A 46,936-nucleotide genomic window follows, 5' to 3' on the forward strand; every position below is an offset into this window, starting at 1 on the left:
CTCTTTGTTTACCAAGGAGTTTTCCGTTTCGACTGCGCCGGAAGTGGGGCGAATTATAGACTTCCAGGATCTGCCGTCAACCCCTTTTTTTCACATTTCTGTCATATAGGTCAAAAAGCCCCCAGAAACGCAAAAGCCGGCCCCAAGGGGCCGGCTTTCTTCCTACCGAGCCTTAAAGACTAGGAAAGGCAAACTGCGACGCTTCATGGCTCGCCCGTTGCGGCCAGCGCTGTGTAATCGCCTTGCGACGTGTGTAGAAGCGCACCCCATCCGGACCGTACGCATGCAAGTCGCCGAACAGCGATCGCTTCCAGCCACCAAAGCTGTGATAAGCCACCGGCACTGGCAGGGGAACGTTAACGCCGACCATGCCCACTTCGATCTCATCGCAGAACAGCCGTGCCGCTTCACCGTCACGCGTGAAGATACAGGTACCGTTACCGTATTCATGATCGTTGATCAGTTGCATCGCCGTTTCCAGGCTATCCACCCGCACCACGCACAACACCGGTCCGAAGATCTCTTCTTTATAGATACGCATCTCAGGCGTCACACGATCAAACAAACTCCCCCCCAGGAAGAAGCCCTCTTCGTGCCCGGCAACACTCAAGCCGCGACCATCGACAACCAGCTCAGCCCCCGCCGCCACTCCGTCTTCTATATAGCCACTGACTTTGTCACGCGCCTGGCCAGTCACCAACGGCCCCATATCCAGCCCGCAAGAAGTGCCCGCGCCAATTTTCAGCGCCTTGACCTGCGGCACCAGCTTGGCAATCAACGCATCCGCCACTTGGTCGCCCACGCACACAGCCACCGAAATCGCCATGCAACGCTCACCACAGGAACCATACGCCGCGCCCATCAAGGCACTCACCGCGTTATCCAGGTCCGCGTCCGGCATCAGTACCGCGTGGTTCTTCGCCCCACCCAGTGCCTGCACGCGTTTGCCACACTTGGTCGCTTCGGAATAAATGTATTCGGCAATCGGCGTCGAGCCCACGAAACTCAGTGCTTTCACTTCCGGTGCTTCGATCAGTGCATCCACCGCACCCTTGTCACCGTGCACCACACTCAGCACGCCTTTAGGCAAACCGGCCTCTTGCAGCAATTGCGCGATCAACAGCGTCGAGCTCGGATCACGCTCCGATGGTTTCAGGATGAAACAGTTACCGCAGACTATCGCCAACGGGTACATCCACAACGGCACCATCGCCGGGAAGTTGAACGGCGTAATACCGGCAACCACGCCCAGCGGCTGGAAGTCCGACCAGGCATCAATGTTCGGTCCTACGTTACGACTGTATTCGCCCTTCAGAATCTCCGGCGCCGAGCACGCGTACTCCACGTTTTCGATCCCGCGCTTCAACTCACCGGCCGCGTCTTCCAGCGTCTTGCCATGCTCTTCGCTGATTAACTGCGAGATGCGTGCTTCGTTCTGCTCCAGCAACTGCTTGAAACGAAACATCACCTGGGCGCGCTTGGCTGGCGGGGTATTACGCCACGCCGGGAACGCAGCCTTGGCCGAGTCGATCGCTTGTTGAATGGTTTCACGGCTGGCCAACGGCACCTGGTGGATCACCTGGCCGGTCGACGGGTTATACACGTCGGCACTGCGGCCACTGTCGTTGACCATCTCACCGTTGATCAAATGCTGGATAAGGCTCATGCAGGGCTCCTGAAAAATTGTTCTATATAGAAGGAGAAATCAGTCGATCTTGTTCAGCACTCCGCCGACCGCATCGAACAAGCGATCCAGGTCCTGCGGCTTGCTGTTGAAGGTTGGTCCGAACTGCAGGGTGTCACCGCCAAAACGCACGTAGAAACCGGCTTTCCACAAGGCCATGCCGGCCTCGAATGGACGCACGATGGCATCACCGTCACGCGGGGCAATCTGGATCGCACCGGCCAAGCCATAGTTGCGAATATCGATTACGTTCTTGCTGCCCTTCAAACCGTGCAGCGCATTCTCAAAGTGCGGTGCGACTTCGGCTACGCTCTGCACCAGGTTTTCCTTCTGCAGCAGGTCCAATGCCGCCAGGCCAGCTGCGCACGCCACCGGATGCGCCGAGTAGGTGTAGCCGTGGGGGAATTCCACCGCATACTCCGGCGTCGCCTGGTTCATGAAGGTCTGATAGATCTCGCTGCTGGCAATCACCGCGCCCATCGGGATCGCGCCGTTGGTTACTTGCTTGGCGATGCACATCAGGTCTGGGGTCACGCCGAAGCTGTCGGCCCCGAACATCGAACCGGTACGGCCAAACCCGGTGATCACTTCGTCGAACACCAACAGGATATTGTGCTGGTCACAGATCTCACGCAGACGCTTGAGGTAACCCTGTGGCGGCACCAGCACGCCCGCAGAGCCGGCCATTGGCTCGACAAATACAGCCGCGATATTCGATGCATCGTGCAACTCGATCAGCTTGAGCAATTCATCAGCCAGCGCGATACCGCCCTGCTCCGGCATCCCACGGGAGAATGCATTGCTCGCCAGCAGGGTGTGCGGCAGATGATCAACATCCATCATCGCCTGACCAAACATTTTACGGTTGCCGTTGACGCCGCCCAGGCTGGTGCCGGCGATGTTCACACCGTGATAACCACGGGCGCGACCGATCATCTTGGTCTTGGTGGCCTGACCTTTCAGGCGCCAGTACGCACGCACCATCTTCACCGCCGTGTCGGCGCACTCGGAGCCGGAGTCGGTGAAGAACACATGGTTAAGGTTGCCAGGGGTCAGGGCCGTAATCTTTTCCGCCAGTTGGAAGGACAACGGGTGACCGTATTGGAAGCCCGGCGAGTAGTCCAAAGTCCCCAGTTGTTTGGACACCGCTTCCTGGATTTCCTTACGCGTGTGCCCGGCGCCACAGGTCCACAGGCCCGACAGCGAGTCATACACCTTGCGGCCTTTGTCATCCGTCAACCAGCTGCCTTCGGCGGCCACGATCAGCCGCGGGTCACGCTGGAAGTTACGGTTGGCGGTGTAAGGCATCCAGTGCGCGTCCAGCTTCAGTTGGCTGGCCAGGGACGATGGGGCGTTTTCGGGCATGTTCATCAGCAAAACCTCGCAAGGCAGAAGGCAGCGTCGGGATTGAAACGCGTGGTTGCAGCTAAATTGCCATGGCGATAAAGTCGGTGAAATCCAACTCTTCTAACCTTCAGTCAGGCCGTCACTAAACTATGAGCAGCCGTCGACCCGATCCCCTGGCCCAAGTCAGCGACTTCGATATCCGCCTGCTGCGCATTTTTCGCAGTGTGGTGGAGTGCGGTGGTTTTTCAGCGGCAGAAACCGTGCTGGGCATAGGCCGTTCGGCCATCAGCCAGCAAATGAGCGATCTTGAGCAACGCCTCGGGCTAAGGCTGTGCCAACGCGGCCGCGCCGGTTTCTCCCTGACCGAAGAAGGCCGCGAGGTCTACCAATCGGCCCTGCAACTCTTGAGTGCCCTGGAAAGCTTTCGCACCGAGGTCAACGGCCTGCACCAGCATCTGCGCGGCGAGCTGATCATCGGTCTCACCGACAACCTCGTCACCCTGCCCCACATGCGCATCACCCACGCGCTCGCACAATTGAAGGAACGCGGCCCGGATGTGCAAATCCAGATCCGCATGATCGCCCCCAACGAAGTCGAACAAGGCGTGCTCGACGGTCGCCTGCATGTCGGCGTGGTGCCCCAGGCAAGCGCCCTGTCGGGATTGGAATATCAACCGCTGTACAGCGAGCGTTCGCTGCTCTACTGCGCGGTCGGCCACCCGTTGTTCTATGCCGACGACAAGCAGTTGGACGACGCTCGCATCGATGACCAGGACGCCATCGCACCGACGTTCCGCCTGCCCGCCGAGATCCAGGCCCATTACCAGGCACTCAACTGCACCGCCAGCGCCTCCGACCGCGAAGGCATGGCGTTCCTGATCCTTACCGGACGCTATATTGGCTACCTGCCCGATCACTACGCCGGCCTGTGGGTACAACAAGGACGACTGCGCCCGCTGAAACCGGCTACACGTTTTTACGATTTGAGCCTCGCATCGGTCACGCGTAAGGGCCGTCGCCCCCATTTGGTGCTGGAAAGCTTCCTGGAAAGTCTGGCAGCAACGCGCTAACGCGGGCCTCGAGCAAAAAGCTGAGCACTTGGACAGTTTTTTGCAAGCCCACCAGGACCTAGAACTGTCCGACTCGAGTTTGCCCGCCATGCCACCAGAACCCTCCAGCTCCAGCGACCTCATCTACGGCCTCAACGACCGCCCGAAACCCGCTCCGGCCCTGCTCGCCGCACTGCAACATGTGCTGGCCGCCTTTGTCGGCATCATCACCCCGCCACTGATCATCGGCTCCACTCTGGGTCTGACCGCCCATTTGCCCTACTTGATCAGCATGGCGTTGATGCTCTCCGGTGTCGGCACGTTCATTCAGGCACGTAGGCCATTTGGTATCGGCGCGGGGATGATTTGCCTGCAGGGCACCAGCTTTGCGTTTCTTGGCGCGGTGTTGTCGGCGGGCTTTCTGGTGAAGCAACGCGGCGGCAGCCCGGAAGACATCATGGCGATGATCTTTGGCGTGTGCTTTTTCGGCGCCGTGGTGCAGATCGTGCTGAGCCGCTTTATCGGCCAACTGCGCCGAGTCATCACGCCGTTGGTGACTGGAATTGTCATCACGTTGATCGGCATCAGTTTGATCAAGGTCGGCATCACCGACCTTGGCGGCGGTTTCAACGCCCCGGACTTCGGCGCGCCTATCAACTTGGCGCTGGGTGTGTTCGTGGTACTGACCATCATCCTGCTCAACCGCTCCAACACACCTTGGGTGCGCCTGTCGGCAATCATCATCGGCCTGGCCCTCGGTAGCCTGGCCGCGTGGTTCAGCGGCAAACTCATGCCTCAAGCCCTGCCCGACCTGCCGCTGGTCAGCCTGCCTATTCCGTTTCGCTTTGGTTTCAACTTCGACTGGAGCGCTTTCCTGCCGATCGCGCTGATTTATCTGATCAGCAGCATCGAAACGGTCGGTGACCTCACCGCCAACTGCATGATCGCCCGCCAGCCCATCAGCGGCCCTTCTTATATAAGCCGCCTCAAGGGTGGCGTCCTCGGCGATGGTGTCAGTTGCATGATCGCCGCCACCTTCAGCGCCTTCCCCAACACCACGTTCGCGCAGAACAACGGCGTGATTCAACTCACCGGCGTCGCCAGCCGATACGTCGGCTTATATATCGGCGTGGTGCTGTTTTGCCTCGGGTTGTTTCCATTGATTGGCGCAGTCCTGCAGCAAATCCCCAAGCCGGTCTTGGGCGGCGCGACCCTGGTGATGTTCGGCAGCGTGGCCGCCGCCGGTGTGCGCATCCTTGCTCAGGCACCGCTGGACCGACGCAGCATGCTGATCATCGCCACCTCGTTTGGTGTGGGCCTGGGTATCGCCGCCCAACCGAACCTGCTGCACTTGATGCCGACGCTGGTGCAGAACCTGTTCGACTCCGCTATCACCAGCGGCGGCCTGACTGCCATTGTGCTGTGCCTGCTATTACCGGAAGCCAAACCCACCCGCGTCGCCGCAAACCACACACCGGAAAGCGACACGCTGGAACCGCTTTGACAGTTTTATTGCATCAGGACTTGTCTGAGGCTTGAGGGTGGGTTATCTGTGCACACGTCGTCTCTATCGATCAGCACGGAAACCTCCATGAGCCTCGAAGTTCCTGCCCACAGCAACCAAGCCGGTAAACCCGCCAGCCGCATTCGGCAAAAGAACGAACAAGCGATTCTCCAGGCTGCTGAAGATGAGTTCGCGCGCCATGGCTACAAAGGCACCAGCATGAATACGATTGCTGCCAGTGCCGGGCTGCCAAAGGCCAACTTGCACTACTACTTCACCAACAAACTGGGCCTGTACATCGCGGTGCTCAGCAACATCCTCGAACTGTGGGACAGCACCTTCAACGCGCTGACCGCCGAGGACGACCCGGCCGTAGCCCTCACCCGCTACATTCGCACCAAGATGGAGTTCTCGCGGCGCCAACCCCAGGCCTCGCGGATCTTCGCCATGGAGATCATCAGCGGCGGCGAATGCCTCACCGAATATTTCAGCCAGGACTATCGTGCGTGGTTCAGTGGCCGCGCGGCGGTGTTCCAGGCCTGGATCGACGCCGGCAAGATGGACCCCATCGACCCCGTGCACCTGATCTTCCTGCTGTGGGGCAGCACCCAGCACTACGCCGACTTCGCCACCCAGATCTGCCGCGTCACCGGTCGCACCAAGCTGACCAAGCAGGACATGGACGACGCCGGCACCAACCTGATCCACATCATTCTCAAGGGCTGTGGCATCAAGCCCGTCCAATAAACGAAGCGACTTATGCCTTTCACGCTCACCGGCCTTTGCGAATTTCGCGAAGAAATACGCAAAAGCCGCTTCATCACGCTCGCCGCACCGATCACCAGCCCGCAGGACGCCCAGGCTTTTTTCGAGCAGCACAGCGACCTGAACGCCACGCACAATTGCTGGGCCTGGAAACTCGCCGATCAATACCGCAGCAACGACGATGGCGAACCCGGCGGCACAGCCGGGCGGCCGATCCTGGCGGCCATCGAGGCACAGGGTTTTGATCAGGTCGCGGTGCTGGTGATTCGCTGGTACGGCGGCATCCAACTGGGCACCGGCGGGCTAGCGCGTGCGTACGGCGGTGGCGCGAATAAATGCCTGCAAAATGCCGAACGCATCGAATTGATCAGCCGTGTGCCCTTAAGTTGCGCTTGCGGGTTCGCCGAGCTCAACCTGGTGAAACTGCGCGTGGCTGAACTGGGCGGGCTGGTGGTGGAAGAAACCTTCACCGCCAACGGCGTCGAGCTGCAACTCGCATTGGGCGAAGCGCAGATCGACACCCTGCAAACCCAGCTTGCCGACCTGAGCCGTGGGCGCATCTTGCTGCAACGCTGAATCAATCTGCCGGTACCGACCGCACCGGCAGCAGTTGCGCGATGCCCCACAGCACTTCAAACAGCACAATCCCCCAAAGTATCGACGTGGCACCGTGCGCCAGCGCGTAGAGCTGCCAAGTGCTAAACAATGCGCGACCTGCTGCATCGTACACACCGAATTTGCGCTGGGGATCACGAATTCGCAGCACCGCCCATACGCACACAATCGACCCCAGCAAATTGGCCATCAGCACATGCGCCGGGGCAAACGGCGGAAATTCCCCAGGCAGGTTCAAGCCCTGCAACAGGCTGTGCAAAAACAAAAAACTCCACGGCGTGACAAACGCTGCGGTAACGATCAAGTCATACCAGGCGCTGGCACGCACCAGGGTTCGGTATTGGGCAGTGGTCCACATCTCAACTAGCTCCTTTAATTCAAGAAGCCAGCAAGGTAAAGCCTGGAGTATGCTCCAAGGTCAAGCCCCTTCGAGTGCGCCCGATGCGTATTGGCGAATTAGCCCAGGCCAGCCAGGTCAGCCGCGACACCCTGCGTTTCTACGAGCAGCGCGGGTTGATCGCCGCACAACGCAGTGCCAACGGTTACCGCGACTACCCTGCGGACATGGTGCAACTGGTGCTCTACATCAGGACCGCGCAACGCCTGGGCTTCAGCCTGGGCGAGATCGGCAGCAGCGTCGCCACCCTGTGGCACGCGCCCGACCCCGACAGCGCCGTCACACAACTGCTGCAAGACAAGCTCAACCTGATCGAAACCCGCATCGCCAAACTCGGCCAATTGCGTCACGAGTTGCAGCAAAGGCTCGGGCAACGTTGTCCATTGAACCCGTGAACCTCCATTCCACAGGAAGCCCTTCATGTCTACGCCAAAAACCGCATTGATCATCGGCGCCTCGCGCGGGCTGGGCCTTGGCCTGGTCAAGCAACTGCTCCAGGACGGCTGGGACGTGACCGCCACCGTGCGTGATCCGAGCAACGCCGATGCCCTGAAAGTCGTCGGCCCGGTGCAGATCGAGAAACTCGACATGGACGATCAGCAAGCCGTGATCGCCCTGAGCAGGCGTCTCAAGGAACGCACGTTCGACCTGCTGTTCGTCAACGCCGGCGTCAAGGGACCCGCCAATCAAGAACCCGGCCACGCCACCCTGGCCGAAGTCGGCCAACTGTTCTTCACCAATGCCGTGGCGCCGATCAACCTGGCCCAGCGCTTTGTCGGGCAGATCCGCAAGGACAGCGGCGTACTGGCCTTCATGAGTTCGGTACTGGGCAGCGTGACCATCCCCGACGGGGCGGACCTGGCGCTGTATAAGGCCAGCAAGGCGGCGCTCAACTCCATGACCAACAGTTTTGTCACCCAACTGGGTGCCCCTAAACTCACGGTGTTGTCACTGCATCCAGGCTGGGTGAAGACCGATATGGGCGGCGAAAATGCGCACATCGATGTCGACACCAGCGTGCGCGGCCTGGTGGACCAAGTGAATGCCTACACCGGTAAAGGCGGCCATCACTTCATCGATTACAAAGGCGACACTATCGCCTGGTAAATACCCATCCACTGTGGGAGTGGGCTTGCCCGCGATAATCTCAAGAGCACCGCGCTCCTACAGATAGACCCGAACATAGACTACAAGTAAACTCCCCCCTCGCCTTCACCGGCGACCCTGGATCAGCAGACAGGGCAACACTGAGCTGGCAAACCTGAACCCATCATTCAGAGGAGCCGGCCAATGCCTGCGACCCGTATCTGGTTAAAAAACCCCCTCGCGATTTTCACTGCCAATGGTCTCGATGGCCGTGGCGGCCTGGTGCTGCAAGACGGTGTGATCACCGAAGTACTGGGCTGGGGAAGAGAGCCTGCCGTGCCTTGCGGGCATGTCTTCGATGCGCGCGAACATGTGATCCTTCCCGGCCTGATCAACACCCACCACCACTTCTATCAAACCCTGACCCGCGCCTGGGCGCCGGTGGTCAATCAGCCATTGTTCCCTTGGTTGAAAACCCTCTACCCGGTCTGGGCGCGGCTGACCCCGGAAAAACTCGCCCTGGCGTCGAAGGTGGCACTCGCGGAGTTGCTGCTTTCTGGCTGCACCACGGCGGCAGACCACCATTACCTGTTCCCTGACGGCCTGGAAAACGCGATCGACGTGCAAGTTGAAAGCGTGCGCGAATTGGGCATGCGCGCCATGCTCACCCGCGGCTCCATGAGCCTCGGCGAAGCCGATGGCGGCCTGCCTCCGCAGCAGACCGTGCAACAGGGCCAAGTCATCCTTGAAGACAGCCAACGCCTGATCCGCGACTATCACCAGCGCGGCGACGGCGCACAGATCCAGATTGCCCTGGCCCCCTGCTCGCCGTTTTCCGTCACCCCGGAAATCATGCAAGCCAGCGCCGAACTGGCCAACAGCCTCGACGTACGCCTGCACACCCACCTGGCGGAAACCCTCGACGAAGAAGACTTCTGCCTGCAACGCTTCGGCCTGCGCACCGTGGATTATCTGGACAGCGTCGGCTGGCTCGGCCCGCGCACCTGGCTGGCGCATGGCATTCACTTCAACCCGGATGAGATTGCGCGCCTGGGCGCCGCCGGCACCGGCATCTGCCACTGCCCAAGCTCGAACATGCGTCTGGCGTCCGGCATCTGCCCGACGCTGGACCTGCTGGCAGCAGGCGCGCCTATCGGCCTGGGCGTGGATGGCTCCGCCTCCAACGATGCGTCAAACATGATCCTTGAAGCACGCCAAGCCCTGTACATCCAGCGCTTGCGTTACGGCGCGGAAAAGATCACCCCGCAAGGCGTGCTGGGCTGGGCGACCAAAGGTTCAGCGCAGTTGCTCGGGCGTACAGACATTGGCGAATTGGCGGTAGGAAAGCAGGCCGACCTGGCGTTGTTCAAGCTGGATGAGCTGCGTTTCTCCGGCAGCCACGACCCAATCTCGGCACTGCTGCTGTGCGGTGCGGATCGGGCGGATCGAGTGATGATCGGCGGCAAGTGGCGTGTGATTGACGGCCAAGTGGAAGGCCTGGACCTGAAAGGCTTGATCGCCGATCACACCCAGGCGGCACGGCAGTTGATCGCCGGAACCTAATCCAAACAAAGCTCCCACATTAGTTTTGGGGTGTACCGAAGCCCCTTACAACCCCAACAACGACAACATAATGAAGGTCGCAAACAACACAAAATGCGTCATCCCTTCGATGGCATTGGTTTCGCCATCGTTGAGGTTGATCGCGCTCACAATGAGCGTGATCAACACCATCACGGTCTGCACCGGCGTCATCGCCATCTGGAACGGCTGGCCGGTGTAGAGCGCCATGGCTTCCATCACCGGCACCGTCAGGATCACCGTCGACAACGAAGCACCCAACGCAATATTCACCACCGACTGCATGCGGTTCGCCAAAGCGGCGCGCAACGCCGTCAAAATTTCCGGCGCTGCCGAAATGGCCGCGACCACAATCGCCGTGATCACCGGCGGCGCGCCCGTGCCTTCCAGGCCAAGGTCCAGGGTCTTAGACATCACTTCGGCCAATGCACCGATCACCACCACCCCAAACACCAGCGTGCCGATGGAAAATGCCAGGTTAACCGACGGCGCTTCCTGTTCTTCCGGCTGCTTCTTGCGGCGTTTTTCCGGGTAGCTGTAGCTGAAGAAATAACTGTGCGGCCCCACCTGCATGCGCAGGAACAGGGTGTACAACACCACCATCGCGCCAATGGTGAAGGCCGAGTAAATTTTCCAGTCGGCTTCGGGGATGAATTCCGGCACCACCATCGACACGCCCATGGCGGTGAGGATCATCACGCTGTAAGTACGCGCCGAATCGTCGTTGTAGGACTGTTCACCGTGCTTGATACCGCCCATCAGCGCAGCCAGGCCGAGAATCCCGTTGATGTCGAGCATCACCGCCGAGTAAATGGTGTCGCGCACCAGGGTGGGCGAAGGCTCGTTGCTCATCATGATCGCCAGGATCACCACCTCCACGAGCACGGCGGCCAGGGTGAGGATCATGGTGCCGTAGGGGTCGCCGACTTTTTCCGCGAGTTGCTCGGCGTGATGGGCAACGCGCATCGACGCCATCACAATAAAGCCAATGAGTGCCGCGCCAGCCAGCAGCGCCACCATTTGTCCGCTGTGCAGCATCCAGTGCTCCAGCGGGTAGGCGGCGATGGCGGCAATCAGCGCCAGCAGCATGAATTTTTCTTGCTTGAGTGAGGTGAGCATTTCGGGCCTTTTAGTACCGCAAATCTGTCATTGATGGGGTACAGACTGCGCGATGTCGCTAACGTTTCGTTACATCTTAATTGAGAGGGTTCTTGCATGAATAAAGCCAAAACTCTCCTGCTGGTCAGGTTTTACCGATTATTTCAGCCATGGCCTGTAGAATGCCGCCATTGCACCTGATGAGAATTTAGAAAATGTACGATTGGCTCAACGCCCTGCCCAAGGCTGAATTGCACCTGCATCTGGAGGGCTCGCTGGAGCCTGAGTTGCTGTTCGCCCTGGCCGAGCGCAACAAGATTGCTCTGCCGTGGAACGACGTCGACACCCTGCGCAAGGCCTACGCGTTCAACAACCTGCAAGAGTTTCTTGACCTGTACTACAAGGGCGCCGATGTGCTGCGCACCTCCCAGGATTTCTACGACCTGACCTGGGCCTACCTGCTGCGCTGCAAAGCGCAGAACGTGATCCACACCGAACCCTTCTTCGACCCGCAGACCCACACCGACCGTGGCGTGCCGTTCGAAGTGGTGCTCAACGGCATCGCCGCTGCCCTTAAAGATGGCGAGCAACAACTGGGCATCACCAGCGGTTTGATCCTCAGCTTCCTGCGCCACTTGAGCGAAGCCGAAGCCGAGAAAACCCTGGACCAGGCCTTGCCGTTCCGTGACGCGTTTGTGGCCGTGGGCCTGGACAGTTCGGAAATGGGTCACCCGCCGAGCAAGTTCCAGCGCGTGTTCGACCGCGCCCGTCACGAAGGCTTCCTCACCGTGGCCCACGCCGGTGAAGAAGGCCCGCCCGAATACATCTGGGAAGCCCTCGACCTGTTGAAGATCGAGCGTATCGACCATGGCGTGCGCGCTATCGAAGACGAGCGCTTGATGCAGCGCATCATCGACGAGCAGATCCCGCTGACCGTGTGCCCATTGTCCAACACCAAACTGTGTGTGTTCGACGACATGGCCCAACACAACATCCTCGACATGCTCGAGCGTGGCGTGAAGGTGACGGTGAATTCGGATGACCCGGCGTACTTCGGCGGCTATGTCACCGAGAACTTCCACGCGCTGTACACCTCGCTGGGCATGACCCAGGACCAGGCCAAGCGCCTGGCGCAGAACAGCCTGGATGCCAGACTGGTCAAGCCATAACTGACTGAACGCAGTCCAACATGTGGGAGCTGGCTTGCCTGCGATAGAGGTGTATCAGTGAGCAATTTATTGCCTGGCACACCGCTATCGCGGCGGTTCGACGGTTCGACAAGCCCGGCTCCCACATTGAACTCATCGTTCTCACATCACCACCTCACCCAGCCAGGGTGAATCGGGCGATTTCCCGCTGCCCGATAGCGTGCACCTGCAAGGCCTGCGACTCGTTGATCACACTGATCCAGTTCGACTGCAAAAACAGTTGCAACAACCCTGCCCCCAACGCACCGCCCAGGTGCGGTTGCTGCTGGCTCCAGTCAAAACAGCTACACACCAGCGGCGATGCCAATGCCTGAATGAAAATACCCAGGCCGGCCAAGTGCTGCGCGCCTTTGACCGTAATGTCGGTACGCAACTCATAGCGCTCGATCCACCCCGCCTCCAACAGATGTTGATACAACTGCGCCCCCAGCTCCCCGCCGAGGTGGCCGTGGCACAACCGGGCATGGCGTAACAGCGGCGGTGCAACCAGGGCCGCCGCTGTTACGCCCGGCGCGCTGCGTGCAACACACGCCATGGTGGTTCTGGCCAAGGCATCGATGGCAGCGCTGACATCAGGTGCCGCAACACGAAACAAACGCTTGCCACGCCGGGCCTCAACCCGCAGCAAACCACCTGCGGTCATTCGCGCCAAGTGCGCATTGGCGGATGTCGGAGACAACCCGGCGAGCGTTGCCAACTCAACCGGCGATTTGGCCGAGCCATCCATCAAGGCCCACAGCATGGCGGTGCGTTTGGGCTCGGCGAGCAAGCTGGCGATCTGACTGATGCAAGGTGCCACTTCCATCTTTTCACTCCCTGTCGATTTATTTTTCTACTGAGGTTGGCGCCAAAGTATAGGGCCGTAAATCGCCGGTTCCACGGCGTCTGACAGCGTAGATAGGGACGGTATCTGAGTGAAATTTCCTGCTTTGATGGAGGCCGTTACGTCGCGCTCAATGGCTCCGGTAATTGGGCAGTCAACATCGCACAACGGGACACGAGCATTTCCCGCAACAGGTTGATGGGTTTGCTCAGTTGCGCGCGATGAGCACACAGCAGATTGAGTGGCGTACGCTCACCGCGCAGCTCAGGCAGGATCAAGCGCAGGCGCCCGGCCAGCACGTCAGTACTCACATCCAGCCAGGACTTGTAGGCAATGCCTACACCCGCCACCGCCCAGCGGCGGACTACGTCGGCATCGTCACTGAAACGGTCGCCGGAGACGGTCAGGCTGACGTCGCGTTTACCGTCGTGAAAAGTCCAGTGGTCGTGGACCCGGCTACCGAGCATGTACAGCAGGCAATTGTGCTGGGCCAGTTGCTCCAACTGCCGAGGCTCGCCAAACCGCGCGAGATAGCTGGGGGAAGCGCATAACACGCGAACGTTTTCCGGCGCGACGGGGAGCGCGACAAGGCTGGAATCCTCGGGTTCACCGTAGCGTAGGGCGATGTCCACCGGCTGGCGGAACAAGTCGGCAATTCGATCACCCAACAACAGGCGCACGCTCAGTTGCGGGTGCTCATGCTGGAATTCATCTAACCACGGCAGCAATTGGTTACGCCCGAAATCGGAAGGCGCCGACAGCTGGAGCACGCCACTGACATGGTCCTGGCCGCTGGCCAATAAGCGCCGCCCTTCATCCAGCGAGCTCAACGCGGCGCGAGCATATTCCAGGAAACCGTCGCCTTCAGCCGTCAAGCGCAGGCTGCGGGTAGAGCGCGCCAGCAAGCGCGTGCCCAGTTGCTGTTCGATGCGCTTGAGCGCGGCACTGGCTACCGCAGGCGACAGGTCCATCACCCGTGCGGCAGCGGACAGGCTACCCAGGTCCGCCGCACGCACAAACAACTGCAAATCATCAAAACGCAGCATGCATTCCCGCTCATTATCAAAATTTGGTTGAAACAGACCTTTGTTTTAGCGGCTTTTATCTCCTGGGGAAATAGCCAATCATCCGTGCATCCCGTTCATTACGTATCTGGAGTTGAATATGTCCACTGCCTTTAACGTCATCGCCACGCTGATCGCCAAACCCGGCCAGCAGGCCACCTTGGAAACCTTGCTGCGCGGCCTGCTGGAACCCACCCGCCTTGAGGCCGGTTGTGAGCAGTACGACCTGCACCAGGACCTGCAACACCCCGAAACCTTCTACATGCTCGAACGCTGGAGCGACGAGGCAGCACTGGCCGACCACGACCAGAGCGCGCACATCCAGAGCTTTCGCGCCAAGGCCGCTGATGTGATCGAACACTTCGACCTCAAGCGCCTGAAGTTTCTTGCCTGATCACCCGCCCTTTTCCTGGAGCCATCATGAAAGCCATTGCCTACTACGCCTCGCTGCCGATCAACGACCCGAACGCCCTGCAAGACATTGAGTTGCCAGCGCCCGTCGCCGGCCCGCGTGACCTGCTGGTGGAAGTCAAAGCCATCTCGGTCAACCCGGTGGACACCAAAGTGCGCCAGAACGTCGCCCCGGAAAACGGCGCCGCCAAGGTGCTGGGCTGGGACGTGGCTGGCGTGGTCAAGGCTGTCGGCAGCGAAGTGACGCTGTTCAAGGCCGGTGACAAGGTGTTCTACGCCGGCTCTCTGGTACGCCCGGGGGGCAACAGCGAATTGCACACCGTGGACGAACGCATCGTCGGGCACATGCCGAAAAGCCTGGGTTTTGCCGACGCTGCCGCCCTGCCACTGACCGCCATCACCGCCTGGGAACTGCTGTTCGAACGCCTGCAAGTGCGTGAAGGCAAACAGGATGAAGACCAGAGCCTGCTGATCGTCGGCGCCGCGGGTGGCGTAGGATCGATCCTGACCCAGTTGGCCAGCCAGCTCACCGCCTTGAAAGTGATCGGCACCGCTTCGCGCCCGGAAACCCAGGAATGGACCAAGGCCCTCGGCGCCGACCTGGTGATCGATCACAGCCAACCGCTGAGCGAAGCGCTGAAAGCAGCTGGCCACGCGCAAGTGACCCACGTCGCCAGCCTGACCCAGACCGACCATCACCTGGACCAACTGGTCGAAGCCCTGCAACCCCAGGGCAAGCTCGCGCTGATCGACGATCCCAAGGCACTGGACGTCAGTAAGCTCAAGCGCAAGAGCCTGTCACTGCATTGGGAGTTCATGTACACGCGCTCGATGTTCGAAACCCCGGACATGATCGAACAGCACAACCTGCTCAATCGCGTGGCCGAACTGATCGACGCAGGTACCCTGAAAACCACAGTGGGTGAGCACTTCGGTGTGATTAATGCGGCGAACCTGCGGCGTGCCCATGCGCTGCTGGAAAGCGGCAAGGCCAAGGGCAAGATCGTGCTGGAAGGGTTCTGAAAAACGTCTGTCAGTGTTGTCCATTATTCCTGTGAGTAATGGACGACACCGCTAGTCTGAGAGTTGATCTTTGTCATATGTGTGAGCGTATTCGGGTTTATATTGGCGGCCTTTGCCACGATTCTTTTACGTGAGGAAGTCAGCAATGAAGATCCTGATAAAAGCGTTAGCAAAATCCGCAGGCAATAAATGGCAGGTTCGTCTCGACGGCGACGCGTTCACCTTCCGCACCGAGGCCGAAGCCCGTGCCTTTGCCGACACCCTGCAAGCCCGTATCCAAGCCCCCCACCGCTTTCCGAACAGCCAGCAACGCTCCGCCGCTGGCTGATCCGCGCTTCAGCCCTGCGCCTGCTCGGCCCTCGCCCGTTGCAGGCGCTGGGTCGACATCGCAATCGTTACCGCCAATACACCGCACAGGCTGATGACGATGGCCATCGGCATCGCCGTGCCGTCGTGCAGCACACCCACTAATGAAGCAGCGCCCGCCGCCACGCCAAACTGAATGCACCCGAGCAGCGCCGACGCGCTACCGGCGCGTGCACCCTGCCCGCTCATGGCACACGCCGAGGTATTGGGCAAAATGCAGCCCAGGCTCGCGATGCAGATAAACAGCGGCACCAGCAACGGCCACAGCGCTTCGGTGCGTAAGGCCGTGATGCCGAGCAGCGTCAACGCCGCCAACAGGTAAACCCACACACTGCGCGACAGCAGGTACGCCGGGCCACGCTTGGCCAGCAACCGCGCATTCACCTGTGCCACCAGGATAAAGCCTGCGGCATTGGAGCCAAACAGCCAGCCGTAATGCTCGGCTGGCACGCCGTAGAGTTGGATAAACACGAACGGTGAACCGGCAATGTAGGCAAACATCCCGGCAATCGAAATACCGCCAGTGAGCGCGTACCCCAGGTAAACCCGATCGGACAACAGCGAGCCGTAGCGACGTAACGACCCGGACAACGGCTGGCGCGGCTGATGGGCCGGAAAGGTTTCCGGCAGCCCGATCGCCACGGCGATTGCCGCCATCACGCTGAATATCGACAGCGCCAGGAAAATCGACTGCCAGCCCCATAATCCCACCATCACCCCGCCAGCCAGCGGCGCGAGGATCGGCGCCAGGCCGGTGACCAGCATCAATTGGGAAAACACTTTGGCCGAGCCCACCGCATCGCATTTGTCGCTGACCACCGCGCGGGAAATCACCATGCCGGCGCAGCCACCGAGGGCCTGCACGAAACGCGCGCCGATCAGCCATTCCAGGGACGGCGCGAAGGCGCAGGCAAAGGAGGCCAGCGTAAACAGAGTGACACCACTGAGCAGCGGGCCGCGTCGACCAAAGCGGTCCGCGAGTGGGCCATAGATCAACTGGCCGATGGCCAGGCCAGCGAAGTACACCGCCAGGGTCAGCTGGATGTGTTTTTCATCGGTGGCAAAGGCCTTGGCCATTGCCGGGAAGCCCGGCAGGTAAAAATCGATCGCCAACGGAGCGAAGGCGCTCAAGGCGCCCAGAATCAGGATTATGCGAAGGTTCATCGGGCACCCAAGTCAAACGGCAGCCCAACAGTCTAGCCGCGCTTGGGCGCATTGAACACGATAGCTCGCTAACTATTTTTACCCGTCAGGCAAGCTTGGCGCTGTAGCCTTCTTCCGTGATCAGGCTGATCACCTGTTCGGCAGACAGGCGGCTCTCGACGCCGACCTCCTTTGCCGCCAGGTCGACCTTTACGCTGGCCGCCGGGTCCTGGCTCTGCAGCGCCTGGGTCACCGCTCGAACGCAATGGCCGCAGGTCATTCCTTCAACGCTGAATACTTGCATGACATGACTCCTTTGATGAGGTTGAACCCAGTCTCGACCTTGCCACGATGGCAAGGTCAAGTTCTGAAAACTTCTGCCGGGCTGGTATTTGGCGGCCTCAAAGGCCAAGCTTCATTCCTCTTCGATTCAAACCACGGAGCATTCGCCATGCGCTGGTCTTTTTTTGCCCTTGCCGGCCTGATGAGCTTGTCTGCCGCTGCGCCCCAGGCCGTTGCCGCAGAAGACTATGCGGTGCTGATCATTTCCCGGGAACGCCTGGAAGTGCCGACCAACTGCGAGATCGGCCTATACCTGAATGATCAACTGGCCGGCCGGTTGTTCCAGGAGCAAGCCACGTCGTTCAACCTGCCGGCGGGCAACCTGTCGTTGCGCTTGAAGCTGCTACCGGGCCAATCCCCAGGTTGCCTGCCAGGCCTGCTCGCGCCACCCGCGCAGAACATCACGCTCAAGGTCGGTGACGTGCGCAAATTGCGTATCGCCCAGGGCCCGGACGGCATGTACCTCAAACCCGCCGCACTGGAATATTAACGGCGCTTGACCTTCCCCACAGGTCAAGGTTGATCCTAGGGGCAACTTCTCCTGGAGGACTGCCCCATGAATGGATCCACCACCTTTGACCTGCCCATCAGCGGCATGACCTGCGCCAGCTGTGCCGGCCGGGTCGAGCGCGCGCTGGGCAAAGTGCCGGGGGTGCAAAGCGTCAGCGTCAACCTGGCCAACGAACGTGCCCATGTTGAAGTGCTTGGCCAAATGGACGCCAGCGTGCTGATCGCCGCCGTCGACAAGGCCGGCTACACCGCCACCCTGCCCCAAAGCGAAACGGCCACCGAAGCCAATCAAGCCCAGCGCCTGCATCGCGAGCGTTGGGCGTTGCTGCTGGCGATCCTGCTGGCACTGCCGTTGGTGCTGCCCATGTTGGTGGAACCTTTTGGCCTGCACTGGATGTTGCCCGCCTGGGCGCAGTTCGCCCTGGCCACACCGGTGCAATTCATCTTTGGCGCGCGCTTCTATATCGCTGCCTGGAAAGCCGTGCGGGCCGGCGCTGGCAATATGGACCTGCTGGTGGCCATCGGCACCAGCGCCGGGTACGGCCTGAGCATTTATGAATGGCTCACGGCCCACCCAGGCATGGCGCCGCACCTGTACTTCGAAGCCTCGGCGGTGGTGATCGCGCTGGTGCTGCTGGGTAAATACCTGGAGAGCCGTGCCAAACGCCAGACCGCCAGCGCCATCCGCGCCCTGGAAGCCCTGCGTCCCGAACGGGCGATTCGAGTGCTCGACGGTCGCGAAGAAGACGTCGCCATCAGCGCTTTGAAGCTCAATGACCTGGTGCTGGTCAAACCCGGCGAACGCTTCCCGGTGGACGGCGAAGTGGTGGACGGTCAAAGCCATGCCGATGAAGCCTTGATCAGCGGCGAAAGCCTGCCGGTGCCCAAGCAGACCGGCGATAAAGTCACCGGCGGCGCCATCAACGGTGAAGGCCGCCTGTTGGTGCGCACGCTGGCCCTCGGCGCCGAAAGCGTGCTGGCGCGGATCATCCGCCTGGTGGAAGACGCACAAGCCGCCAAGGCGCCGATCCAGAAACTGGTGGATAAAGTCAGCCAGGTGTTCGTCCCTGCCGTGTTGGTGCTGGCCTCCATCACCTTGATCGGCTGGTGGCTGTATGGCGCGTCCCTGGAGACCGCGATCATCAATGCCGTAGCGGTACTGGTGATCGCCTGCCCGTGCGCCCTGGGCCTGGCCACTCCCACCGCGATCATGGCCGGTACAGGCGTCGCTGCACGCCACGGCATCCTGATCAAGGACGCCGAAGCCCTGGAACGCGCCCATGAAGTCAGCGCCGTGGTCTTTGACAAGACCGGCACCCTCACCTCAGGCACGCCGAAAATCGCCCACTTGGCGGCAGTGGATGGCAATGAAGCGCTGCTGCTGCAAAAAGCCGGCGCGTTGCAACGCGGCAGCGAACACCCGTTGGCCAAGGCCGTGCTGGATGCGTGCCATGAACAAGGCTTGAACGTGACCGACGTGAGCGCCAGCCAATCCCTGACCGGGCGCGGTATCGCCGGCACGCTTGAGGGGCAACCGCTGGCCTTGGGCAATCGTCGGCTGCTGGAAGAAAGCGGCTTGCGCATGGGCGACCTTGCCGACTCCGCCAAGGCGTGGGAAGCCGAGGGGCGTACCTTGTCCTGGTTGATCGAGCAAGGTGCGCAACCGCGTGTGCTGGGGCTGTTCGCGTTTGGCGATACCCTCAAGCCCGGTGCGCTGGAGGCTGTGCAGCAACTCAAGGCCCAGCACATCAGCAGCCATTTGCTCACCGGTGACAATCGCGGCAGCGCCCGCGTGGTCGCCGAGGCCTTGGGCATCGATGATGTGCATGCCGAAGTGCTGCCCGCCGACAAAGCCGCCGCCGTCGCCGAACTAAAGAAAACCGACGTCGTCGCGATGGTCGGCGACGGCATCAACGACGCCCCGGCCCTGGCCGCCGCCGATATCGGCATCGCCATGGGCGGTGGCACCGACGTGGCCATGCACGCGGCCGGTATCACCCTGATGCGCGGCGATCCGCGCCTGGTGCCGGCCGCGCTGGAGATCAGCCGCAAGACCTACGCAAAAATCCGCCAGAACCTGTTTTGGGCCTTTGTGTATAACTTAATTGGCATTCCCCTGGCAGCGTTTGGCCTGCTCAATCCAGTGCTGGCGGGGGCCGCGATGGCCTTGTCCAGCGTCAGCGTGGTAAGCAATGCGTTACTGTTGAAGACTTGGAAACCCAAGGATCTGGAGGATCAACGCCCATGAACATCGGCCAAGCCGCACGCCAGAGCGGGCTCAGCGCCAAGATGATTCGCTATTACGAATCCATCGGCCTGCTCAAAGCCGCCCACCGCACCGACAGTGGCTATCGCGTGTACGGCCAGGATGACTTGCACACCCTGGCGTTTATCAAGCGTTCGCGGGATTTGGGGTTTTCATTGGAGGAAGTCGGCAAGTTGCTCACCCTGTGGCAGGACCGGCAACGGGCCAGCGCTGACGTGAAGGCGCTCGCGCGCCAACACATCGAAGAGTTGAACCAGAAGATTCTGGAACTGGGACAACTGCGCGATACATTGCAGGACCTGGTGGAGCACTGTCAGGGCGATCATCGGCCGGATTGTCCGATTCTCAAGGAGTTGGCATCGGGCAGCTGTTGCGCCTGACCAGGCGTACACAAAACAACTGTGGGAGCTGGCTTGTGTGGGAGCCGGGCTTGCCCGCGATGCAGACACCTCGGTATGTCAGTCACACCGAGTTGATGCTATCGCAGGCAAGCCAGCTCCCACACAAGCCAGCTCCCACATTCGATCGCAGTTGCTCTGACTACTGCATCCACGGCGGTGGCGGTGGCTCGTCCGACACTTTGCTCTGCGGCGCATCATCCGCCGCGCGAATCGCCTGACGACGTTCATCATCCAGCCGCGCTGCTTCGATTTCGCGGATCACACCGCCCACGTCCGCCAACTCCTCCGGCTCGTCGAACTCGCCGGTCAAGACGCTGGCCGGGTGCAAGGTGCCGGCTTCGTACAGCGCCCACATTTCCTTGGCGTACTTGGTCTTCTTCAACTCGGGAGCAAAACGCCCGAAATAGGAAGCCATGTTGCCCACGTCCCGCTCCAGCATGCTGAACGCGTGGTTGTTGCCCGCCGCATCCACCGCCTGGGGCAGGTCGATGATCACCGGGCCGGTTGGCGTCAGCAGTACGTTGAACTCGGACAAGTCACCGTGCACCAGGCCGGTACACAGCATCAGCACGATCTGCGAGATCAGGAAGGCGTGGTATTCGCGCGCCTGGTCCGGATCCAGCGTCACGTCGTTCAGACGTGGCGCGGCGTCGCCATACTCGTCGGCCACCAGCTCCATCAACAGCACGCCTTCCAGGAAGTCGTAAGGCTTGGGCACGCGAACGCCCGCGCCGGCCAAGCGGAACAACGCCGCCACTTCGGCATTCTGCCAGGCATCTTCGGTTTCTTTCTTGCCGAACTTGGAGCCTTTGGCCATGGCCCGGGCCTGGCGACTGTTACGGACCTTACGGCCTTCCTGGTATTCGGACGCTTGACGAAAACTTCGTTTGTTCGCCTCCTTGTAAACCTTGGCGCAACGCAATTCGTTGCCGCAGCGCACCACATAAACAGCTGCTTCTTTACCACTCATGAGTGGGCGCAGCACTTCGTCGACCAGACCGTCTTCGATCAGGGGTTCAATGCGTTTAGGAGTCTTCATCAGCTTTTATTGTGGGTCCTGTATTACCAAACACGCGTGTGGAACTCGTTATACGGCAATCGGCTCGCCGGTGGGAGAGGCTACCGACCTCTGACCCCTTCAGAATGCATCCAATATGCCAATTTGTGGCGCAATCAACGCTCGATGATCGCCGTCACGCCTTGACCGCCGGCGGCACAGATCGAAATCAGGCCTCGCCCCTTACCTGCTGCGTCGAGCAACTTGGCCAGATTGGCGACGATACGCCCACCTGTGGCGGCAAACGGATGCCCGGCGGCCAGGGAACTGCCTTTTACATTAAGCCGGCTGCGGTCGATGGCCCCCAACGGCGCGTCAAGCCCAAGGCGCGTCTTGCAGTAGTCCGCATCTTCCCAGGCCTTGAGTGTGCACAAAACCTGGGCAGCGAAGGCTTCGTGGATCTCGTAGTAATCGAAGTCTTGCAGCGTCAGGCCATTCCTCGCCAGCAGCCGCGGCACGGCATATACCGGTGCCATCAGCAGGCCTTCGGCGCCGTTGACGAAATCCACCGCCGCCGCCTCACCATCGCGCAGATACGCCAGGATTGGCAAGCCGCGTTCCTTGGCCCAGGCTTCGCTGCCCAGCAGTACCAACGACGCGCCGTCCGTGAGGGGCGTGGAGTTGCCGGCAGTCAGCGTGCCCTTCTCGCTGCGCTCGAAGGCGGGTTTAAGCGCGGCGAGTTTTTCCAGGGTCAGGTCGGGGCGCAGGTTGTTGTCGCGGGTCAGGCCCAGGAACGGTGTGAGTAAATCGTTGTGCCAGCTTTCAGCGTAGGCGGCGGCCATTTTCTGGTGGCTTTCCAGGGCCAACTGGTCCTGTTCGGCGCGGGGGATTTGCCACGTCTGCGCCATCAATTCGCAATGTTGGCCCATGGACAGGCCTGTGCGCGGCTCGCCATTACGTGGCAGTTCGGGCTTGAGGTGATGGGGACGAAGTTGTAACAGGACTTTTAATTTATCCGCCATGGATTTGCTGCGGTTGGCTTGCAGCAGAATCTTGCGCAGGCCCTCATTTACACCGATGGGCGCATCGGAAGTGGTGTCCACCCCGCCGGCAATCCCGCATTCGATCTGGCCCAGGGCAATCTTGTTGGCCACCAGTAATGCGGCTTCCAGCCCGGTGCCGCAGGCCTGTTGAATGTCATAGGCCGGTGTCTGCGGCGACAAGCGCGAGCCCAGCACACATTCGCGGGTAAGGTTGAAGTCGCGCGAATGCTTGAGCACCGCGCCGGCCGCCACTTCGCCCATGCGCAGGCCGTGCAGCTTGTAGCGTTCGATCAGGCCTTCCAGCGCAGCCGTCAGCATCGCCTGGTTGCTCGCGGTGGCATACGGACCATTGGAGCGAGCGAAAGGAATGCGGTTACCGCCAATGATCGCTACACGGCGCAATTGAGTCATGGAAAGCTCCCTGATGGTTGTGGGTGGAATCATCAAGCCTAGCCTAGGCTCAATCGAACGACTGCCACCCCGGGGTGGTCAACCCTTTGAACCCCAGCCTTCGGAGAGCGTTCCATGTCTGACCGTTATATCGACTTCGCCAACTCAAGCCTCGGCCATCGCCTGGTCGCCGCCATTGGCCTGCCGTCACCGGTACGCCTGGAACGCTGGCAAGCCGGGCGCCTGCGTCCGGTGGAAGGCGCGTTGCTGCTGGGCGGTGGTGCGCTGGCAACCAACGTGCAAGCGTTTGCTCACAAATTCACCGACGCTATCTACACCTACGGCAGCCAAGCCTCGACGTGGATTCCCGGCCATGGCCCCAAACTCAAGGCCGTGGTATTCGATGCCAGCGATCTGCAGCACACCGACACGCTCAAGCAACTGCGCGAGTTCTTCCAGCCGTTGCTGAAAAACCTGGATAACAGCGCCCACGTGGTGATCCTCGGCCGCGCGCCGGAGAGCCTCCGCGACCCGTTCGCCGCCAGCGCACAGCGCGCCTTGGAAGGTTTCAGCCGCTCGTTGGCCAAAGAGTTGCGCAATGGCGGCGTGTTGCAATTGCTCTACGTCGGCGAGGGTGCCGAAGACCAACTGGAAGGCGCGCTGCGCTTTTTCCTCTCGCCGAAAAGTGCGTATATCTCCGGCCAGGTGATTCGCCTGGAAGCCTGCGCCACCCCCGTTGAGGATTGGACGCGACCACTGGCCGGGCGCAAGGCGCTGGTCACCGGCGCCGCCCGAGGCATTGGCGCGTCTATCGCTGAAACCCTGGCCCGCGACGGCGCCGAGGTCATCCTGCTCGACGTGCCGCAGGCCAAGGCCGACCTCGAAGCCCTGGCCGCGCGCCTGGGTGCCCGCACCGTGGTGCTGGATATCTGCGCCGAAGACGCCGCCAGCCAATTGATCGAACAACTGCCCGATGGCCTCGACATCCTGGTGCACAACGCCGGTATCACCCGCGATAAAACCCTGGCGAATATGACCCCGGAATACTGGGACGCGGTGCTGGCGGTCAATCTAAACGCACCGCAACTATTGACCAAGGCCTTGCTCGACAGCGGCACCCTGCACGACAACGCCCGCGTGGTGCTGCTGGCATCGATCAGCGGCATCGCCGGTAACCGTGGGCAAACCAACTATGCCGCGAGCAAGGCCGGGTTGATCGGCCTCGCGCAAGCCTGGGCGCCATTGCTCAAGGAACGCGGCATCACCATTAACGCCGTGGCCCCCGGTTTTATCGAAACCCAGATGACCGCGCATATTCCGTTCGCGCTGCGTGAGGCCGGGCGGCGCATGAGTTCGCTGGGCCAGGGTGGCTTGCCGCAAGACGTCGCCGAAGCGGTGGCCTGGCTTGGCCAACCGGGTTCCGGTGCGGTCAGCGGGCAAGCGCTGCGGGTGTGTGGGCAAAGTATCCTGGGAGCATAGGCATGCAATGGAAGACATTAGGCGCTACGCCGTTTCTGCCGCCGTTGTATTGGCGCGCGGCGCTTAAGCGCAAGATTACCGGCAACACCCTGCCCGAACAGGGGTTGCGCTGTCGGGTGAGCATCGACCCTAAGCAGGTGGCGGCGTATCGCAAGGTCTGTGGTTTTACCGACAGCCCGATTCTGCCGGCAACTTATCCGCATATCCTGGCGTTTGGTTTGCAGATGCAGCTGCTGACGGAGAGCAACTTTCCCTTCCCACTGCTGGGGTTGATTCACCTGAATAATCGCATCCGCATTCACCGTCCTCTGGGCGGCGTCAGCGAGCTGTCCATCAGCGTGCACACACAAAACCTCAAGCCCCACCCCAAAGGCGCGACCTTTGAATTAGTGACCAGCGTCGAGGATTCCCTCGGCCTGCTCTGGGAAGCTGAGAGCCGCATGCTGTGCCGGGGCGTGAAACTGGAAGGTGACGCAGAGGATCACGCCCAGCCTTCCCCGACCCATGTCAACGAACTGACCCGCTGGAAAGCCCCTGCCGACATCGGCCGCCGTTATGCACGGGTCTCCGGTGACTACAACCCGATCCACCTCAGCGCCCTGACCGCCAAGCTGTTCGGCTTCCCTCAGGCCATTGCTCACGGGTTATGGAACAAGGCGCGCACGCTCGCCGCCCTCAGCGAACACCTGCCCGCCGCCAATATCGAAATAGACGTCGAGTTCAAGAAACCCGTGCGCCTGCCCGGTGATGTGACGTTATTAACCAGCGCCGCCGGTTCCACCGGTGAGTTGTGGTTGAAAGGCGCTGGCGACATTGAACATATGGTAGGTAAGTGGCGGCCGATAGCCTGAATTAAACTGATTAATTGTATATATACACCTTAAGTAATAGCGGACTTTTTTAAGTCCGCTTTTTTATTCAACTCTTTGATTTCAAAAACATATACATCTTGATACACCCTCCCCCTATACCCTTGGCATTAGTCGCTTAACCGGTTCATTGCAGCGGTATATAAATCGTTAATACCAAAGAGATAATTGAGAGAGCGCGCCGCCGGGGCTGTTATAGCCACACGGACAAACGCATCGCTATCCCAAGAAATAGCGAGCGCTTGAAGACAACCAAGGTTGTACAGGTGCAGGGAACTCAATCATGAAAACTCAAATCGTGTTTTGGAAAGCAAGTACCGCGCTGGCCCTGGCAGTAGCACTGGCACTCGGCGGCTGCAGCAGCGGTGGTGGCGGGCATAAAAGCGGTGGTTCCTCCGGCGGTTCCTCCGATGCCGGCGGTGGCGGGACTGGCGGCGGCACCGATCCAGGCGTCAGCTCAGCCTCACTGGTCACTGCCGACGTGGTCGATACCGGCGGCGATACCATGACCGACCTCAGCAACACCTTCAGGAGCCTGGGCACTACCCTTGGCAGCCTGCCGATCGTTGGCGCAACCGCTGGCGACCTGGTAACGGCGACCGGCAACGCAGTAGACACCATCGGACGCGGCTTGTCGGATGGCCTGGGGACGCTGGGTACCGACAGTAACGCACTGGGCAAAACCGTCGCTGGCGTGGCCAATGGTGTGTCCGACCTGGGAGATGGCGTGACCGTGACCGGTGCCAACGTCGCCACCCTGCTCGGGAACGTGCCGGTGGTCGGCGGCGCCGCACCGGCGGTGGGCAATGTGGTGGGCAAGGTCGGCTATGCCGTGACCATGCTTGGTGACACCCTGAGTACCGCGAGCACCAGCGGCCCACTGGGTTCGGTTACCCACGCGGCAGGTGCGAAAGTCCTGGTGCCGGTTGTTTCCCTGGTGGAAAACACCACCGCTAAAGTCGGCAACGCGACGGGCCTTGATAAGCCGGTGAGCGGCCTGCTGGAAAAAGTCGGCGATACCGTCGATGGCCTGGGCGATAAAGTCGCCAGCGCAGGCGGCACGGGCAACCCCGTGACTGGCGCCGTGGGCCACGTGTTCAATGGCGTTGGCGGCGTGGTCGACAAGGCCCGCGGTTATGTCGACCCTGATGCGGACACCAGCGGCGGCAGCGACGACAGCGGTACAGGCAGCACCGATAAACTGGGCCTCGCCGAACTCATCGGTGGCGTGATCGCCGGTGCCGGCGGTGGCCTGGACGCTGGCAACACCAATGGCGTGGTCAGCGCAGCAGGCGTCACCGGTGTCAAAACGGGCATCACCGTGGCCGCCCTCGGTGGTGGCACGCCAAGCACTAAAACCAGCGTTCCGGTCGCAGGACTGACCGGCCACATCGGCAATGCACTCAACCCTGTGACCAGCGGCGTGCAGAGCCTGACCCAAACCATTGGCGGCTCCACCGGCCTGGGCGCCCCGGTCAACGGCCTGGTCACCCATGTGGGCAACGCGGTTGGCAGCCTCGGCGGCAAAATCAGCGGCACTACTGCCAACCCGGTCACCAACGCCCTGGGCGGCACCGTGACCGCCGTGGGTGGCACCGTCGCGTCGATCGGCGGCCTGGTCACCGGCGGCACCAATACCGGTGGTGGCTTGCTCGGTGGAGGCCTGAACCTCGGCGCCGGTGCCTCTGCGGGTGCAGGAGCAGGCGCCGGTGCAAATGGGGGCCTGCTGGGTGGGCTGTTGGGTGGCCTGACCGGCAAAAATTAGAATTGCACCTGGCCGATTAGACGGCCTCACCTACAGCGCCTACGCTTGGTTGAGACGAGAGACCCACTAAGTCTCTCGTCTTTTTTAGGGGTCAATGATCGACCCCTGAAAACACCCGAACCGCGCCCCCAGAGCCCGGCGGGCATCTGCGAAACGCTGCAGCAATTTTGACCATGGAGTGTCCTATGCGCGCTTTGACACCGTTGTTATTGCTCACCCTCAGTGCTTACGCCCACGCCGATACCCTACCCAGCTTCCTCAACAGCAACGACACCATCCGTAACCTTCCGGTGCCCAACCTGCCCGCCGATGCCTACCGACCGGCCGCGACGCCCACCCAGGTGCCGGTGCCAGCCCCCACCGCCGGGCAGCCGTTGCTGATGGACACCAAAGTGACCATTCGAAAACTGCAGATCGACGGCGGAACGGTTTACCCACTCAAGGACATCGCCCAGGTATTCGAGCCGCTGATTGGCCATGAAACCAACCTGGCGCAATTGATCGAAGCCACCCGCAACATCACCCGGCGCTACCAGGAAGACGGCTACCTGCTGTCCTACGCCTTCCTGCCGGAACAACGCTTCGAAGGCGGCCTGGTGCAGGTGGTGCTGGTCGAAGGCTACATCCGCGATTACCAGCTGCAAGGCGACATCGGCGCCGTCTCGTCCTACGTCGACAAACTGGCGGGAAAACTCACGGCCGAGCGCCCACTCACGCGCAAGACCTTCGAGCGCTACACCACCCTGATGAGCGCCATCCCAGGCGTGACCTTGCAGGCGCAAGTGCCTCCGCCAAGCACGACAGACGGCGGCACTCACATGCAGATCACCGCCAGCCGCAAGCCCTTCACCACCAGCATGAGCCTCAACGAGGCCAGCCGCGGCGGAACCCAGGCGCTGCTGACCGGCACCAGCAACTCATGGACGTCCATGGGCGAACAACTGAGCCTCAGCGGCCTGTTTCCACCTGGCGAAGACAAAGAACATTACTACCGCGCCAGCTACAGCCAATTCATCAATGCCGAGGGCACCCAGGTGGTGCTCTCGGGCGAACGCTACCGCGCCGCCCCCAGCACCCGCCTGCAACTGGGTGATGGCTTCGAGCTCAAGCCGCACCAGGAAATCGACCGTTACTCAATCGGCCTCAGCCACCCCTTTATCGCCTCGCCCACGGAGTCGTTGAGCCTCGGTACGCGCCTCTATGCCGTCGACCAGACCACCCGTTACACACTGGACGGCTTCCCCCAGCGCTTTGAACTGCAAACCGACCTGCGCGCCCTGGCCTTCGAAGGAGACTGGCGCAAGGCAGACACCACGTCGCTGCGCATCATCAGCGGCGGTGTGTACCAAGGCATCAATGGCATGGGCGCCACGACTCACACGGACTTCGGCGGTCTTAAACCCGACCTCGACTTCTTCCGCCTGCGCCTGTCCGGCGTGCAAAGCAACAAGCTGCTCGACAACTGGCAAGGCGTACTGTCCGGCGCGCTCTACTGGAGTAACGACAACCTGCCCGACAGCGAACGCGCCACCTTCGGCGGGCAAAGCTTCGGGCGCGGCTACCCCGACGACCAGGGCACGGGCGACAAAGGCTGGGGCGTGGCGTACGAGGTCAACTACAGCTACAACCGCGCCGGCGACTGGGTGAGGATCCTGCAACCCTACGTGGTGTTCGACCGCGCCAAGACCTGGTTCAACGACCTGCCGGTCAAGGGTAACGACATGTCATCGGCAGCGGTGGGGCTGCGCTTTGGCGACGCCAAGTACTACAACATCGCGCTGGAAGTCGCCAAGCCGATGTCCGACGTAGCGCTGGACAGCTTCGATCGACGCCCGCGCTACTCGTTAAGCTTCAGTTATCAGCTCTGACTGTAGTGAGCGGGCTTGCCCCGCGCTGGGCTGCGCAGCAGCCCACTATTCAGCCGCCTCCGTTCCAACTGGGGAAACTCAGCGCCGCCAATGGGGCTGCTGCGCAGCCCAGCGCGGGGCAAGCCCGCTCACTACGATTTAGCGTTGGGAACGGGAAACAGGTTGTTCAACGTGTCGATCAGCCGCACCAGGTAGATCGGCTTGCGGAACAGGTCCAACACCTGCAAACGCAGCATGTCGCTCACATCATCCATTTCGGCATGGCCCGACATCACAATCACGGGCAGATGAGAACGTGAGGTGTGTTCGCGCAGGCGCTTGATCAAGGAAATGCCACTTTCCTCGGGCATACGCAGGTCGGTGATGACCAGGGCGATGTCGGGATGGAGTGTCAATTCTTGCAGGGCGAAGGTGACGGAGTTGGCGGTAAAACAGACAAACCCCTCGTTTTCGAGGGACTCGGCGAGTTCGATGAGGGCGTCCTCTTCATCATCCACCAAAAGAATTTGTTGGCGGGAAGAAAAAGAGGCGCTCATGGCTGTACCTGGACAGAAAGAACGTTAATGAGTGTTTCTCACAGTTATCAGCAGACTATCAAGTCGTCATTTTAGTAGCGACGCTATCAAAGATGGACTTGATCTTAGTTCCAAGGCCTGTACCTGCACCGACGATCACCAGTGCAACCATGGCCACGATAATCGCGTATTCAATACCCGACGCGCCGTCTTTGCGTTGAAAAAACAACTGCGTCTGGACATAAAGTTTCAACATCATGTCAAGGAACATAATACTTCTCCCTAAAACGCCACTGAAAGCCGGAAGGGCTCTATCACCAGATGATCACGGCGTGCCACTAAAGCATTGTCAACAAACCTCAGACTCACAACTGTAAGAACGGATTAATCACAAAGTATTAGTCGCAACGTTGGCGCCATAAACGTAGGGTTTAAAAGGCGAGGTTTAAAGGTCCGATAATTTTTACCTGGGTTAATGGCTTTTTGTCCTAGCTGAGCTACCTTCAAATAGCCAAATCGTTAGATGTTCATCACAGCCAGGTTGCGGATTAACTCGTTTGGATTAGACGGGTGTGTAGTGCAACGGGGAAAGGGAGAGCCGTCATGAACAGTCGCATCAGCATGGTCCTGGCCGGCTTGTTGCTGATCGGGGCATTGATCGCCGGGTACTGGGGGCTTGTTTTGAGCCGCGCACCGGAACCAGTCGCAGCCCCCGCCGCACCTGTCGTTTCCGTGGAAAACACCGTCACCACCGCTGAAGACCAAACCCGCCAACCGGTAGTGGTCCTGGTGCATGACGTGCCCGCCTTTATTCCCCTGACCGCCGCCGACCTCGCGGTGGAAAAACTGCGCACCGTGCCTGCCGGCAGCCTGACCCAACTCGACCAGGCCCTCGGCCGCATGCCGCTGCGCGCCCTGGGTGCAGGCACCTGGCTCACCGAGGACAGCTTCAGCGGCGGTGGCCCGCTGGCGCGCATGATTCGTCCCAATGAACGCGCGCTGGCCGTCGCCGTGGATGAGGTGATCGGCGCGGGCGGCCAGTTGACCCCCGGGGATTACGTGGATGTGTTGCTGTTCCTGCGCCAGGATGCCAGCAACAGCGAGCAATCGGCCCAGGTTGCCCTTCCGGCGATGCGCCTGCTCAGCGTCGGCGATCAGTTGGGTTTGGCCAACGATGGCCAGCCCGCACTGCCACCGCCGGCCACGGCCGAAGAGCGCGTCCAAGCCGCCCAACGCCGCGCCGCCGCACGCACCGTGGTGCTGGCCGTGCCAGAGCCTTTATTAAGCCGCCTGATGCTCGCGGCGCAAGCCGGCACCTTGCGCCTGGCCGTACGCAGCGCCGAGGAGCAACTGCTCAGCCGCTACTGGGCCGGCGAAAACGACGCGCCGGAGAAACTCGACAGCGCCAACCGCGACCTTTACCAATTCACCCAATTAGCCCTGACCGGCCCGCCAAAACGAATCGCGCCGGCCGGTGGCGGGCCTGGCGTGCGCCGTGGCATTGAAGTGATTCGCGGTGCCCAAGCGGCGCCACAAACTCCGTGATCGAGCAAGGATGCCTTGAATGAGCCATCGCTACGCACCCATGTTCACGCAAATGGCTTGGGCTTTGATGCTGTCGTGCCTGCCGGTCGGCATGGCCTTGGCGGCGCCGGGCAACTGCAGCGCCCTGGGTCAACTGCCGGCCGTGGTCGAAGTGGGAGAAGGCCTGCAACAAGAGCTGCAATCGCCAGTGGCGATCACGCGCCTGGCAATCGGCGACCCGAAAATTGCCGATGTGCGCGTCAATGGCGACCGTCACTTCCTGCTGACCGGCGTCACCAGCGGCGCCACCAGCCTGATGGTGTGGACCGCCTGTGCCAGCGTGCCGCGCCAGAGCATGGTGTTCGTCAAGGGCAAAGCCACCTCGGCGCTGACCAGCCTGTCATTGTCGCCATCGCAAGACCCACTGCTGCCCAGCCAGGTGCAGACCGATATCCGCTTTGTGGAAGTCAGCCGCACCAAGCTCAAGGAAGCCAGCACGAAGTTTTTGGGCATTGGCACAAACTTCTTCCTTGGCAGCCCCAATCTCCTGTCCCCCGCGGAGAGCGTCTTCAAGCTGCCGGTGAGCACTGAGAGTTTCAACATCGGGTTTGGCGGGGGCCGGGTCAAAGCCATGATCAACGCGCTGGAACGCAGCGGTTTCGCCTACACCCTGGCACGCCCAAGCCTGGTGGCCATGAGCGGTCAGAGCGCGTCCTTCCTGGCCGGTGGCGAGGTACCGATCCCGGTGCCCAGCGCCGGCAGCGACACCATCTCCATCGAGTACAAGGAGTTCGGCATTCGCCTGACCCTGACCCCCACCGTGATTGACCGCAACCGCATCACCCTCAAGGTGGCGCCGGAAGTCAGTGAGCTGGACTACAGCAACGCGGTGCAGATCCAAGGCATCCAGGTGCCGGCCCTGACCGTGCGCCGCACCGACACCAGCGTGTCCCTGGCCGATGGCGAAAGTTTCGTGATCAGTGGCCTGATCAGTACCAATAACCGCTCCACCATCAGCAAGTTTCCCGGGCTGGGCGATATCCCGGTCCTCGGGGCATTTTTCCGCGACTCCAACATCAGCCGCGAAGAAAAAGAACTGCTGATGATCGTCACGCCGCACCTGGTGCAGCCGTTGGCCGCCAACGCCCAACTGCCGTCGCTGCCTGGTGAAAAACTGCGCAGCTACGACCCGAACTGGTACCGGATGTTCTTCCTGGAAAACGGTAATTTCGACCGTCGCAGTGGACTTTCCCAATGAGCGATAGCCTGAGCCAGACCTTCCTCGCCATCACGCGCAACACCACCGACCTGGAGTGGCTGCAGGGTGCCCTCGCGCCCCTTGGCCAAGTCGTCAGCGCCGGCACCGGCAGCCTGGACGAACTGCTGGCGCTGGTGGACGTGACGTTCGCCAACCTGGTGTTCGTCGGCCTCGACCGGGAAAACGTCGTGGCCCAGAGCGCGCTCATCGAAGGTGCCCTGGAAGCCAAGCCGATGCTCGCCGTGGTCGCCCTCGGCGATGGCATGGATAACCAACTGGTACTCAACGCCATGCGCGCCGGTGCCCGCGACTTTGTAGCCTACGGCTCGCGTTCCAGCGAAGTGGCGGGGCTGGTGCGACGCCTGAGCAAGCGCCTGCCAACCGTCGCCCACAATGCACAGTTGGGGGGCCTGACCGTACTGTTTGGCACTCAGAGCAACGCTGACGGCGCAATGCTGGCAACCCACCTGGCCATGGTCGTGCAGAAAAGCGGGCAGCAGACCTTACTGCTCGACCTGGGCCTGCCCCGCAGCGACAGCCTGGCCTTGCTGGGCCTGGAGAGCACGTTCAATTTCGGTGATGCGTTGCGGCATTTACGCCGCCTTGATACCACGTTGATCAACAGTGCCTTTACCACCGCCCTGGATGGCCTGCGCATCCTGGCGTACGCCACCGGTGACGAGCCACTCAAACTGACCAGCGCCGCCGAGCTGTACATGTTGCTCAGCGCACTGCGCCAACACTTCCAGCACATCGTCGTGAACATCACCGGCCAGCCAGACAGTGAAGCGCTGCGCACCTTTGTCAGCCATTGCGACAAGCTGCTGTGGTGCACCGACCAAAACGTACTGGACTGTCGCCGCAACCTCGCGGTGCTCAGCCGCTGGCGCGAAAAAGGCATGAAGCTTGATCACGCCAGGCTGGTGATCGACCGGTACATCAAGGCCTGTGCGCCGGACACCGACGCCCTGGAAAAAAGCTTCGGCCTTGAGTGCGTCGCCGTGCTGCCCCTGAGCGCTGAGCTGCGCCTGAACGTGAAAAACCAAGGCCAGACCCTGTTCGCCCTGGCCCCACGTGAACCCCTGACCCAAGCCGTACGCACCTTGGGCGAGCGCCTGGCAAAACGCTCCGAGGGCCTTGCTAAGCCCTCAATGCGCTGGTTTGAACGCATCCTGGGGGCGGGACGATGAGCGGCGAAAAACTGTTTGGCGGCCCGGCCCGCAGCGTCAGCGGCAACAGCGATCACGATGGGCTGAAACTGGTGCTGCATCGCTACATCATCGACGCCATCGAGGAGTCGGGCAAAAACCTGCTCGAAGGCACGCGCCAGTCGCTGGCGCAATTTGTCATCGACAAGGTGTCGGAATACATCACGCGCATGCGCCTGGCGATTTCGCGCTATGAGATGGAGCGCCTGGCCGAAGAGATCGTCGACGAACTCACCGGTTTCGGCCCGCTGGAAGTGCTGTTGCGCGACCCGTCGGTCACCGAAATCCTGGTCAACGGGCCGCACCGGGTGTTTATCGAACGTGATGGCCTGCTGCACCAGAGTGACTTGCGCTTCATCGACGACCACCACGTGGAACGCGTGATGCAACGTATCCTCGCGCCGCTGGGCCGACGCCTGGATGAGTCCTCGCCGATGGTGGATGCACGCTTGCCCGACGGCAGCCGGGTGAACGCGATCATCCCGCCGATTGCCCTGGACGGCCCGTGCCTGTCGATTCGAAAGTTTCGCAAAGACATGCTCAAGAGCAGCGATCTGGTGGCCATGCAGACTATCGACCAGAGCATTTTCGAGTTCTTCCAGGAGGCCGTGGGCAGACGCTGCAACATCCTGATCAGCGGCGGTACGGGTACCGGCAAGACCACCTTGCTGAATATCCTCAGTCAGTTGATCAACCCCCACGAGCGCTTGGTAACGATCGAAGACGTCGCCGAGCTGCAACTGGGCCACCCGCACGTGGTCCGCCTGGAAACCCGTCCGCCCAACGCTGAGGGACACGGTGAGGTCAGGTCCAGCGACCTGATCCGCAACGCTTTGCGGATGCGCCCGGACCGCATCATCCTCGGGGAAATCCGTGGTGTGGAAGTGCTCGACGTGATGACTGCGATGAACACCGGTCACGACGGCTCCATGAGCACGGTGCACGCCAACAATGCCCAGGATGCGTTGCTGCGCCTGGAAACCCTGGTGGGCCTGACCGGTCGCGTGATCGCGGAAAAAACCTTGCGCCAGATGATCTGCGCCGCACTGGACGTGATTATCCAACTGACGCGTATGCCCGATGGCCGTCGCTGCGTGAGCGAGGTGGTGGAGGTGGTCGGCGTGCGCGATGACGTGTATGTCACCAACACCCTGTTCCGCCTGGACCGGCGCACCGGCGTTGGTTTCTTGCGCGAAGCCCTCAACCCGGCCGGCGACAAACTGCGCCGCGAATCGGCCTTGCCACCCTAGGGAGCGCGTGATGACTGGACCGGTGTTGCTGCTTGTCTGCCTGCTGCTGATCGGCTTGTCGTTCTGGCAGCTTCAACATGCCCTGCGCAAGGCACAGACGGACCGCGTGTTGGAACGCCTCGGCGATGGCCAGCCCGAGGCCCAGGAACCGAGTACCAGATGGACCGGCCTTGAACGCATGTTCCTGCGCGCGGGGCTGGGCAAACCCACGGACCGTTTGGGCCTGTGGCTGAGCGCCTGGGTCATCGGCGCACTGCTGGGCTGGTTGCTCGCCGACGGGCTGGGCCTGATCGCCATGATCGTGGGGCCGCCCCTGGCATTGCGCATATTTATCAGCTGGCGTTATCAACAGCGCGTGCAGCGCATGGTCGAGCAATTGCCACAGTTGTTGGACCATAGCGTACGCAGCCTCAAATCCGGCAGAACCCTGGCAGACGCCGTACTGGGCGGGGTCGAGAGCGTTGAAAACCCACTGAAGGACGCCATGGGCCGCGTGCAACGCAATGTGCGCATGGGGATCAGTCTGCCGGATTCGGTCAGCGACTTCGCCGAGTTTTACGAACAGGACGAATTCCGCCTGTTTGCCCTTGGCTTGAAGGTCAACCATCGCTATGGCGGCAATGCCAGCGAATTGCTGGAAAACCTGATCAACATGATTCGCGAGCGGGAACAAGGCGCCCGTCAACTCAAAGCCATGACCGGCGAAACGCGCATGACGGCCTATGTGCTGGGCGGCCTGCCCGTGTTGATCGTGGGTTACTTCATGGTGGTCAACCCCGGCTATTTGATGACCATGTGGAACGACGGCACGGGGCGCATGATGCTGTTCACCGCGCTGGCAATGGACCTCGGCGGCACCTTTATCATGTGGCGCATGCTGAGGAGTGTCTGAGATGGCACTTTTGGCCTGCGCCTTGTTGTTGCTCGCCGCCGCGGTATTGGTGGGCGGCCAAGTGCTCGAGAATCGACGTCGCAGACGCCGGGTGGCTGAACGCTTGCAGGGGCGGATGAGCGGCGATGCAAGGATCGGCACGCTCATACGTCAATTGGGCGCGAGCACCCTGGCGCAGCGCTCGGTCAGCCTGGACAACGAGACGCAGATCCTGCTCAACCGGGTCGGCTGGCGCAAGGCTAGCCAGCGCTCGCTGTTTGCTGCCTTCCAGATTGGTTTGCCTATCGTGCTGCTGGGTCTGACGCTCATCGGCCAGCAACTGCTGTTTCCTCACGCAGAACCTGCATGGATTGCCCCGATGTTTGCGCTGGGCATCGGCTACCTGCTCCCAAAACGCGTGTTGGCTGCGGCGGCCAAACATCGCCAGCAGGCCATCGCCAAAGAAATCTCAACGTTCATTCCGCTGCTGCGCATCTTGTTCGAGTCGGGCATGGCGGTCGAGCAGTCGCTGCGGGTGCTGGGCAACGAAGCCGAACGCCTGCTACCCGCGCTTACCCATGAATTGCGGCTGATCCTGGCGCGTGTCGATTCCGGCCTGGAGCTGAGCGAAGAACTGGGCAAGACCGCGCGCTTGCTGGAAGTGGATGAGTTCACCGACACCTGCATCATCCTGCAGCAATTGATCCATCAGGGTGGCGGCGCGATGAAGTCCTTGCTGGCGCTCAAGCAGTTGCTCGACGACCGACGCCTGACTCGCCTGCAGGAGTACATCTCGAAGATGTCGGCAAAAATGTCAGTGGTGATGATGGTGTTTCTGTTCCCCGCGTTGCTGATCGTGCTCGGTGGCCCGGCGTTTATCGGCATCGCCAGCGCTTTGAATCACTTTTGAGGAGACGTTGATGAAAGTACTGATTGCCGGCGTGGCCCTGCTGATGCTCGGCGGCTGCGCCACCAACGGCCAATCACCCTGGGCCGCGATGACCTCATCCGGCAGTTGCGCCAAGCCGAGTTCAGACCAGGAATTGGCGCTCAACCTGTCGGACGACCTGGCCAACGAAGGCAAGCTGCACGCCAGCCTCGCCAACCTGCAAAGCCAGCCCGAGTCCTTGCCCCAGGTGCGCCAGCGCAAGGCCCGCAATTACCGCTTGCTGGGGCGCAGCGAGGCCGAGCCGTTGTACCGCAGCCTGCTCGGCACCTGCATGACCGCTGAAGGCGAACACGGCCTGGGGCAATTGGCCGCGGCCAAGGGCGACAACGACCAAGCGATGGCCCATATGCAACGAGCGGCGCGGCTGGCGCCCACGGACGAAAAGATCCGCAATGACTTGGGCGTGGTGTACCTCAACCAGTTGCGCCTGGAAGACGCTCGCTTTGAATTCATGACCGCCATCGAGCTCAAGCAGGGCGATCCTTTGGCCGCCGTCAACCTGGTGACGCTGTTGATCTATCAGGACGACTGGGGGCAAGCGGCGAAAGTGGTCAGCCAGTTGGGCCTGAACCCCGAGCAAGTCACCGTTGCCCAGGCACGCGCGGAAAAACTCAAGGGCTCCCGCGCGGCGACGCGCAAAGTAGCGGCGGTGAGCGATGCCCTGCCGGTGACCCTCAAGTAAGGAGTGATTGATGAAAGCACATTACCTTATTGGCCTGGCGCTGCTGCCGCTGAGCGCACTGGCTTTCGAACCTGGCCCGTCGTCCCCGCAACAAGCGGAGACGGAAAACTGGCTGGCCTTGCAGGTCAATGGTCGGGCCGCTTCGGCGACACCGCAAAGGACCACTCCCGCAGAACGGGAGCAAGCCTTTCAGCGCTGGCTGGACAGCAATAAGCATCCGATTCCGGAGTTCTTTGAATCGGAGTCGGGAGGGTCTTCCCAAGGCGGGAAGAGCCAGTGACACCCTAGTGGGCGGTGACCCGTTGGCGCATCGCCGAGTTATTCGGTGACAAGGCCAACGCCAGCTGGGTGCGGTTGTGCATGTGGGTGAGGCGCAGCACCTGAGACACGTACAGCTTGACGGTGTTCTCGGTGATCCCCAGCTCACAGGCAATCTGGTAGTTGGTCTGGCCCTTGCCCACCAGACGAGCCACATCGAGCTGGCGCGGTGACAGCTGGTTGAAGATGGTCGGAATCTCCACTGGTCCAGCCTCTTCGGCGACCGGCTCGCCATCGTCCACCAAGCCGGGGCTTGGGCTGCGGCGCACTTTATCGAGGTCCTGGTACAGGTCATTGATGGATTCGGAGAGGTATTGCAGCTTCTGGTTCAAGTGCCCCAGTTGCAGCTCTTTTTGCCGTTCTTCCAACGCCGCTTCCTGGCGTTGCAGGCCTTCGAGCAACTCATCGAGGTTGATCGGCTTCTGGTAGTAATCCGAGATTCCTGCGCGCAGGGCCTTGATCACGTCCTGCTTGTCGGCACGTCCGGTCAGCATGATCGCTTCGAACGCCCGCTGCTTGCCCGCCACCTTCTGCATGGCCTGCACCAGCTCGATGCCATCCATGTCCGGCATATGCAGGTCGCACAGGACCAAGCCGATGTCGGCATCCTCGCCGAAGCGTTGCAACGCATGCCGACTGGATTCACAAGGGACGCAGCGGTAACCACTGCCTTCAAGAAATTCGCAGAGCTCTTCCACGATCATCGGCTGATCGTCGACCACGAGCACTTTCACCGCTGAGGTAAGCTTGTTCACGCGCCACTCCATGCCTGGAAAGCCAAAAGATTGATCGATCCCTTTTGACAAAAAATCCTATACATCCAGTTAATAAACGTAGACCTACTTTCCGACTCTGTACACCGCGATAGAGACCTCGTCAGCCTAATGGATCCAAAACCAATATAGTCCAAACCCAGTCAATACAAAGGGCGCAAAAGGCTGTTTTGTTGACGCTCCCGTAACCGCGCCTGGAAGAGGCGCGCTAAGCCTTTGACGGACAAGCACCCAGCCACTTTGGAACAGCGCTGCGCCGATCAAAGACCACAATAAATAGTCCAGCGTACTGGCCAGCGCCAGGGCGGCCAGCAGCTTCACATCACCCGCGCCAAAGCGGCCCAGCGCATAGCCGGGCAAGGTCAGCAGCAGTGCCACGGCAAAGGCCCAGCCACCTTCGCCGGCGGGCGCTCCGAGCCAGGTGGTGCCCGTCCATAACAGGTAGAACAGCGCCAGCAGCGCCGCCCCCAGGGTCAAGCCGTTGGCGATTTGCCGTTGATGCATGTCCTGCCATGCACAGAGCCCCAACCAGAGCAGTATCACCACGCCATGGATCACGTAAAAAACATCCCTTTTTGCCGAATGATTCTATGCTGATATCAAGTAGTAGCCGTCAGGGTAGACGCAGTCATGAAAACAAGCCTCCCTAGAAAGCAAAAAGGTGCGGCGGCGATTGAGTTCGCGCTGGTCTTCGGGATCTTTTTTGCGGTGTTCTATGGATTGATCAGCTATAGCCTGCCAATGCTGTTAATGCAGTCGTTCAACCAGGCGGCAGCGGAGGCCGTACGCCAGGCCATGGCGGTGGACCCGGTAGCCGCGGGCACCGCTTATGGCACGCAGGTGACTGATCGCGCCAAAACCACGGCGATCCAGCAGTTGAACTGGATTCCACCCAGCTTCCAATTTACCGACGATTTAATCACCGCCGCCTACAACGGCACCACGCTGACTGTGACGATTAAATACCCCACCAGCCGTCTCTATTCAGTGTTTCCGACATTGGTAGTGCCGGGCATAGGCCCCGTGCCAAATCTGCCGGCCAACCTGACGGCCATGTCGAGTCTGCAGTTTTGACCTCGGGGGATAACCTCTTCGGGCGCCTGCTCGGCCGCACCAGCGCCACGCCCCTCGACACACCCGCCGTACCCACGCCAGGGTTGCATCTGCAACTGGATCCCCAGGGCCACGTATTGAGCATCAGCGGCACTCTGCGGCCGCAGCTCGCGTCGCATGAGGTGGGCGAAACCCGACCACTGTTGCGTGACCTGTTGTGCGCCACCAGCGCGTTGAGCATTGAAGGCCGTCCGGAAGACTGGCAGCACCAGAACCTGGACCTGGACTTCCAGGGTGCTACCGGCCAGGTCCTGCACACTCGCGGCTGGATCGAAGCCGAGGGTGACGGCTGGAGCCTGCGCCTGCTGGACGTCGGCGACTTGCTGGCTGGCTCGCAACTGGCCCAACACCGTGAGCAGAATCATCAACTGGCCTGCCAGATAAGCAGCCACTTGCGGGTGTGCAGCCTGGCCCGTCTGCCCGAGGTGTTCAACGAGCACCTCCGGAGCGTGGCGCAGCGCTGGCGAATTCCCTGCCTCGCGCTGGCGTTGCTCGATGAAGAAGACCAGCACTGGCGGATCTACAGCCACTACGCCGCCCACGATGCCCCCGCCTTGTGGCGGACCGGCCAACACCTGGGCACCAGCCTCGACAGTGTGAGTGGCAACACGCCGCTGAGCCTGGCCCAGCAGCGTAGCGACAACCCACGCCTGCAGAGCATTTTCGGCAATGCCGATGGATTCCTGGTGCCCTACCGTGACAGCCAGGGCGTCGCCGCGTGGTTACTCTGCGGCCTCTACAACGGCCAGCAACACGCCCGCGAACAGGACTGGCTGAACCTCACCGCCGCCCTCGCCGCCCCCTTGCTGAGCCGCTTGCGCGAGCAACGCTATCATCAACAGCTCGACCGCATGGAAGCCCTGCAAGGCCTGCTCGGCACCGGCTGGTGGGAGCTGCTGCCGGCTACCCAGGAAATCCAGCTCGCCCCGCAGTTGCTGCACAGCCTCAGCCCGGAGGACGGCCCCACCCACCAACCGCTGGGCCTGTGGCTGGAGCTGATCCACCCCGCCGACCGCCAGGAACTCAACAGCCGCCTGCACGATCTGCAGGCACTGGGCAAACCACTGCTGACCAGCGTACGCCTGCAACGCACCGACGCCGAGCACAACCCCCTCTGGTACCGCGTACAGGGCCAGGTGCTGGGCATGGGCGATGACCGCCGCTGGGTCGGTTTCATGCTCGACATCAGCGACATCAAGAACCAACAACTGCAAGCCGCCGCCGCCCATGCGCGCCTGGACAACCTCATCGCCAGTTCACCGGCAGTCATCTATGTGCAGCGCTATGTCAGCGGTGCCCTTCACCCGGCGTTCTTCAGCGATAGCCTGCTGCCGCTGCTGGGCTGGACGTTGGCCGAGTGTAACCACGACAGCCTGGCGTCGCTGATTCACCCCGAAGACCGCGACCTGTACTTCGAACGCACCCGCCAACTGTTGCGCGAAGGCGCCGTGCGCAGCCGCTACCGCCTGCGCGACAAACAAGGCCAATACCATTGGCTGCTCGATGAAGCCAAATTACTGCGCGATGACCTAGGATTGCCGCTGGAAGCCGTCGGGCTGTGGCTGGACGTCACCGAGACAACCCAGGCTGCCGAGCAGATCAAACAAAGCGAAGAGCGCTATCGCATCCTCGTTGAAGACTCCCCGGCAATGATCTGTCGCTACCGCCCGGACCTGACCCTGACCTTTGGCAACACGCCGCTGGCCAATTACCTGGAATGCTTGCCCGCACAGCTGCCGGGGCAGAACCTGGGGCACTGGCTGTCGGAAGAACAGCGCCAGGCCTTTGTGCAACGTATCGGCCAATTAAGCGCGGAATTTCCGGTCAGCACCGCCGAAATCAGCCTGGAATTGCCCGGCCGCGAACACGCCTGGTGGGTATGGTCAGACCGTGGTGTGTTCGATGAACAGGGCACGCTGGTGGAAGTGCAAGCGGTGGGCCGCGACAACACCGAAGTGCGCCGCTCCCAGCAGCAACTGACCCAGAGCGCAAAGATGGCCACCCTTGGCGAAATGGCCACGGGCCTGGCCCATGAGATCAACCAGCCGCTGAACGTGATGCGCATGGCGATCGTTAATGTGCTCAAGCGCCTGAGCACTGGCGATGCGCAAGTCGACTACCTCACTGACAAGCTCCAGCGCATCGACACGCAGGTGCAGCGCGCGGCGCGGGTGGTGGACCATATGCGCGTGTTTGGCCGCCGCTCGGAAATCGAACAACAGCCCTTCGACCCGTCACAGGCGGTGGAAGGCACGCTGTCACTGCTCGGTGAAGGCTTGCGCGGCAAAGGTGTGGAGGTGCGCGTCACGCCAGCGGACGCTGCGATGCAGGTCAAAGGTTACGTCGACCAGCTTGAGCAGGTGCTGATCAACCTGGTGGTCAATGCCCGCGATGCGCTGTTGAGCAAACAGGAAAAGGACCCGGCGTTCCGCCCCTGGATCGCAGTGCATTGCGAGCACGACAGTCGGCATGTGCGGATCTGGGTGGAAGACAACGCTGGTGGCATTGACCTTCGGTTGCTGGAGCGGATTTTCGAGCCGTTCTTTACCACCAAGCCGATTGGCGTGGGCACGGGGTTGGGGTTGTCGGTGAGCTACGGGATTGTGGAAAACATGGGCGGACGGTTGAGCGTTGCCAATGGGGAGCACGGTGCGCGGTTTTGTGTGGAATTGCCGATCAGTTAGATCACCAGGTAGGCGCGGCCCATATGGCAACTGAGGTTGGCGCCGACTTCGGCGTTGCCAGCAGTGATGCCTAGTGCACTGAGCAACCCGTTCACGATCGGGTCCAGCACCGGCGACAAGACGTCTTTGACAGCAGTGATCAATGTGTTGGTGATGGTCGCGAGCAAACCCGAGACACTAGACAATGGGCCGCTCGTTGGATTCCCAGGAGGGGGAACGTATATCACCTGAATCCCGCCCAGCGTATTGACCAAGCTTTTAACTACATCTGAAGCAGGAACAACGGGTTGATAGGTGGGTGTCAGGTTCATTTCATTGACCGGTGAAAACGTAAGCTTCTGAGTACTGCCTCCAACCGTCGCGTGTACAACCGATAGCAATAAACTGCCCCCCAAACCGGCTTTACGTGGGGCACATCCAAAAATCCCTGCGCACGTCTGTACACCAATATCCACTAGAGCGACGGGCTGAACAGTGGCAGCCGCTGCCGAGGAGAATGCCTGCACCGGGTCAACTTTTCCGACTGACACGTCCGCCAGCGCTGTACTCGCCTGAACGGTCAGTGACTTCGTTGCATTGCTCGCGCAACTAAAGTCAGTGACATAGGCATTTGCACTGGCCATTTCGATGTTGATATCCAGGCCGCTAAGCAATTGCACATCCGTACGGTCACACGGTTTCAACACTAGACACAGAAGCGGATCCAGCATGCCCACAAGATTCAGGTGCAACAGGTTATTGACCACTCCTGTTACCGGGGTCGTCAACGCTGAAACCGCAGACGTCAACTGACTCAGTCCGTTGAGCACAGGAAGTTGAATAGACACCAACGTGCGGACTTGCGCCGTACGCACAAAAATCTGATCTGTCGGAGGGGTCTTCAACAAGCCCGCTTTGGCCTTTGCAGGGTTACCAATAGCCGACAGCTGGGGAGGTACGATCACTTTGGTTTGGACCGAAACGTTTCCTATCAAGGGAATATTCAACTGAGTTGCAGCACTCACCGCACTCTTGCTACTGGAAAGCTGCGCCACGGTCTGTAGGAGTTGAAACACCTGCACGCTGGTATTCAAGGCTGCGGCCGGTGTTCCAGTAGCGACCTTCAGCAGGTCTCCGACCTTCAACAGTTGTGTGTTGGGCGCGATTGCTTTCACTGAAATCACGTCGTTAATGATCGCCGTGGCCACCGAGCCATTTTTTTGCAGCACCTTTACCGCGGCGTCGATCAACTGGCTGGCGGATGCAGCGGTGTTGAGCAACGCATCGTAGTCACCTGCCTTGACATTCAATTGAATCGCCAGCTGATCCAAGTAGCTGAGTAGGTTCACGTTCGTCGTCAGCAAGCCGTTCCAGCCCGCAGCCGTCAGGGACAGGTTGCCGCCCAACAGATTGCCGATGAGCATGTTCAATAGAGGAGATTTGCTGGCGTCGACCGTTCCTAGGCCGCTGCGAATCGTCAACTGCGCCACCGGCGGCGCATACGCAGCCACGGCAGTGGCACTCAGGATCATCTGCGTGGATGTTGGCCCGCCGCTGAACATGCTCCAGATCCCGCCGGCAATGCTGGTCATCACGCTGCGCGTGGCCACCACTCGCACGGCATCGTTTTTGGTGGCGTCTGCGGTGAATACACGGATATTGCTGGCATTGGTGGTCAATGTGCCGCAGGTCACGGCCAGGCCACGGCTGTTGTCACCGGCGACCACGGTGAAGCCATTGCGCGTGGCGTTTTCCTTGGCGTAGTCGTTGGCGGTGGTGGTGGGCGTGCACAGGCCGCCACGGCTGGCGGCTTCCAGGGCCGAGGTGTCGGCGATGGATTGCAATTTGCGCTTTTCCAGGTGGAGGCGGCCGCTGTCTACCGCGAGCAGCATGAACACCAGGGCCACTGCGAGGGTGCCCGCAGCCATCAGGCCAATCGCACCACGCTGATGGGAACCAAGTCGGGGAGACATCAGGCACTCCTTAGCGCTTACTCTCCTTAGTTGGTTTTGAGTGTAGACAAGGGCTGGCCAGTCGCCAGATGAATGATTGACAGAGACTTATTGGCTGACCGAGTTCCAATGTGGGAGCGGGCTTGCTCGCGAATGCGGTGGGTCAATCGGTACATGTGTGACTGACACACTGCATTCGCGAGCAAGCCCGCTCCCACACTGGATTTCCCACATTGAATCTGTGCTGGGTTTTAGTGGGGTGGGTAGCTGGAGAGGATTCGGGTGATCGTGGTGCGGATGGCGTTGTTGCGGTCCTGCGGGTTGGGCGAGCTGGCCATCATTTGTTCGTCGCTGCCGCGCCAGACCAGTTTGCCGTCTTTGCCGTCAAGCAGGTCGATCTGGAGGGTGGCGACTTTGTAGGTGATGTTGCGGGTTTCGTTGTACATCGGCGCGCCCCAATAGCCGTTCCATGGGCCGCCCCATGCACCACCATAATTGGTGGTGACTTGTTGCTGGCGGTCTTCGACGATCAGGTAGGCCTGTACACTCAAGTCGGCCTTGCTGCCCGGTGCCGCGGGGCGCAGGCCGCGTTGGTCGAGTTGTTCGCCCACTGCCTGACGGATGCGTTGTTCGGTGAGGTCGCTCTTGATACGTGGGTCATCCGGGCGATATTGCAGGGCCGGGTCTTTCCAGGCCCAACTGCGGTAGGCGCCGAAGTCCCGGCTGGCATCAAAATCGTGGTTGACCTGGCTGGTCTGGCAACCGCCCAGCAACATGACAACTGCGAGCAAAGCGATACGACAAAACATGGTTTTTCTCCAAAAAGCGACCCGCGCTCAAGATGAGAATAGCTGTTAACTCGGAGGATACGCCGTCATTGCCTTTTGCACCGCCTGGCGCAAGGCATCTCCCCGTTCACTGAGGCTGCCCTGGCTGCTGGTTTCCGCGCTGGCACTCCACACCGGCTGGCCCGTGCGGGCATCGAATAGATTGACGCGCACCACCACGACCTGGACTTCATAGGTGCGTACGATCGGCACCGAGTTGTACATGCCGTAGCCATTGCCATAGCGGTTGTAGCCGCCGTAACCGTAGCCATAGTCATCCTGGACTTGCTTGAGGCGCTTCTCCTGACGCACATCGGCGCTCACCAGCAGGTCTGCCGGGCGGTTGTCGTGCAAGGGACGCAGGCCGCGCTGGTCAAGCGCGCCGCTGACCGCTTCGGCAATTTGCGCCGAATCCGCCCAGGCCGTGCCCGCCGGGAGCTGGCCATTGCGCCACGCCCAGTTGCGGTAGGCGCCGTAGTCGCGCACGGGCGCGGGATAGGCGCTGGCATCAAAGGTATTGGCTGCCTGCGGCGGCGCCGGTGGAATCGGCGCCGAAGCGGAGACATAAGGGTTGGGGCTCGAACACGCCCCCAAGCCGAGAGATAACAGGATCAAACAGAGACGACGCATTTCGACCTCCGCAGACTGGGCCGTTTAAACCGGACGGCAAACCCAGTGCAAATAACGCCCAAGTCCGGCAAAGCTTGGGTGACGACGGTGAGCGAGTTCCATCTCCAAAAGGTCCTGCAAATCCGCGCGGGCCTGGAATTCCACCGGCATATAGTCATGGAATACGCGAACGCCACTTTGGCTTTCGACCTGCCAAAGGCCTTCGAGTTGCGCCGCCAACTCACGTGGATCGAGCGGCTGCTGCGGGGTGAGACTCTGCTTTTCGCCGGCCATGTCGTTCTTGCGCATTTTGCGGAAGTGGCCTTTAAGCAGGTTGCGGTAAATCAGCGCATCGCGGTTGTAGAACGCCAACGACAACCAGCCGCCAGGCACCGTGAGCTGGTGCAGCATCGGCAGGATCGCATGAGGTTCGGCCAGCCATTCCAGCACGGCGTGGCACAGCACCAGGTCGTAGGGTTCGGTGAGTTGGCCGAGCAGGTCTTGCCAGGGCGCATGGATAAAGGTCGCGGTCTGCCCGGCGTCGGCAAAACGTTGGCGGGCGCCGTCGAGCATCGGTTCAGCAGGTTCCGCCAAGGTAACCTGATGACCTTGCTCGGCCAGCCACAGCGACATGTGGCCCAGGCCTGCGCCGATATCCAGGACTCGCAAGGGGCGTTTGGGCAGGGCTTCGGTGAGGTCCGCCTGGAGCACCGCCAGGCGAATCGCGCCTTTGGCACCGCCGTAGATTTTTTCGGCAAAGCGCGTGGCCAGTTGGTCGAAATGACGATCACTCATGGGCAAACCGCCGTTCGCTGTCGGCCAATTTGGCGCGCACCACCTCGTTCATGTCCAGGCCCAGTTCGCTGCACAGCAACAGCAGGTACAACACGATATCGCCGACTTCCTGGCCAGCGTGGGCGAGTTTCTCAGCCGGGAGCTGGCGCGATTGGTCTTCGCTCAGCCATTGGAAGATTTCCACCAGTTCGGCCATTTCTACGCTGGCGGCCATGGCCAGGTTTTTTGGGCTGTGGAATTGTTTCCAATTATTTGTATCGCGAATGCGGTGCAGGCGTTCGGTGAGGTGTTCGAGGTTCATGCGGGGGCTCCTGAAGGTGGGTAGCTTCGGGGGGATTGGCGGTTAAGGCAAGTGAATCTGTGGGGTGCTTGAGGGCGCCTTCGCAGGCAAGCCAGCTCCCACATTGGCATGGGTTTGCAAATTAAAATGTGGGCGTGCCTGCGATGGGCATAGGTCTCTACACAGACTGTAGTGAGCGGGCTTGCCCCGCGCTGGGTGGCGAAGCCGCCCCAAACCAGGCGACTTGGTTTTATC

Annotated in this window: 47 protein-coding genes; 28 read left to right on the forward strand and 19 right to left on the reverse strand. The window is 61.0% G+C overall.

What is annotated here, in order from left to right; translation table 11 throughout:
• Window positions 1-172 precede the first annotated feature (172 nt).
• Window positions 173-1,666 carry a CoA-acylating methylmalonate-semialdehyde dehydrogenase gene (locus JBO08_RS27410; protein ID WP_220075299.1) on the reverse strand — a complete coding sequence of 498 codons (1,494 nt, stop codon included), beginning with the start codon at window positions 1,664-1,666 and terminating at the stop codon, window positions 173-175.
• 39 nt (window positions 1,667-1,705) lie between these two features.
• Window positions 1,706-3,055: an aspartate aminotransferase family protein gene (locus tag JBO08_RS27415; protein WP_220075298.1), complete on the reverse strand. Its 1,350-nt coding sequence runs from the start codon at window positions 3,053-3,055 to the stop codon at window positions 1,706-1,708.
• Between the two features lie 125 nt (window positions 3,056-3,180).
• Between JBO08_RS27415 and JBO08_RS27420 the strand changes: the two genes are divergently transcribed.
• From JBO08_RS27420 to JBO08_RS27435, 4 genes are all read left to right on the forward strand, one after another.
• Window positions 3,181-4,101 (forward strand): LysR family transcriptional regulator, encoded by a 921-nt coding sequence (locus tag JBO08_RS27420; RefSeq protein ID WP_065945514.1) that lies wholly within the window; start codon window positions 3,181-3,183, stop codon window positions 4,099-4,101.
• Window positions 4,102-4,189: 88 nt separating this feature from the next.
• The gene (locus JBO08_RS27425; RefSeq protein ID WP_220075297.1) at window positions 4,190-5,584 is read left to right on the forward strand and encodes a uracil-xanthine permease family protein; all 1,395 of its coding nucleotides are present in this window, start codon (window positions 4,190-4,192) and stop codon (window positions 5,582-5,584) included.
• Window positions 5,585-5,671: 87 nt separating this feature from the next.
• Window positions 5,672-6,331, forward strand: coding sequence for a TetR/AcrR family transcriptional regulator (locus JBO08_RS27430; RefSeq protein WP_049710168.1), 660 nt, complete (start codon window positions 5,672-5,674; stop codon window positions 6,329-6,331).
• 12 nt (window positions 6,332-6,343) lie between these two features.
• A complete protein-coding gene (locus tag JBO08_RS27435) occupies window positions 6,344-6,925 on the forward strand; it encodes a YigZ family protein (RefSeq protein WP_065909629.1) in 582 nt (193 codons plus the stop codon).
• 1 nt (window position 6,926) lies between these two features.
• Here the strand turns inward: JBO08_RS27435 and JBO08_RS27440 are convergent, their stop codons facing one another.
• Window positions 6,927-7,322 (reverse strand): hypothetical protein, encoded by a 396-nt coding sequence (locus JBO08_RS27440; RefSeq protein ID WP_049710170.1) that lies wholly within the window; start codon window positions 7,320-7,322, stop codon window positions 6,927-6,929.
• A gap of 83 nt (window positions 7,323-7,405) precedes the next feature.
• Between JBO08_RS27440 and JBO08_RS27445 the strand changes: the two genes are divergently transcribed.
• From JBO08_RS27445 to JBO08_RS27455, 3 genes are all read left to right on the forward strand, one after another.
• Window positions 7,406-7,756 (forward strand): MerR family transcriptional regulator, encoded by a 351-nt coding sequence (locus tag JBO08_RS27445; protein WP_220075296.1) that lies wholly within the window; start codon window positions 7,406-7,408, stop codon window positions 7,754-7,756.
• 25 nt (window positions 7,757-7,781) lie between these two features.
• Entirely contained in the window at window positions 7,782-8,468 is a 687-nt protein-coding gene (locus JBO08_RS27450; RefSeq protein ID WP_220075295.1) for an SDR family oxidoreductase, read from the forward strand.
• 183 nt (window positions 8,469-8,651) lie between these two features.
• A complete protein-coding gene (locus JBO08_RS27455; protein WP_065874246.1) occupies window positions 8,652-10,010 on the forward strand; it encodes an 8-oxoguanine deaminase in 1,359 nt (452 codons plus the stop codon).
• Window positions 10,011-10,055: 45 nt separating this feature from the next.
• Here JBO08_RS27455 and JBO08_RS27460 read toward each other — a convergent pair whose 3' ends face one another.
• On the reverse strand, window positions 10,056-11,147 hold the full coding sequence (locus tag JBO08_RS27460) for a calcium:proton antiporter (protein WP_065874247.1): 1,092 nt from the start codon (window positions 11,145-11,147) through the stop codon (window positions 10,056-10,058).
• Between the two features lie 194 nt (window positions 11,148-11,341).
• Here JBO08_RS27460 and JBO08_RS27465 point away from each other — a divergent pair, with 194 nt between their 5' ends.
• A complete protein-coding gene (locus JBO08_RS27465) occupies window positions 11,342-12,295 on the forward strand; it encodes an adenosine deaminase (protein WP_065874248.1) in 954 nt (317 codons plus the stop codon).
• Between the two features lie 154 nt (window positions 12,296-12,449).
• Here the strand turns inward: JBO08_RS27465 and JBO08_RS27470 are convergent, their stop codons facing one another.
• Both JBO08_RS27470 and JBO08_RS27475 read right to left on the reverse strand, forming a co-directional pair.
• On the reverse strand, window positions 12,450-13,139 hold the full coding sequence (locus JBO08_RS27470; RefSeq protein ID WP_065874249.1) for a helix-turn-helix transcriptional regulator: 690 nt from the start codon (window positions 13,137-13,139) through the stop codon (window positions 12,450-12,452).
• A gap of 137 nt (window positions 13,140-13,276) precedes the next feature.
• Window positions 13,277-14,203 (reverse strand): LysR family transcriptional regulator, encoded by a 927-nt coding sequence (locus tag JBO08_RS27475; protein ID WP_065874250.1) that lies wholly within the window; start codon window positions 14,201-14,203, stop codon window positions 13,277-13,279.
• A 118-nt stretch (window positions 14,204-14,321) separates the two neighbouring features.
• Here JBO08_RS27475 and JBO08_RS27480 point away from each other — a divergent pair, with 118 nt between their 5' ends.
• From JBO08_RS27480 to JBO08_RS27490, 3 genes are all read left to right on the forward strand, one after another.
• Window positions 14,322-14,615: a putative quinol monooxygenase gene (locus JBO08_RS27480; RefSeq protein ID WP_220075294.1), complete on the forward strand. Its 294-nt coding sequence runs from the start codon at window positions 14,322-14,324 to the stop codon at window positions 14,613-14,615.
• Between the two features lie 26 nt (window positions 14,616-14,641).
• Window positions 14,642-15,655, forward strand: coding sequence for a zinc-binding alcohol dehydrogenase family protein (locus JBO08_RS27485; RefSeq protein WP_220075293.1), 1,014 nt, complete (start codon window positions 14,642-14,644; stop codon window positions 15,653-15,655).
• 145 nt (window positions 15,656-15,800) lie between these two features.
• Entirely contained in the window at window positions 15,801-15,983 is a 183-nt protein-coding gene (locus tag JBO08_RS27490; protein ID WP_049710180.1) for a hypothetical protein, read from the forward strand.
• Window positions 15,984-15,991: 8 nt separating this feature from the next.
• On the opposite strand, the gene JBO08_RS27495 is transcribed toward JBO08_RS27490, so the two are convergent.
• Complete coding sequence (locus tag JBO08_RS27495) at window positions 15,992-17,185, reverse strand: Bcr/CflA family multidrug efflux MFS transporter (RefSeq protein WP_220075292.1); 1,194 nt, start codon at window positions 17,183-17,185, stop codon at window positions 15,992-15,994.
• Between the two features lie 85 nt (window positions 17,186-17,270).
• A complete protein-coding gene (locus tag JBO08_RS27500; protein ID WP_065874254.1) occupies window positions 17,271-17,468 on the reverse strand; it encodes a heavy-metal-associated domain-containing protein in 198 nt (65 codons plus the stop codon).
• 147 nt (window positions 17,469-17,615) lie between these two features.
• Between JBO08_RS27500 and JBO08_RS27505 the strand changes: the two genes are divergently transcribed.
• The 3 genes from JBO08_RS27505 (at window position 17,616) to cueR (ending at window position 20,662) form a co-directional block, all read left to right on the forward strand.
• The gene (locus JBO08_RS27505) at window positions 17,616-17,996 is read left to right on the forward strand and encodes a hypothetical protein (protein WP_065874255.1); all 381 of its coding nucleotides are present in this window, start codon (window positions 17,616-17,618) and stop codon (window positions 17,994-17,996) included.
• 66 nt (window positions 17,997-18,062) lie between these two features.
• The gene (locus JBO08_RS27510; protein WP_065879952.1) at window positions 18,063-20,264 is read left to right on the forward strand and encodes a cation-translocating P-type ATPase; all 2,202 of its coding nucleotides are present in this window, start codon (window positions 18,063-18,065) and stop codon (window positions 20,262-20,264) included.
• Window positions 20,261-20,662 (forward strand): Cu(I)-responsive transcriptional regulator, encoded by a 402-nt coding sequence (gene cueR / locus JBO08_RS27515; RefSeq protein WP_010213432.1) that lies wholly within the window; start codon window positions 20,261-20,263, stop codon window positions 20,660-20,662. The genes JBO08_RS27510 and cueR overlap by 4 nt, the downstream gene beginning before the upstream one ends.
• 160 nt (window positions 20,663-20,822) lie before the next feature.
• On the opposite strand, the gene JBO08_RS27520 is transcribed toward cueR, so the two are convergent.
• Together JBO08_RS27520 and JBO08_RS27525 are read right to left on the reverse strand one after the other, a co-directional pair.
• On the reverse strand, window positions 20,823-21,722 hold the full coding sequence (locus JBO08_RS27520) for a PA4780 family RIO1-like protein kinase (RefSeq protein WP_065874257.1): 900 nt from the start codon (window positions 21,720-21,722) through the stop codon (window positions 20,823-20,825).
• 134 nt (window positions 21,723-21,856) lie between these two features.
• Entirely contained in the window at window positions 21,857-23,134 is a 1,278-nt protein-coding gene (locus JBO08_RS27525; protein WP_220075291.1) for an acetyl-CoA C-acetyltransferase, read from the reverse strand.
• 114 nt (window positions 23,135-23,248) lie between these two features.
• Here JBO08_RS27525 and JBO08_RS27530 point away from each other — a divergent pair, with 114 nt between their 5' ends.
• From JBO08_RS27530 to JBO08_RS27545, 4 genes are all read left to right on the forward strand, one after another.
• On the forward strand, window positions 23,249-24,592 hold the full coding sequence (locus JBO08_RS27530) for a 3-oxoacyl-ACP reductase (RefSeq protein WP_065874259.1): 1,344 nt from the start codon (window positions 23,249-23,251) through the stop codon (window positions 24,590-24,592).
• A 2-nt stretch (window positions 24,593-24,594) separates the two neighbouring features.
• The gene (locus JBO08_RS27535; RefSeq protein WP_065945519.1) at window positions 24,595-25,443 is read left to right on the forward strand and encodes a MaoC family dehydratase; all 849 of its coding nucleotides are present in this window, start codon (window positions 24,595-24,597) and stop codon (window positions 25,441-25,443) included.
• Window positions 25,444-25,744: 301 nt separating this feature from the next.
• Complete coding sequence (locus JBO08_RS27540) at window positions 25,745-27,226, forward strand: collagen-like triple helix repeat-containing protein (protein WP_220075290.1); 1,482 nt, start codon at window positions 25,745-25,747, stop codon at window positions 27,224-27,226.
• A gap of 185 nt (window positions 27,227-27,411) precedes the next feature.
• Entirely contained in the window at window positions 27,412-29,094 is a 1,683-nt protein-coding gene (locus JBO08_RS27545; RefSeq protein WP_220075289.1) for a ShlB/FhaC/HecB family hemolysin secretion/activation protein, read from the forward strand.
• 131 nt (window positions 29,095-29,225) lie between these two features.
• Here the strand turns inward: JBO08_RS27545 and JBO08_RS27550 are convergent, their stop codons facing one another.
• On the reverse strand, window positions 29,226-29,630 hold the full coding sequence (locus JBO08_RS27550; protein ID WP_220075288.1) for a response regulator: 405 nt from the start codon (window positions 29,628-29,630) through the stop codon (window positions 29,226-29,228).
• A 58-nt stretch (window positions 29,631-29,688) separates the two neighbouring features.
• Window positions 29,689-29,880 carry a Flp family type IVb pilin gene (locus JBO08_RS27555; protein WP_065874264.1) on the reverse strand — a complete coding sequence of 64 codons (192 nt, stop codon included), beginning with the start codon at window positions 29,878-29,880 and terminating at the stop codon, window positions 29,689-29,691.
• A 332-nt stretch (window positions 29,881-30,212) separates the two neighbouring features.
• On the opposite strand from JBO08_RS27555, the gene cpaB reads away from it, so the two are divergent.
• From cpaB to JBO08_RS27595, 8 genes are read left to right on the forward strand one after another with little or no spacing between them, the layout of a single operon-like run.
• Window positions 30,213-31,154, forward strand: coding sequence for a Flp pilus assembly protein CpaB (cpaB, locus tag JBO08_RS27560; protein WP_220075287.1), 942 nt, complete (start codon window positions 30,213-30,215; stop codon window positions 31,152-31,154).
• 19 nt (window positions 31,155-31,173) lie between these two features.
• A complete protein-coding gene (locus JBO08_RS27565; RefSeq protein WP_065879946.1) occupies window positions 31,174-32,391 on the forward strand; it encodes a type II and III secretion system protein family protein in 1,218 nt (405 codons plus the stop codon).
• On the forward strand, window positions 32,388-33,581 hold the full coding sequence (locus JBO08_RS27570) for a pilus assembly protein (protein ID WP_065874267.1): 1,194 nt from the start codon (window positions 32,388-32,390) through the stop codon (window positions 33,579-33,581). The genes JBO08_RS27565 and JBO08_RS27570 overlap by 4 nt, the downstream gene beginning before the upstream one ends.
• Window positions 33,578-34,849, forward strand: a complete 1,272-nt coding sequence (locus JBO08_RS27575) for a CpaF family protein (protein ID WP_065874268.1) — start codon at window positions 33,578-33,580, stop codon at window positions 34,847-34,849. Before JBO08_RS27570 ends, JBO08_RS27575 begins: the two co-directional genes overlap by 4 nt.
• A gap of 10 nt (window positions 34,850-34,859) precedes the next feature.
• Window positions 34,860-35,741 carry a type II secretion system F family protein gene (locus JBO08_RS27580; RefSeq protein WP_065874269.1) on the forward strand — a complete coding sequence of 294 codons (882 nt, stop codon included), beginning with the start codon at window positions 34,860-34,862 and terminating at the stop codon, window positions 35,739-35,741.
• A gap of 1 nt (window position 35,742) precedes the next feature.
• Window positions 35,743-36,630 carry a type II secretion system F family protein gene (locus JBO08_RS27585; RefSeq protein WP_065874270.1) on the forward strand — a complete coding sequence of 296 codons (888 nt, stop codon included), beginning with the start codon at window positions 35,743-35,745 and terminating at the stop codon, window positions 36,628-36,630.
• Window positions 36,631-36,640: 10 nt separating this feature from the next.
• Window positions 36,641-37,351, forward strand: a complete 711-nt coding sequence (locus tag JBO08_RS27590; RefSeq protein ID WP_065874271.1) for a tetratricopeptide repeat protein — start codon at window positions 36,641-36,643, stop codon at window positions 37,349-37,351.
• Between the two features lie 10 nt (window positions 37,352-37,361).
• Complete coding sequence (locus tag JBO08_RS27595) at window positions 37,362-37,631, forward strand: DUF3613 domain-containing protein (RefSeq protein ID WP_220075286.1); 270 nt, start codon at window positions 37,362-37,364, stop codon at window positions 37,629-37,631.
• Between the two features lie 4 nt (window positions 37,632-37,635).
• Here the strand turns inward: JBO08_RS27595 and JBO08_RS27600 are convergent, their stop codons facing one another.
• Both JBO08_RS27600 and JBO08_RS27605 read right to left on the reverse strand, forming a co-directional pair.
• Window positions 37,636-38,424: a response regulator transcription factor gene (locus JBO08_RS27600; protein WP_065889032.1), complete on the reverse strand. Its 789-nt coding sequence runs from the start codon at window positions 38,422-38,424 to the stop codon at window positions 37,636-37,638.
• A gap of 126 nt (window positions 38,425-38,550) precedes the next feature.
• Window positions 38,551-39,000 (reverse strand): prepilin peptidase, encoded by a 450-nt coding sequence (locus JBO08_RS27605; RefSeq protein WP_220075285.1) that lies wholly within the window; start codon window positions 38,998-39,000, stop codon window positions 38,551-38,553.
• A 72-nt stretch (window positions 39,001-39,072) separates the two neighbouring features.
• On the opposite strand from JBO08_RS27605, the gene JBO08_RS27610 reads away from it, so the two are divergent.
• Entirely contained in the window at window positions 39,073-39,516 is a 444-nt protein-coding gene (locus tag JBO08_RS27610; protein ID WP_065874274.1) for a TadE/TadG family type IV pilus assembly protein, read from the forward strand.
• Window positions 39,513-42,239 carry a PAS domain-containing sensor histidine kinase gene (locus JBO08_RS27615; protein ID WP_220075284.1) on the forward strand — a complete coding sequence of 909 codons (2,727 nt, stop codon included), beginning with the start codon at window positions 39,513-39,515 and terminating at the stop codon, window positions 42,237-42,239. Before JBO08_RS27610 ends, JBO08_RS27615 begins: the two co-directional genes overlap by 4 nt.
• Here the strand turns inward: JBO08_RS27615 and JBO08_RS27620 are convergent.
• From JBO08_RS27620 to JBO08_RS27640, 5 genes are all read right to left on the reverse strand, one after another.
• On the reverse strand, window positions 42,236-44,191 hold the full coding sequence (locus JBO08_RS27620) for a pilus assembly protein TadG-related protein (RefSeq protein WP_065874276.1): 1,956 nt from the start codon (window positions 44,189-44,191) through the stop codon (window positions 42,236-42,238). The two genes, JBO08_RS27615 and JBO08_RS27620, sit on opposite strands and share 4 nt — an antisense overlap.
• 230 nt (window positions 44,192-44,421) lie before the next feature.
• Complete coding sequence (locus JBO08_RS27625) at window positions 44,422-44,979, reverse strand: DUF4136 domain-containing protein (protein ID WP_065874277.1); 558 nt, start codon at window positions 44,977-44,979, stop codon at window positions 44,422-44,424.
• 45 nt (window positions 44,980-45,024) lie between these two features.
• On the reverse strand, window positions 45,025-45,627 hold the full coding sequence (locus tag JBO08_RS27630; RefSeq protein WP_065874278.1) for a DUF4136 domain-containing protein: 603 nt from the start codon (window positions 45,625-45,627) through the stop codon (window positions 45,025-45,027).
• Between the two features lie 24 nt (window positions 45,628-45,651).
• A complete protein-coding gene (locus JBO08_RS27635; protein ID WP_065874279.1) occupies window positions 45,652-46,401 on the reverse strand; it encodes a methyltransferase domain-containing protein in 750 nt (249 codons plus the stop codon).
• Window positions 46,394-46,702, reverse strand: coding sequence for a MazG-like family protein (locus tag JBO08_RS27640; protein WP_010567659.1), 309 nt, complete (start codon window positions 46,700-46,702; stop codon window positions 46,394-46,396). The genes JBO08_RS27635 and JBO08_RS27640 overlap by 8 nt, the downstream gene beginning before the upstream one ends.
• Window positions 46,703-46,936: the final 234 nt, after the last annotated feature.

Origin of the sequence: Pseudomonas sp. LAP_36, assembly GCF_019456785.1 — a bacterium.
GTDB classification, from domain to species: Bacteria; Pseudomonadota; Gammaproteobacteria; order Pseudomonadales; family Pseudomonadaceae; genus Aquipseudomonas; species Aquipseudomonas tritici.

Excerpts from the sequence above, each read along its gene's own strand:
- JBO08_RS27420 (WP_065945514.1), top strand. The coding sequence starts at position 3,181 with ATGAGCAGCCGTCGACCCGATCCCCTGGCCCAAGTCAGCGACTTCGAT.
- JBO08_RS27505 (WP_065874255.1), top strand. The coding sequence starts at position 17,616 with ATGCGCTGGTCTTTTTTTGCCCTTGCCGGCCTGATGAGCTTGTCTGCC.
- JBO08_RS27470 (WP_065874249.1), bottom strand. The coding sequence starts at position 13,139 with ATGGAAGTGGCACCTTGCATCAGTCAGATCGCCAGCTTGCTCGCCGAG.
- JBO08_RS27640 (WP_010567659.1), bottom strand. The coding sequence starts at position 46,702 with ATGAACCTCGAACACCTCACCGAACGCCTGCACCGCATTCGCGATACA.
- JBO08_RS27480 (WP_220075294.1), top strand. The coding sequence starts at position 14,322 with ATGTCCACTGCCTTTAACGTCATCGCCACGCTGATCGCCAAACCCGGC.
- JBO08_RS27425 (WP_220075297.1), top strand. The coding sequence starts at position 4,190 with ATGCCACCAGAACCCTCCAGCTCCAGCGACCTCATCTACGGCCTCAAC.
- cpaB (WP_220075287.1), top strand. The coding sequence starts at position 30,213 with ATGAACAGTCGCATCAGCATGGTCCTGGCCGGCTTGTTGCTGATCGGG.
- JBO08_RS27530 (WP_065874259.1), top strand. The coding sequence starts at position 23,249 with ATGTCTGACCGTTATATCGACTTCGCCAACTCAAGCCTCGGCCATCGC.
- JBO08_RS27570 (WP_065874267.1), top strand. The coding sequence starts at position 32,388 with ATGAGCGATAGCCTGAGCCAGACCTTCCTCGCCATCACGCGCAACACC.
- JBO08_RS27630 (WP_065874278.1), bottom strand. The coding sequence starts at position 45,627 with ATGCGTCGTCTCTGTTTGATCCTGTTATCTCTCGGCTTGGGGGCGTGT.
- cueR (WP_010213432.1), top strand. The coding sequence starts at position 20,261 with ATGAACATCGGCCAAGCCGCACGCCAGAGCGGGCTCAGCGCCAAGATG.
- JBO08_RS27430 (WP_049710168.1), top strand. The coding sequence starts at position 5,672 with ATGAGCCTCGAAGTTCCTGCCCACAGCAACCAAGCCGGTAAACCCGCC.
- JBO08_RS27460 (WP_065874247.1), bottom strand. The coding sequence starts at position 11,147 with ATGCTCACCTCACTCAAGCAAGAAAAATTCATGCTGCTGGCGCTGATT.
- JBO08_RS27590 (WP_065874271.1), top strand. The coding sequence starts at position 36,641 with ATGAAAGTACTGATTGCCGGCGTGGCCCTGCTGATGCTCGGCGGCTGC.
- JBO08_RS27435 (WP_065909629.1), top strand. The coding sequence starts at position 6,344 with ATGCCTTTCACGCTCACCGGCCTTTGCGAATTTCGCGAAGAAATACGC.
- JBO08_RS27495 (WP_220075292.1), bottom strand. The coding sequence starts at position 17,185 with ATGAACCTTCGCATAATCCTGATTCTGGGCGCCTTGAGCGCCTTCGCT.
- JBO08_RS27440 (WP_049710170.1), bottom strand. The coding sequence starts at position 7,322 with ATGTGGACCACTGCCCAATACCGAACCCTGGTGCGTGCCAGCGCCTGG.
- JBO08_RS27545 (WP_220075289.1), top strand. The coding sequence starts at position 27,412 with ATGCGCGCTTTGACACCGTTGTTATTGCTCACCCTCAGTGCTTACGCC.
- JBO08_RS27455 (WP_065874246.1), top strand. The coding sequence starts at position 8,652 with ATGCCTGCGACCCGTATCTGGTTAAAAAACCCCCTCGCGATTTTCACT.
- JBO08_RS27445 (WP_220075296.1), top strand. The coding sequence starts at position 7,406 with ATGCGTATTGGCGAATTAGCCCAGGCCAGCCAGGTCAGCCGCGACACC.
- JBO08_RS27585 (WP_065874270.1), top strand. The coding sequence starts at position 35,743 with ATGGCACTTTTGGCCTGCGCCTTGTTGTTGCTCGCCGCCGCGGTATTG.
- JBO08_RS27635 (WP_065874279.1), bottom strand. The coding sequence starts at position 46,401 with ATGAGTGATCGTCATTTCGACCAACTGGCCACGCGCTTTGCCGAAAAA.
- JBO08_RS27475 (WP_065874250.1), bottom strand. The coding sequence starts at position 14,203 with ATGCTGCGTTTTGATGATTTGCAGTTGTTTGTGCGTGCGGCGGACCTG.
- JBO08_RS27550 (WP_220075288.1), bottom strand. The coding sequence starts at position 29,630 with ATGAGCGCCTCTTTTTCTTCCCGCCAACAAATTCTTTTGGTGGATGAT.
- JBO08_RS27610 (WP_065874274.1), top strand. The coding sequence starts at position 39,073 with ATGAAAACAAGCCTCCCTAGAAAGCAAAAAGGTGCGGCGGCGATTGAG.
- JBO08_RS27485 (WP_220075293.1), top strand. The coding sequence starts at position 14,642 with ATGAAAGCCATTGCCTACTACGCCTCGCTGCCGATCAACGACCCGAAC.
- JBO08_RS27535 (WP_065945519.1), top strand. The coding sequence starts at position 24,595 with ATGCAATGGAAGACATTAGGCGCTACGCCGTTTCTGCCGCCGTTGTAT.
- JBO08_RS27620 (WP_065874276.1), bottom strand. The coding sequence starts at position 44,191 with ATGTCTCCCCGACTTGGTTCCCATCAGCGTGGTGCGATTGGCCTGATG.
- JBO08_RS27580 (WP_065874269.1), top strand. The coding sequence starts at position 34,860 with ATGACTGGACCGGTGTTGCTGCTTGTCTGCCTGCTGCTGATCGGCTTG.
- JBO08_RS27540 (WP_220075290.1), top strand. The coding sequence starts at position 25,745 with ATGAAAACTCAAATCGTGTTTTGGAAAGCAAGTACCGCGCTGGCCCTG.
- JBO08_RS27565 (WP_065879946.1), top strand. The coding sequence starts at position 31,174 with ATGAGCCATCGCTACGCACCCATGTTCACGCAAATGGCTTGGGCTTTG.
- JBO08_RS27500 (WP_065874254.1), bottom strand. The coding sequence starts at position 17,468 with ATGCAAGTATTCAGCGTTGAAGGAATGACCTGCGGCCATTGCGTTCGA.
- JBO08_RS27510 (WP_065879952.1), top strand. The coding sequence starts at position 18,063 with ATGAATGGATCCACCACCTTTGACCTGCCCATCAGCGGCATGACCTGC.
- JBO08_RS27450 (WP_220075295.1), top strand. The coding sequence starts at position 7,782 with ATGTCTACGCCAAAAACCGCATTGATCATCGGCGCCTCGCGCGGGCTG.
- JBO08_RS27520 (WP_065874257.1), bottom strand. The coding sequence starts at position 21,722 with ATGAAGACTCCTAAACGCATTGAACCCCTGATCGAAGACGGTCTGGTC.
- JBO08_RS27625 (WP_065874277.1), bottom strand. The coding sequence starts at position 44,979 with ATGTTTTGTCGTATCGCTTTGCTCGCAGTTGTCATGTTGCTGGGCGGT.
- JBO08_RS27525 (WP_220075291.1), bottom strand. The coding sequence starts at position 23,134 with ATGACTCAATTGCGCCGTGTAGCGATCATTGGCGGTAACCGCATTCCT.
- JBO08_RS27410 (WP_220075299.1), bottom strand. The coding sequence starts at position 1,666 with ATGAGCCTTATCCAGCATTTGATCAACGGTGAGATGGTCAACGACAGT.
- JBO08_RS27555 (WP_065874264.1), bottom strand. The coding sequence starts at position 29,880 with ATGTTCCTTGACATGATGTTGAAACTTTATGTCCAGACGCAGTTGTTT.
- JBO08_RS27595 (WP_220075286.1), top strand. The coding sequence starts at position 37,362 with ATGAAAGCACATTACCTTATTGGCCTGGCGCTGCTGCCGCTGAGCGCA.
- JBO08_RS27415 (WP_220075298.1), bottom strand. The coding sequence starts at position 3,055 with ATGAACATGCCCGAAAACGCCCCATCGTCCCTGGCCAGCCAACTGAAG.
- JBO08_RS27490 (WP_049710180.1), top strand. The coding sequence starts at position 15,801 with ATGAAGATCCTGATAAAAGCGTTAGCAAAATCCGCAGGCAATAAATGG.
- JBO08_RS27575 (WP_065874268.1), top strand. The coding sequence starts at position 33,578 with ATGAGCGGCGAAAAACTGTTTGGCGGCCCGGCCCGCAGCGTCAGCGGC.
- JBO08_RS27465 (WP_065874248.1), top strand. The coding sequence starts at position 11,342 with ATGTACGATTGGCTCAACGCCCTGCCCAAGGCTGAATTGCACCTGCAT.